Genomic DNA, 57671 nt, shown 5'->3' on the forward strand with positions numbered 1-57671 from the left:
CCGAGCGCAACAGGTGCTAAGAATTCCATAATTTTAGGGAATATAACATTCCCTCCATACGCAAATGAAAATGAGGCGAACATATGAAGTATATGATTGGAGTAGATGGCGGGGGAACGAAGACCGAGGCAATTGCATTTGATAAAGACGGAAATGAACTTGTAAGAGCTACCAGTGGTTTTGGAAACATATTAATAGATTTTGAAGAAGCTCTTGTGCATATTATGGAAGCAATTAATCAATGCCAGAAGAGTTTAATAAATGGGCATTGTGTTTGTGTTTGTTTAGGATTAGCTGGTATAAGCGGAGCGAATACAAATGAATTAACATTACGTTTAAAAAAGAAATACGGAACAAAAATTGAAATTTTTAATGATGCAATGATCGCACATGCAGCTGCTTTAAAAGGTAAGGATGGAATATTAACTATAGGTGGTACAGGTGCAATTTGTATAGGAAAAAAAGGAGAAGTATATCAGTATAGCGGTGGATGGGGACATATTTTAGGAGATGAGGGGAGCGGATATTGGATTGCATTACAAGCTTTAAAGAAAATGGCAATTCAGTTCGATCAAGGAATCAGTCTTTGTCCATTGAGTTTGAATATTCAAAGGCAGTTTCAACTTTTGACACCGTCTCATATAAAAAGCTTAGTATATACTTCTTCTAAAGATAAAATTGCAGCAATCGCCCCATTAGTTATTCAGGAAGCGAGAGATGGCAATGATGATGCGCATGAAATTATGATGCAAGCTGGAAAGGAATTAGCAAGGATTACAGTAAATGTTTATAACAAGTTGAACTTTAAGCACTCAACGCCAATTGCAGTAAGTGGCAGTATATTGCGTTTAGTTCCTGAAATATTTGCTGTATTTAAGAAATGGTGTGAAGAAAGTATGAAAGAAATTACACTCGTATCACAAGCAGAAATGGCAGTGAAAGGAACATATTATTTAATGAGGGATATATATTTTTAAAAATAGGTATGAGAATTTTTGTATGATTTGTAAAAATATGATGTTAAAATGTATAAAGGGATGTATGTTAAAAACGTACAATATACGTAGTAATTGAATATTGTATATGTATTCCCATGTAGAAAGTGAATGATTACATGATTAATAGTATGCAGTTTTTATATTTGGTGGCTTCTTATTTAATTGGAAACATATTGACCGCTTATATAGTAACAAAATTGAGACATAACGTTGATATTAGGGATGAAGGAAGCGGAAATCCTGGCGCAAGAAATATGGGGCGCGTATATGGAAAAGGGTATTTCATTGCTACATTTTTAGGTGATGCAATTAAAGGGGCAATCGTTGTTGCTGTAGCAAAATACCTTTTTGAAGATCCTACATTCGTAATGTTAACATTATTGGCCGTTATTATTGGACATATTTATCCAGTTTTATTTAAAGGCAAGGGCGGTAAAGGTATTTCAACATTTATAGGAGGACTAATCGCATTTGATTATTTGATAGCGCTTACCCTCTTAGGCATTTTTATTGTATTTTATTTAATATTTAAAGGGTTTACGAAGCCAGGACTAATTACGATTGCTTGTTTACCAATTTGTATGATTCTTTATTCTTATTCTATTGTTACCACTATATTAAGTGGAATAATTATTTTACTCATTCTATATGTAAATCGAGAATAAAATGAATGTTTAATAAGTGGGGATAATCTCCACTTATCATTTTTTATTAAATAGATAAAGGAGATAAGGCATGGGGTTAATTTATAAAGTTGCTGATCAAGATTGGGAATTTGAAAGTATACATAAATTAAATTATAAAACTTTTGTAGAAGAGATACCACAACATGAAGAAACGAAAGAACGGTTTCGTATAGATCGGTTTCATATAGAAAATACATATTTAATTTGTTTAGATGAGGATAGATTAATAGGTATGGTCGCAGTGCGGGGAAAACGACCATTCTCGTTAGATTATAAAATTTCAAATTTAGATATTTATTTGCAAGAGCATGGAGAAAAAGTGTATGAAATTCGTTTACTTTCAGTAGAACGTGAATATAGAAATGGAAGAGCGTTGTTAGGATTAATTCGTTTTCTACATCGTTATTTGCTTCTAAATGGATATGAATTAGCACTCATTTCTGCAACAACACGTGAACTAGCTTTATATGAGCAAATGGGATTCAAATCTTTCCATACGTTAGTTGGTACAGAAGAAGCAGCCTTCCAGCCAATGTATGTTACCCCTGCTATGTTTGAAGAGTCGAGTGTTGGGGGGATTATGACGAAAGAATATACGTTTTTACCTGGTCCAGTAGATATTGAAGAGAACGTTCGAAAGGCATTTTCTACGCGACCTATTTCCCATCGCTCTAAGTCATTTCAAGTGATGATGGACAATGTGAAAAAACGGTTACTTCACATGACAAAAGCAAAACATGTACAGCTTATGTTAGGAACAGGGACGTTAGCAAATGATGCGATTGCTTTACAGTTACGTTCTTTAAAAGGGAAAGGACTAGTATTAACAAATGGGGAATTTGGTAATAGATTAGTTGGACATGCAAAACGAGCACGGTTACATTTTGATACGTATAAAAAGGAAATGGGAGATCCATTTATTTATACCGAATTAGAAGAAATTATGACAACTGGAAATTATGAATGGATTTGGTTTGTTCATCATGAAACATCTACTGGAATGTTAAACGATTTAAACGAGCTAAATACTCTTTGTAACGAGAATCAAATGAAACTGTGTGTAGATTGCATAAGCTCAATTGGAGCAATACCATTAGACTTGAAGGATGTGTATTTTGCAAGTGGTGTTAGCGGTAAAGCGATTAAATCATATACAGGAATTTCTTTCGTTTTTCATAACCACATTGTAAAAATAAACGAGGCTGTGCCGGCCTATATGGACATTGGCATGTATGAAGAAAATGAAAGTATTCCATACTCACAATCATGGAATTTAATTTATGCATTGCAAGAAGCGTTGAAGAGATTTGAAGATGAAAAGGCATTTGTAAAAATTAAAGAGACATATGATTATGTTGAAGAAGTTATTACTGATATGGGTTTAAAGCTTGTTTCACCTAAAGAACATGCCGCGCCAATTATACTTACTATTGTATTGAGCGAAGATTATTCTTCTAAAGTAGTAGGCGATACATTAGCATTACAAGGATACATCGTTCATTATGAGTCATCTTATTTACAAAAGAATAATTGGATCCAAATTGCATGTTTAAATCATTATAAAGAACGCGATATGAAGAGGATGTTAAATTGTTTGCAAATGTGTTTATTTCAGAGTGGGGTACATATATAAAGACTTTTTCTTTTCGTATAAAGGAGCTACGACTTACGAAAACTTAGGAATAGAACATTGGAAGAGGTGTCAGTATGATAACTAGAAAACTACCATTACATATAGACGATATTAAAAAAGCTCACAAAATTCTAGATAGAAATGCTCGTAAAACGCCATTAGTAAAATCTTTTTACTTGACTAGTAAAACGGGTGGAGAAATTCATTTGAAATTAGAAAATATGCAATTAACGGGTTCTTTTAAATTTCGTGGCGCATTTAATAAAATGTCGCGGCTCACGGATCAAGAAAAAGAAAGAGGTGTAATTGCATGTTCAGCAGGTAATCATGCACAAGGAGTTGCATTATCTGCTCATTTACTCGGTATTAAGAGTAAAATTGTTATGCCAATTTCTGCACCTCAGGCAAAAGTTGAAGCAACAAAAGGATATGGATCTGAAGTGATTTTACATGGTGAAACCTTTGATGATGCAAAGGTAAAATGTGAAGAAATTATAAGGGAAACAGGTGAAACATACTTACATCCATATGATGATGTAGAGGTAATGGCTGGTCAAGGTACAATTGGATTAGACATTCTTGATGATATGTGGGATGTAGATACTGTCATTGTACCAATAGGTGGAGGCGGAATTATTTCTGGTATTTCTGTAGCATTGAAATCTTTTAATCCATCCATTAATATAATTGGTGTCCAAGCAGATAATGTTCATGGAATGAAGGCATCTTACGATAAAGGAGCAATCGTAGAACACTATGAGGCGCCTACTATTGCAGATGGTTGCGCAGTTAAAATACCAGGTGAATTAACATTTGAAATTGTAAAAGAATTAGTAGATGATATTGTAACTGTATCAGAAAAAGAGCTGGAAGTAGCGATGAAAGATTTATTACAACGTGGGAAAGCTGTTGTAGAAGGTGCAGGTGCATTAGCAACTGCTGCACTTCTTGCAGGAAAAGTTGATAGTTATATAAAAGGGAAAAAAGTAGTAGCTGTTATATCTGGTGGGAACGTGGACTTACAGCGCATATCAAGTGTATGTGAGCACTTTTTTGTCGCTAATGAAGTGAAATAGTTTTATGAAAGAAGAGCTAAGAGAAATGATCTTAGCTCTTACTTTTTGTCTACCGTTTACTGTAAGTAGAAATAAACTTGCAAAATTTGCTGTTTAAAAATTATTTTATTTAAGCGCCTATTTTCACACATATCTTTAATGTTATAATAATTATTTCAATATTGTCGAAACGTAAGCAGAAATTTAATATAATAGTTTTAATGTGCTAATGAGCGGTGAGGAGGGCAGGGCATGAATAAAGAAGAACAGGTCATGAACGGTTTCAGGGAATTATATAATAAGCTGGTTTGGCTTAATAAAGATAAGATGGAAGAGGGTCTTAAAGGTTTTAAGTCTTCTGAAGTCCACTGCATTGAATATATTGAAAACAATGCAGATTCTAACGTGACACAACTCGCAGAGGCTTTTTATGTGACTCGCGGTGCTATAAGTAGAATGACTAAGAAGCTCATACAAAAAGGCCTTGTTGAAAGCTACCAAAAGTCAGAAAATAAGAAAGAAATTTATTTTAGGCTTACCGAACAAGGGAAAGAAATTTATAAAATCCATGAAAATTTGCATAAAGAGTTTCAAGAGCGAGATAAAGCTGTATTTGAACAAGTGACTGAAGAAGAATTCAACAGTATAATTAGCTTTGTGGAAAAGTATAGTAGACATTTGGATGCAGAAATAAAGAAACAAGGTATACATATTAAATCGTAATATATTTTAATAATAAAGTGAAACTTTAATCAGTGGGGGGCTTCATCTCCACTGATTATCAGCCCTCACCAATCGGGCTTTTACGGGCAGCCTTACTCTAATGAGAATAGGCTGCTTTTTTATTATTTTATTTTTGTTGACTAATCAACAAAATTTTTAGGAGAGAAGTTAAATGTCTATATTTAGATCGAAAAATGAAAGGGGAACTGAAAAAAGCATAGATAAACATGCTTTACTATTCGGACTTATTTCTGTATTTCTTTGTGGTATAGGTTTCAGTATCATCATGCCTGTAGTCCCATTCTTAGTACAGCCATATACAAGTAATCCGGAAGAACAAGCATTGGTTGTTACACTACTAACTTCCGTATATGCGGCCTGCGTGTTTTTAGCTGCACCAGTACTCGGAGCTTTAAGCGATAAGTATGGCCGTCGTCCACTACTTTTAATATGCTTATTTGGTTCTGCAATTGGGTACTTAGTTTTTGGAATAGGAGGAGCTTTATGGGTACTATTTGCTGGACGCATAATAGAAGGAATAACAGGCGGGAGCATAAGTACTATCTTCGCATATTTTGCAGACATCATTCCAAAAGAACAGAGAACGAAATATTTTGGATGGGTGAGTGCAGTTGTAGGTGCGGGAACTATCATTGGCCCAACCATTGGGGGGGTACTTGCCAAGTTTGGTGATACTGTACCTTTGTATTTTGGTGCAATCATAACGTTAATAAATGTTGTATATGGGATCAAATATATGCCTGAGAGCCTTGACAAAAATAATAGGTTGAAAGAGATTACGTTTGTAAGGTTAAATCCTTTTGCGCAGCTAGCAAACATACTTTCCATGAAAAATTTAAAGTGGTTACTTGTCTCAGCGTTTTTACTTTGGATACCTAACGGATCTTTACAATCAATTTTCACGCAATTTACAATGGATACTTTCAGTTGGAAACCTGCATTAATCGGACTTATGTTTTCAATTTTGGGCTTTCAAGACATTGTTTCACAAAGTTTTATCATGCCAAAGCTTTTGATCAAGCTTAGTGATAAACAAATAGCAATTCTTGGGATGGTTTCGGAGATTATAGGATACAGTTTTATTGCGGCATCAGCTTTGTTTTCACTCTATCCACTACTTATCATTGGGATGCTGATGTATGGTTTTGGGGATTCAATTTTCGGACCTTCATTCAACGGGATGCTTTCAAAGTCTGTCAGTTCTAGTGAACAAGGAAGGATTCAAGGTGGAAGCCAATCTATTCAAGCTTTAGCAAGAATGATTGGTCCTATTCTTGGAGGACAAATCTATGTATCACTTGGTCATGCCGCACCTGCTTTTATGGGTATGATTCTTATAGTAGCGGCAATAGCAGTTTTATATAAGGGAACGCATGAAACTGTATAACAGATAGAAATAAGAACAAATAAAAGGGTGCCAGAACTTAGGAACAAGTGCTGACACCCTATTTGTTTACGGTTTGAGGACTAAGAGAAATTCTTTTACTGTTTAGGAATTTATTCTGCAATGCTCTCATGGTAAATGACTAGATAGTTTAATTATGCTTGTGCTGAAGTAAATAATGACTCCATCTTTACTTTGCTCTTCTCTCGAATTTCAGCATCTGCGTGTCTCATAACGTATTTATGCGCTACAGCGATTGCTAAAACATCATCTAATAAGCCAATCCCAATAATAGCAGCTATATCTGGAATGAAATCGATTGTTAATACGTAATAAGATAAAGCGGCTAATATTATGAATTTTGCTTTAGTAGGTAATTCTTGCTTTTTCATTGTGTAGAATAAAATAATACTTTCATATACGCTGGATTTACCGAGGTTTACAGAGCTTTTTCTGAACTTTTTCCAAAGTGTCTGTTTCTCCATATAAACACTCCTTTTACAAAAACATAGATTTTTTAAAAGGATGGACAAAGAAGTGAGAGATTAATCAATTTTATTGTTTTTCTTAATTATATATTTCCATAAAAATAGGGGAATACCTGTTCAAAATATTATAATGTGGATTATTTTGAACAGTGTTCCGTTACATAGTATGTGTTCGTTCCAAGTAAAGGTACTACGCAGGTAACGTTTGGTGGTAATACGTATTAAAGTTCATTTTCTACATTAATCTCTGCATTCGTACAATATTGAATTACTTCTAAATAATCTAAGGGTGCATTTATTGATGAGAACTTTTGTAATTCTTAAATAGCCTCTTTACTCGGTGGTGATTCATAGGCTTCTAATGTAATTCTGGTATTAATTGCAAGATTAGCCAATTCATCTAGCATTTCAGGTGTTACTTTGGTTCGAACCATTTTTCCTCTCTTTTCTCCCATTTTTTTAAAAGTTGTCGCTTCGGTGATGGCTTTTTTATTTTCTCAAATGAAGCCGATGAGTTTGAGTTTGAGAATTTTATCGTGGTATTATTTATGTAACAAGGGGATGTTGTAAGAAAAAATACAATTTGAGGGGAAAATGAGAATGGGAATTTATAATTATGAAGCGAAAGAGGATTTGCAAGTAGGAGAAGTTTGTTTAGAACGAGATATTTATGAAATTATAAATTTTTATAAGAAAGGGTCAATAGTTTTATGTGATTCAGTATCTCGTTTCAGTGCGAATTCAGACAGAATGTTTAAAGTGATAAATAGGATAGAAACATATATGCATAAAAATGAAGACTATACATATCAGGTTTCGGATAGACCCAATTTGATTTATGTAGTTGAGCAGGTAAGATAAGGAAGTATCCATAACGGGTGCTTTTTTCTTTGTTATATAGAAATTACACATTAAACGTGAATTCTAACAAAATGGATATTTGGATTCAAATTATTTGTGATGTGTACAGTAAAATGTATGTGTATGATTTAGTTATTATTATGCATTTTATAAGCGGTATGGGGGAAGAAAAATGAAAATAATAGAACTACCAATTGAATTCGAATTTAACGGGCAAAAACAATGTATTTATCCAAGTTTAATTATATTACATAATGAATTAACGTTAGTTGATACAGGATATCCAAGTTTTTTACCTTTAATTGAAAATGCAATATTAAAACATGGATATGAGATGAAAAACTTAAAGAATATAATTATTACCCATTATGATGACGATCATATAGGGGCTGTATATGATTTTAAAGTGAAATATCCAAATATTAATGTTATTGCTAGTGAAATTGAATCTAACTATATTAATGGTGATATAAAATCAGAGAGGTTAGTTCAAGCTGAAGAAATGTTAGAACGTATGCCAAATGAAGAAAAAGAATTTGGCAAATGGTTTATACAACAGTTAAAAAATATAAAACATATTTCCGTCGATGAAAAAGTACATGATGGTCAAATGATTTTGAATAATGAATGTCAAGTAGTGGCAACGCCAGGACATACCTCGGGGCATATTTCATTATATTTTCCGAATTTAGACTGTGTAATTACGGGAGATGCGGCTGTTCAAGAGAATCGTGAGTTAGTAATAGCTAATCCGAATTTTTGTTTGGATATAGAAAAAGCGAAACAGTCTTTAAATAGGATTAAAAGTTTTAAAGCAGCACAGTATTATTGCTATCATGGAGGAAAGCTTACTGTATAAATTAATGAAAACCGGTCTTTCCTAAATCGAAAAGATCGGTTTTTTAGTTCATATATTTTGCGATTTCAACCAAATCAGTAACATTATATTTCGGTAAAATTGAAATATATATGTAAAGAAGAATATATATAATTTGAGCAAGGGTATAGGGGGGAGAAAATGGGTTCGTTATTTGATGTAATAGCAGATATCATTTTATTTTATCCTCGAAATGACATGAAATTGAAACACCATATCGCAAAATTAAGTGAATTAGAGTGGTTTCGAAATCTACATGAAGATCCGAAGTATACAAGTTTAATTTGGAGTAATAGAAAAATTAAGAAGTTCATTTTGTCTTCTACTAACATGGAAACATTAATAAAATCTGAGAAAAAGCAAAAAGAATTTGTTCATCTAGTACAGGATGAATATAAAAAAAGAAGATAAGAATTTTTTTATTTTTCATATTTGGCGAAACAAATGGTACAATGAAAGCTAATGTGAAAAATAAGGAAAAGAAGTGGTCTATTTGAAAAACTTTTTAGAATTAGGAATTAGTGAAACTTTTAATCATACATTACGTGAAAATGGAATTACAGAAGCAACACCAATTCAAGAGAAGGCAATTCCAGTTATTCTGTCAGGTAAAGATATTATTGGGCAGGCGAAAACAGGAACGGGTAAAACGTTAGCATTCGTGTTACCGATTTTAGAAAAAATTGATCCAGAGTGTAGTGATGTCCAGGCTTTAATCGTTGCGCCAACAAGGGAATTAGCCCTGCAAATTACAACTGAAATTAAAAAAATGCTTGTTCAAAGAGAAGATATTAATGTACTAGCGATATATGGTGGACAAGATGTTGCGCAACAGTTGAGAAAATTAAAAGGTAATACACATATTGTTGTAGCAACACCGGGACGATTATTAGATCATATACGCCGTGAAACAATTGATTTAAGTAATCTTTCAACAATTGTATTAGATGAAGCGGATCAAATGCTTTATTTTGGTTTCTTATATGATATTGAAGATATTTTAGATGAGACACCAGGTAGTAAACAAACGATGTTATTCTCAGCAACGATGCCAAAAGATATTAAAAAATTGGCGAAGCGTTATATGGATGAACCGCAAATGATTCAAGTACAAAGTGAAGAAGTAACGGTTGATACAATTGAGCAGCGTGTCATTGAGACGACAGACCGTGCAAAGCCAGATGCACTTCGTTTTGTTATGGATCGTGATCAGCCATTTTTAGCTGTTATTTTCTGTCGTACAAAGGTTAGAGCGAGTAAGCTTTATGATAATTTAAAAGGATTAGGTTATAATTGTGCTGAACTTCATGGTGATATACCTCAAGCGAAACGTGAAAGAGTTATGAAGAGTTTCCGCGAAGCTAAAATTCAGTACTTAATCGCAACGGATGTAGCAGCTCGTGGACTTGATGTAGATGGTGTAACGCACGTATTTAACTTTGATATCCCTGAAGATGTAGAAAGTTATATTCACCGCATTGGCCGAACAGGACGTGCAGGTGGATCAGGTCTTGCAATTACGTTCGTTGCAGCGAAAGATGAAAAACATTTAGAAGAAATTGAAAAAACGCTTGGTGCACCAATACAAAGAGAAATAATCGAACAACCGAAGATAAAACGTGTAGATGAAAATGGAAAACCGGTACCAAAGCCGGCTCCGAAGAAATCAGGTCAAAATCGTCAAAGAGATAGCCGCGAGGGTTCAAGAAGTGAATCAAGACGTGATTCGAGAAATAGCTCGAGAAGTGATTCAAGAAATAGTTCGAGAAATAGTTCTAGAAATGAAAATAACCGATCATTTAATAAGCCAAGTAATAAAAAAGGTAGTACAAAGCAAGGTCAGCAAAGACGTGGCCGTTAAATAGTTATAATTGTAAAAGAGTCGCAAAATATTGTGGCTCTTTTTTTGTTTGTATACAACAAGGATGATGGCAAGAAAAAAACAAAAATTTCATTCACCGTATTTGGAATTTATAAAGGAAATTTTATAGTCCAAAACCATTAGAGCGAGGGTATTACTATCATTCAGCAGAACACTTTGGTTAAAAAAAGGTATTGAAGCGAGCGAGTATTTTCATTACACATTCCGCAATTATCGAAATAGAACAAGAGAAGTTTATGAAGGATTAAACTCGTATTGGTGTACGATCGTTGGAAACTGGAAAACTAATTTGTTAGTTTTGATCGATGAGGAACTCGAGAAGCAACACTGCCATCCTTATGAGGAAATTGCTTACGACGATGAAGGTAATGTAGTGATAATATGCGAAATAAGAAAAAAGGACTAGCAGTCGTACCTGCCGTCCTTTAATAGGAGAAAAAGTAATCTTGTTTAGAACTACGCATAAACAGAAAATCTGCTTGTAATTAGTTTTACCCTAAATATACGTGTCTATACAAAAAAGGGATAAGTAAAAAATACTTATCCCCGGAAGGGAAATCCCAAGCACAAAAATGGCTCGTATTGGTCTGCAGGTTCAAAAGTAGTATATGTAAAACGAAAAATCTCATACAAAAAGCAGACAACGATTTTGGTTGTCTGCCAGTGAGTTCAATGAGTTAGCTAATTGTGATAATTTGCATCCCCATTGCGAGAAGAGTGAAGCTGCTAGTTCAAACAGCTTGTTGGTATTATTTTCGATTTCTTAAAAAATATACAGAGAAAGCAGATAAGTGAAGAACCTACCTGCTTTTGCTGTAACAAAAGAAAGAGGTATTAGCCGTGGACACGGCGGCTTGAAAATAGTATGTATTTTTATTTGAAAAATATTCACGGGGTGAAGAAACGTGGAATGTTTGATAAAGGTGTTTGTGAAATTAATCAGCTAATTAGTAAAACAAAATAGTTATTTGGAAGAAAGGGAAAATGAATATGAGATGAATTGAAGTTGTTGAAGAATTACTTGAAGTGATGAAAGAATGCTTTTGGAACGGAACATCTTTAAAGGGTGATGCTAATGATTTTAATATTGTATCTTGGCTGATTGAAGAAGCGACGCGTAAAACAAAATAAAGATTTCATTTTGTAGTAATGGGGAATAGATAAGATATGTGTACTTATTAGGGGGAAAGTAGATAAAGAGTTCTTTAAGAGGCAAGAACCGGAACAAAATAAAAGAGCGGCTAGCAAAAGCTAACTGCTCAATACAAGGAGATACAGAGAAGACTACTTTAAATGAATGTTGGCATACAGCCTACATACAGTATTGACCGAATATTTATTTTAAATTCAATTTATTTAAAGTAAATATTCCAACAGATAAAATGGTTGCGCCTGCTACAGAACCTAGCCAGTCTCTCCAGCCTAATGTATTTAAAGATGCATCTGTTAAATCCGTAATTAAGAAGATAGCAAACATTAATACACCAAATGCTAAGCATCCCCAAAATGTTTGCAAATATTTAATCATTTTCTTTCGGAACTTGCTCATATAAATTACCCTTATCAATAATTATATTTTTATAAAAAAATTATCGCATGTGCAAAAATTAAAAGTACAAAATATGCAATATTACATATCGGAACTCAACAAAATATTCCATTGATAAGAACATAGATCGAACGGAGGGGAACCGTGTCGTATGAATCAATTGTCATTTTTTGAAGTCATCGATGTAAAGGAGATGCGCTTACTTGTGGTGAAGGAGCTGAAAAACTACAAAGTGTTGTGCGTCTGGATGAAGAATTGAGAAAAATAGGATCAAGCGGAGGGCATCGTTCTTTTCCTAAAATGAAAGGTGACGATAAGAAACATGAGATACGTTTTAAACAAATTGAGCGGACGTTAAAAAATAAAAATTTATAAAGGAAATAGAAAGTATGGTGTTGTATATGTACGATAATAGGAAACTTTTTGCAAACTAAACATATAATTTTAATAGACCGACAGTCGGTCAGGTGGGAAGGAGAACTTGAATGCGAATTGTAAAGGAGTATGAGGAGCGTAGAAAGGAAATTTTAGAAACAGCTGAGCGTTTGTTTCTTACGAAAGGTTATACGAAAACAACCGTAAATGACATTTTAAAAGAAATAGGTATAGCAAAGGGGACGTTTTATCATTATTTTAAGTCGAAGGAGGAAGTAATGGATGAAATCATTATGAGGATTATTAAAGAGGATGTCACTAAGGCGAAAAGGATTGTCTCCAATCCCGATATCCCCGTTTTAGATAAGTTATTTAAAATTTTAATGGAACAATCACCAAAATCAGGAGATGTCAAAGAAAAAATGATTGAACAATTCCATCAACCAAATAATGCAGAAATGCATCAGAAAAGTTTAGTGCAATCCATTATACATTTATCTCCTGTATTAACGGAAGTTTTAGAGCAAGGAATAGAAGAAGGCATATTTTATACTCCATACCCACAAGAAACAATTGAATTATTACTCTCTTCAGCACAAGTCATATTTGATGATGGTTTATTTCAGTGGAAACCGGAAGAAATGATGAGAAGAGCTAAGGCTTATATTAAAATGATGGAAGTATCTGTTGGAGCGAAAGAAGGATCCTTTGATTATATGATCGAGGTTTTAATGAAACAGAAATAGCTTTTTTCTGTTTGGGTGTTATAGACCGGCAGTCGGTCTAGACTAAATGAAGGATGTGATGAGGATGCCAGCAAGTATTCAATCTTCCTTGAAAGATTTTCACTTAATGGTAAGTGGTCAAATTATTACTATTTTAGGTTCAACACTATTACGTTTTGCTCTCTCACTATATGTGCTAGATATAACAGGGCGTGCAGATATATTCGCAGGGTTATATGCGGTAACGAGTATTCCGTTTCTGCTAGCACCTCTTGGCGGAGCAATAGCAGATCGTTTCAACCGCCGTAATGTAATGGTCATTTTTGATTTTATAAACGCTGCTATTGTATTAAGTTTTATAGTTTTGTTATTAACTGAATCGGTATCTATTTTATTGATTGGAACAATTATGTTTTTACTAGCAGTCATTAGTGCAATGTACGCACCAGTTGTAATGGCGAGTATTCCGCAATTAGTTCCAGAGAAAAAGTTAGAACAAGCAAACGGTATCGTAAATGGTGTGCAAGCATTATCTAATATAGTTGCACCTGTACTAGGAGGAATATTATACGGCATAATTGGTTTGAAAATGCTCGTAATAACAAGTTGTCTTGCTTTCTTTTTATCTGCGATTTTAGAAATGTTTATTACAATACCATTTATAAAAAGAATACAGGAAGGCCATATCGTACCGACAATTGTAAAAGATATGAAAGAAGGTTTTCTTTATGTTTTAAAGCAACCTTTTATTTTGAAGGCTATGTTACTTGCAGCTTTACTAAACTTAATTTTGACACCGTTATTTGTTGTTGGAGGACCTATTATGTTACGAGTAACTATGCAGAGTAGCGATACGATGTATGGAATTGGAATGGGATTAATTGATTTTGCAACCATATTAGGGGCATTGTCAATCGGTTTCTTTGCTAAAAAGTTACAGATGAAAACATTATATAATTGGATGCTTATCATAGCTTTATTAGTAATGCCAGTGGCACTATCAGTTACACCGTTTATTCTTAATTTAGGATACTATCCACCATTTATCCTCTTTATACTTTCTTCTCTTCTAATCGCAATGATTATGACAATTGTATCCATCTATGTGATTACTGTAGTCCAAAAGAAAACACCAAATGAAAATCTAGGAAAAGTGATGGCAATTATAACAGCGGTATCTCAATGTATGGCACCAATTGGGCAAGTCGTATATGGTTTTATGTTTGAAGGATTCAGTACGAAAATTTATTTACCTATATTTGCTATTAGTTTCATAATGATATTAATAGCTATAGTGACGAAGAAAATATTAAGAAATGAAGGGAACTAGCTTCATATGATTAGGAGAATGTTAAAAAGAGATTTCTCTAAAAATAAAATGATAATTATCATTTTATTTATGTTTATCAAGTTATCAAGTTTTTAATGGCTAGTGCTTCAAGTAACGTTATAAATCTATGATCGATTGTTTAAAGTATCAAGCGCACCGCACGTCGTACAGATTCATACCGGAGAAATAAATCAAAAGTCAATGGATTCATTTGTAGAAAAAACTCCTTTTGTAAAAAAGTAGCAAACGGCAGAGATGATCCAAGTACAAGTAAACGGGTATAACATTTTTATACAAAATAAAAATAAGGCGAACATAATAGCGTAATAGATATTAGTTCCGTGAAACAAAACGCTAATTTTAATTTTTTATTAGATTATAAATAATAAAGTGATACAGATTAGTAAAGGGGAAATAGGTGTACCGATTTATTTTATGCAAAAATACAATCTGCATATTGGAGATGAAATATGGATTATAAAAAATAATATAGAACAAGAATTTACGATATCAGCATGTGTTCGTGATGTTCAAATGAATCCATCAATCGTTAGTTCAAAGCGATTTGTAATAAGCAATGAAGACTTAGAAAGATTAAAACGAAATTTGGGAGAAAGAGAATATCTTATTGAATTTCAGTTAACAGATGTAAATTAGATAAATGAATTTGAAGATTTATACCAGTCATCGAACTTACCTCAAAAAGGATTAGGAATTTGCTAAATAGGAAGGGGAAAATAAAATGAACGCTATGGAAAACGGTGTATATGAAACAACCAGATTAGTTAGTGAATCAATGGAATGACAAGCTGTAATGAATATCAATCAAATTTGTGAATTAGATCAATATCAAGAAGCGACATTATGTACATGGAATACAAATAACGATTTTGGTAGAGTTGTTTTAAATGCAGCATTAGGGCTTACGGGAGAAGTTGGTGAGGTTGCTGATGTTGTAAAAAAGCAATTTTTCATGGTCATGGATTTGATCCAGCTTATTGTCCAGGAGAAGAAGAAGGAAATACACATAAAATCGCTTTAGAGATAGGGGACATCTTGTACTACATTTCAATCATGTCTCACGAAAGGGAATATACCCTAGGAGATATTGCTCAAATGAATATATCTAAATTAGCAACAAGATATCCAGACGGATTTAGTCGAGAAGCTAGTCAAAATCGTGTAGATGTGAAATGAAAATCGTAATAAAAAAGAGCCATGAGTGGAAAGGCTCATGGCTCCTTATATAAGGGTAATGATTTTATAGGTAAATATTATTATGAAATCCCAAAAAATTAAATATAAGTCAATTAATTGGTATAGAATTTGGATTTTATTTAAAAGAAGGAACGGAGGAATATGTAAAAGACTTTGAAAGGTCCATAAAAAAAGAATTCAGTAAAACTCTGAATTCTTCTACACGTGATTTTATTTGTTAATCCATTTAGAAATAATAGGATAATGAAACTCTTTTTCTTGTAGCGCATATAAAATCCCTTTTATAGACCCGAAAATTAACAAAAGGAACAGTATTAGATATAAAGGAGCTATGCCGAAAATAATCAAAGTATTATTTGAAGTCAAGTCTAAATTAGACAAGGATAGCATTAAGATTCTTATTGCGAAGAGATTCCAAATTACTGTAATTATCCAAATGAATAGTTGATAAAACACAGCTTCAAGGATATTTTTTTGAATGTTTTGTGATTTGTATACAAAATAAAAAATCAACGGTATATAAAAAATTGTGATGCTAAAGAAAATAAGAATAAAAAAAGATAATAAGGTAAGAAAATGCATAATTAATTTTATGTTCTTTTCTTGAGCTAGAATCATTAAGGTCCTCCTATATGTATGAGATTTGTTGTAGCTATTATATTTTAAGATTTTCATTATGGTAATAATGCGCTACTAAAAAAAATTACTACTGCCTACAGTTAAAGTTCCGCTTTCTGCTGCAGAAAATTGTATATCTATTGTTTGGCTAGCAACGGATACTAAATTTTTTCTTATAGTTATTCTTAGAGTAGAAGTCGTACCTAAAGTTGGATTAAATCCTATATTGGCACTGAATAAATAGATACCATTTATAGGGGCTGTAAATGTATTCGTTACTGAAGAATACCCTCCACCATTATTAAATATTATATTACCATACGATACTTGAATATCTGCAGGAGGAGTAAAAGACTGTGCACCATTTTTTTCTGCACGAAAATTAATGTTAAATGTGGGTCCGGTAGGTCCAGTGTCGCCGGTAGCCCCAGTGTTGCCAGTAGGTCCGGTAATTCCAGTAGGCAGAGTAAATGATGGGATTGGTGGGAAAGTAGGCCCGACTAGGTCGGGAGAAATTGAAATTTCAGATTTTATTTTAGGTGAATTGAATCTGTCTTTTCTAGACATATGTATATCATCCTCTCTAAGAATAGCAGATTATATCCAGTAGATGCATGATATGAATTGGGTGTGATTGTATTTTGAGATAATAAGAAATAAATTTATCTAATCTAACTATAAAAATTAGAACTAAACAAAAGCGTTAATTTATTATAAAAAATGGGTGACTCAGCAATTGTGTCAGCCGAGTCACCCAATACTATTGATTTTAGATAATAATCTTTTTCTATATGTAGTTATAGTGAGTTCTAAGAGGTTAACTCCAAACCGCAGTTAAAGGACAAAGAAATTTATTTTAGAAAGTATTAGATTTAACTATGTTAATGCTACAACAGCAAGAGTCAAGCCCAATGTATTTAATGTATTAGAATATGGTCCTACATTAATAGTAAGAGTACTTGTTATACCTGAAGGTGTAGTGAAAATTGCGGGTGCTGATACAGAAGTGAATCCTGCAGTATATCCCAGAGAAGTACCAGATCCAATGATTGGATTATTATTAAGATACATAGTGATACCTGCCAAATTACCTCCTGGTTGAATGATAACTTGTACTTCATAGATTGCCAAATAGGTTCTTCCACCTTCAAGTAAAACAGTTGTTGGTGGTGTGAACGAGATTGCTGTACCATTAGAATTTACCACGGTATCTAGTGGAATCGCGGAATTTACAGAAACTATTGATGGGGTAGTTTGAACAACATTTAAGCTATTAGCCGTGGGGGATGGACAAGTGCAAGGTTTGTGAATGTTAGAGTTGTTATCATTTTGGAAATTCACAAATAATCAAGCTCCTTTGCGTAAAAAAATTTTTATCCTATATAAAACGTAGCTTTTTTGTATCTAAGTTATTTTTAATAAATTTTTAAAGATAAATCGAATATTGTTGGTCAGTCGACTCATAAAAGTATTCGATACTCTGGGATTTCAAAGTGCATCTGATAAATATATATGAATGTTTTTTTAAGGACATTACTGTAAGTTAGGAAAACATAAATCTGGAAATAAAACTTGATATTCCGGGTTTAACCGAAGATCAGTAGTTGAGGTTGTAAAGTGTATATAATTTTTTTCTAATTTATCTAGTGTTGCCAGATGATGAGTACCTAAGTCACGCTGGATGCTATGTTTAGAAAGAGTAGGCCCAATTTGTAATTTTCGGTTTTTCATAGCAGTATTCCAGGGACTGTAAAAGAATTTTAAAATGAAAGCAGGATACATGTAAACGATAAATGGATGAGGTGACCAATGTCGCCCTGCCCAATAGTTACCATGCGAATAATGGTGGATTAATCTACCACCATAGTATGAAGCAGGTGGATTAGGAGGGATTATTCTCCCATGATAACGCTGTTTGACAAGGGGAATTCCGTATCTGGGATTGGTATAACCGTGAGCAGGGTCATCCACCATCAGAATAGTTCTAATAGCATACATCTTTTGCCCTAAATTGGCAAGAGATGAGAAAAAGGCTTCCTTATCAACACAGCAAAGAAATTCAGTGGTATTTAGTACCATTTTCCATCCCGTAATTTCTTTTTCTATGTTCATTACTTCTTGATCAACTAAAATGGCATCAAACTCTAGTACCTTTGATTCACGGATTTCCCAATGAGGTGCAAATAATTTGCATAATTCAACCGAACGATCAGTAGACCCACGATTAATAAGAATGCCATGATCAAATAATTTTGTGTGGTGCATTAACCACCACGGAAGCAGATACTCTTCGTTATAAAAATGAGAAATTAAAGTAGTGTTAATAAAAAGTCCTCCTTTCAAAATTTTGTGGAATATATCCTTATCTAGTAAGATATGTTACTTGATCTAAAAAGAATGAAGAAAGATTTTTAACAAAATAGTTAGTTTAATAAAAACCGGAAAATGTGGGGGAGTTAAAGGAGAAGAACCCTTTATATAAAGGGTTCTTCTGGTGATTTAATCTATCAATTACATTCGTGGTAATATTTATCACATGAATCGTTATTATCGTTACAGCATATACAGAATGTTTTTTGAACAAATAAACTAACTACACTAGTAGAACCTTCTTGCTTTGTAAGAGTAAGACTTTGAAAATCTTCAACTTGAAATATTTTTGTTTGAACAGGTTGTAATGTAGTAGTAATTGGTACGTTAGATCTTCTTGTTAGAATAGTTACTTGAACGGGTGCACTCATACCGACAACGAATAACTGAATTAATGTTTTATTATGATTGTTTGTAAAATCCTCAAATACAGTTTGTGGAGCGGTGGTTTCAAGGAAAACAGATACAGGTATATTCCCATTTGCATTTTCTGCAGAACCAGCTATCGTATGAGTTTCAATAAAACAGTTGTTTTTTTGATTGTTGGAATGCGATTGATTTTTATAATATTTTTTACCATCTTTATAAAAGTAATCAGCCATATGAATTTAAAGCTCCCTTCTTTTAGATATCTATATAGTCTATTTAATAAAGTGAAGTAGTGCTTGTACGACATAATAAAATCCGCTCTCGTAATTACCTGAAAATGTTATTTAGAAATTAAAGAGCGCCATTCAAGGCGCTCTCGGATAAAAAATAATATTGAAAAAGAATACCACATTATATTTTATGCATGTTCTTAATAAATGTGTAGTTTTTAACAAAATCCTTATTTGAAAACAAGAAGCCCTAGATTTAGGGCTTCTTGTTTTGGTATTCTCACATGGTTTTTCAAAAAGAATAGAACATATTGAAGATAACATGTGAATGTTTCATAAATGTATCAAAAAAGTGAACAAAATCGTTATTTTAATTAGTTCAGCCCCTTGAAGGGCGCTTCAAGGGGCGAAGATTCGAGAACTTGTAAACTCTTGTTTAATTACATGAAAACTCCCTAAGGAGAATCTATGATATTTTAACACTAAACTAACTATTTTGACAAATATATATTGATAAAAGAAACCCCGATTGTCCGCGGGGCTTCTAAGGGGAAGTGCCAAGTAATGACGTACTCGACTAATTAACCATATCATGAATTTTTTGGTAAAAATACTAGTAAATCCGTCCAATTGTATGATCGTTAATTTGAACAAAAACTCTATTTTGTAGAGCTTTAATTCCATGGGAAAAGAGCACTTTGTAAAAGTGCTCTTCTGACCAAAATCCATTTTGTAAAAGAGAGGAATAATATCATATGAATTTATTTTTAAATGTGTTTAAAATCGTATAAAAACTTCATTTTGCACAACAAAGCAGCCAGCTTAATTAGCTAACTGCTTGTTGTACAAAAGAAGATTAGGCCCTACAAGTAAATGATATGTAACTTTAAGTTACAACTATATTATAAGCAGAATTAAACATGTTATGCGGTAGTAAAAATAAGCTTAATCAAACTTTCATTTTGTATTAAGTTGGAATATAAAAAGAGCACTTAGTAAAGTGCTCTCGTGACGAGTCTCATTTTATAACGACTATTTTATAAAGAAAGGAACTCAGGATATTATATGTGCGCCAGTCAATTGAGTACCTTGTACAAATAAAGAGCAGCTAGCAAAAGCTAACTGCTTATATAAGGAAATCGGAGAAAGATAACCATGTGTCTACAGTATTGACGGAATATTGGTTTTTATTCGTGAAGAACTACGATTAACTTAATGCATAGCCCACAATCAAAGTTAGTGTTAAAAACACTGATAATAACATTGTTAGTAGAACTGTTACTATGCTTCTAAGCATTGATATCCAATTATCTACTTTAGAGAATCCTTTAATACCAGCAAAAAAAGTTCCTATTGAAAAAATGAGTACGAAAAATAAAGGGTGAAAATAAACGGCGTTTATAAAAGATGCATTTATTTCAGGTGTACATACTTCAAGATATAAAAGAAAACAAGCAATACAAACGAATGAAAAAATAAAGGACCATAGATTTATATTATGTTTCATAGGTTGCTCCTTTGTTATCGGAATATTTCTATTAAATTTTAATGGGAAATATAAGAAAAAGATAGTGTTTATAAGTTAGAATGAATTTTTTAACAAAATAATCCTTTTAAAGTAAAACAAACAGAATATAGTCCGGCTAGAAAACTAGAGGGCACCAATTCATTAAAGCAGCAATTAAAGCTGTTTTAGGAATAGGTGTTCTTTTTATTTTGAAAAGAGGGATGGAGAAATATGAGGGCACTAAAAGAACAATTACGCGAGTGGAAAAAGTAATCCAAGCAAGGAAAGAAGAAAAATAAGAAAAAACAAAAAGAGAAATTAAGTACTCGTGAAATTGGTGATTTAATGGGAATACATAGACCTTGTTATGAACGAAGACACGGAGCATTAAGACAAAAATAATTTAAAAATAAAAAGGAGTGGTCTTACATGACTAAACAATTATTTTTCTTACCAAAAATCGATAGAGTAGCAACGCAGAAAAAATTAGAAGGTGCTCTCGAAAATGTACGTTTATATAGACAGTTTGGAATGATGCGTGAAGAAATGAAAGTTACTCCTTCTTATGAAATTAGATATCACGGATCTACAAATGATGTAGGAAAGCCATTAGAAGATGTAGAGATGGCTAATATTCAACAAAGTAAAAGAGAAGAATGGATTAAGCAAACATCATTTCGTATTGACCAGTTTCTTAGTCGTTTGGGTAATGGGCGTGCAGGAAGGGAGCAAAGAGACATCATCATTAAGCGTTATCTAGAAGATGAAGATGTATGTGATTATATGGTATATAACGAAATCGGCATGAGTGAGCGTACTTATCGACGTGTTAAGGCTAGAGTATTTTATAAACTTGCTTTTGCTCTTAGATTAGAAGTTTATGAGACTGAAGAAACTGGAGGTAATGAATAATGAATTTTGTTCAGCCAATACGTGATCCAGAACAAATACAGTAGCTTAAAGAGTATTTTAAGGAAAAGAGCTTACGCAATTACATCCTCTTCATTATGAAAATCAATACAGGCCTGAGAATCTCGGACATTTTGAAATTGAAGGTAGGAGATGTTAAAGGTAGTCATATATCTATGAGAGAAATGAAAACTGGGAAACAGAAACGAATACAAATTACTGCAGCACTGAAAAGAGAGCTTAAATGGTTTATCGAAGAAAGGGAAGATAATGAGTATTTATTGCAAAGTAGACAAGGTAGGAATCGTCCAATTGGTCGTAGTATGGCATATAAGATATTAAGCGGAGCAGTGGCAGAGTTTGGATTAGATGAAATAGGAACACATACATTGAGAAAAACATACGGGTCTCACATGTACATGCAAACGAAAAACATAGCCCATTGCTCATGGAGATATTTAATCACTCGTCAGAGAAGTTCACGTTACGTTATATAGGTGTAAATCAAGATGCAATGGATAAGGCAATGACTAGGTTTAAAATTTAATCATTGCTTTTTCTTTTGGGATAGTTTAAAACCTTAGCCTGATTGCGATGGGATTGCCACATCAAAAAAATTCGCATGTTATGTTAAGACACATTTTAGGCGGAAAATCAGTAGTTCTCTGAAGAACTACCATTATCAATCCTGTTTTATTGGATAATCTTGAGAAAATATTTATCTGGATAAAAAATTAACATTTTTTCAATTTCCTGTAATTATAATTAAAGGTATTCTGTTAGTGTTATACAAATGTATCTTTCAATCTATTCCATGTATGAATCTAGTCTGGCTATCAACAGAATATTTCACACACAATTGAAAAAGGGGGAATGTTTATGCAAAGAATTTTAAAGTTCCTGTTCATGTTCGTTTTTTCTTTGATTTGTGTTTTGTATGTTCAAACGAACGCTTTTGCCGCACCAGCATACGAGGGAGTTGTCAAAATGAAGCAGCCGTCAGGCGAAACTTTTGAAGGCACGTTACATGGAGATGAATGGTTCCACTGGGTAAGTACAAAGGATGGCGACATACTTTTACAAGATCAGAAGGGATATTGGAATTACGCTGAGCTTACATCAGATGAACTGATATCAACGGGTACAAAATATAAAATCGATAAGAAGCCTTCAATGGCGTTAAATGAGGACAATTTGAATAAATGGATAAAAAAATACAACCCTCAAGCAAAGAAAAAACAGGTGCACATGAATAAATTACAAAAAGAATCACCAAAAAATATTGATGGAACTGTCACTCCAGTTGTAGGAACCAAAAAATTACTTGTTTTGTTAATTGGGTTTACAGATGTTGATATTGCATATAACGATAACGACTGGAGTAACAAATTCTTTTCTACAAATCAAAAGTCAGTTAAGAATTACTATAATGAAGTAAGTAACGGAAAAGTACAGATAACTCCAGCTCCTGAAACATATGGTACTCAAAATGATGGAGTGGTTAAAGTGAAATTAGATTACGCTCATCCGAGTACATCGGGAAAAAGTATGGGTACGGTTATAACAGATGCACTGGCTAAAGCTGATTCTCAAGTGAATTTTGCTAGTCTTGATACTAATAATGATCAAGTCATTGACTCTAAAGATGGCTTCTACATTGTAAGTTTTCTTGCTGGTAATGAACAGGCTGCTCCTGGTGCTCCACTTCCTTATATTTGGGCACATCAGTCGTATGCTCCAAATACAAATCACGATGGTGTTACGGTATCAGGCATGTATACGGCGCAGGGTGAAAAACAATATGGTCATATGGCAACAATTGGTATCCCTGCTCATGAGTTAGGTCATTCCTTTGGCCTGCCAGATCTATATGGTGATAATAATCGTGTGGGTAGCCTAAGTATAATGGGTAATGGATCTTGGAATAGTCTACAAGGAGAAGATTATGGAGCTACACCGGGTCATATGGATGCTTGGTCAAAAGTAAAATTAGGATTTGTAACACCAAATGTAGTAAATACCACTAATAACTTTACTCTAAATGCTATCCCAAATAATTATAATGTGTTAAAGATTCCTTTAAAGGATAATACGTATTTTTTAGTTGAGAATCGCGCAAAGGTTGGGTATGATGCGAGCTTACCAACAAATTCTGGTGGTATTGCAGTTTGGCATATTGATGAATCCATGAATAATAATTCCAGTGATCCTCATCCTTTCATTGATATAGAACAATCAATCAGTGAATACCAAGACCCGTTCTATTACACGAATCAAAATCATGCTGCTACCTTTGGTCCAGACACTAATCCGAATAGTAATACCTACACGGGAGAAAAATCAGGAGTAACGATTACAACGACAAGTACAAGTAATTCTGCTATGAATGTAGCAGTCACAACAAAAGAAGCTAGTTTAATTCCGCAAACAAACTGGACACTAAAATATATAGATAGTTATAATTGGTACAATTTAGGTACGTATGCCTTTGATGGAAACAAAGACACATTTTGGCATACAAACTGGAGCCCCGTAGCTCCAATGCCGCACGAGATTCGAATTGATTTAGGTGCAACTTATAACCTCTCCAAATTCAGCTACTTGCCAAGGCAAGACGGCCAAATAAATGGAACGATTAAGGACTATGAGTTTTACGTCAGTAGTGATGGAGTAAACTGGGGAACAGCGGTATCCATAGGTGCTTTTGCAAACAATATTAACTTGAAAGAGGTCAGCTTTGTAAACAAGACAGGTCGTTATATTAAACTACGTGCATTAAGCGAGGTAAACAACAATCCATGGACAAGTGCCGCTGAAATTAATGTATTTGGGGTGGTTCAATAATATATTTGTGAGGTTATCTAATTAAATTATTGATACGCTAGTTCAAAGGGTTATCATCTGCTGAGAGTTCCCTCGGCATTTGATAACCTTTTGTTCTATACTAGCCAATATGCAAACGAAAAACATGGATTGATAAAATTCATATTCTTAGCTTGGTAGCAATGTGGTGGTATTCCTTACAGTTACTCATAAATTTTGTACTATGTAACTCAAAAAAGAAAGTGTTATAAATTCAATGATACCAAGGGATTCAGCAAAGGGTTCAGTTACACACAATATAAGATATGGGTAAGTCATAGAGAACTTGAAATAATATATTAATTACTTAGTGAAAATAGTATGGATTAAGAAGATAATGATTTCAAATCGTCAAAGTAGAGAAAAAGATACGAATGATTAAATTTAAATGTGGGTTATAAAATTATTAATATAAATATAACGATTTTAAAAATGGTCAATGACATTTTCCTCAAAAATGGAAAAGTTGATATAAAAGCACATAACCGTTTACAGCCCAATACATATAGTGTCAGTGTAGTGATAAGCAAGTACAACATGACTGCAATGAAAAATTATTTTTCTGTTAGCTTGTTTTCATTACGAGTTAAATTAATAGAACTTCTGTTAGTTATTATGAAACGCATCTTTGTTATAGGATCGGGGGGGAATATCTTGGCTGCAGAAAAAGGATATAGAAGTGGTTGTGGTTATGGCGGAGGATTTGCATTACTAGTCGTATTGTTTATCTTGCTTATTATCGTTGGCGCTGCTTGTTTTTGCTAGTTTATGAACTTCATTTTTTTCTAGAGAGGAGGAGTGTATCTTGGCTGCAGAAAAAGGATATGGAAGTGGTTGTGGTAGTTATGGCGGAGGATTTGCATTACTAATCGTATTGTTTATCTTGCTTATTATCGTTGGTGCAAGCTGGTGCGGATATGGTGGTTTTTAAGTAACAACCTTCTTATATCACCAAGAATAAATAAAGGGTTGCTTCACGTAGTGTGAAGTAATCCTTCATTAATATAGTTTAATATATGTTTAGAATATATAATGTGTTCGTTATGAAAGGAGAAAAAAATGGGATCTAGCCCATATTTTAATAAAAATGTTTCGTATCAAACTTCATCTATTCCAATAACCGAAGTAACTCAGAAGAAAAGTCGAATAATAGCGGCCGAAGCTGTTACACTTTCCAAAACGAATAATGAAACAACCAATGAAGCAATCAATGGAACGACTGATGAAACATTAAAAAAACAGAAAAATAATTCATCTGATTATTCGCCATTCCAAATTAATATTCCATATTTTAATATAAAAATAACTTCGACAGAGATATTAGGTGTTGCTAAATCCGTATTTATGCAAGCTCTTATTCAAAAGGTTCAAGATCCGGTATTTTTAATGAATCTTTTGAATAGTGAAGGTGGAAAGAAACTACTTAATTTAGCAGGTGATTTTTTTAAAGATACTGCTACGAAATCAGAAAATGATAAAGATGAAAACTAACATCAGCCTTTATTGATATACATCTCTTTGATAGCTCTAATTTCATAAATACTACAATCACAAAAGATAGGGATTAAAAATAATCCCTTCTTTTGTGAGCATAATTGCATTTTTCATTGTAATTATATGTAAATCAGATAATAAAAAGTGAAAGGGTTATGGCCGTTTTTTGGCAGGAAATGTGCCGGTCGTTTTGGAGTTAACGTGATATATTTGTATTGTGAGAAGTGGCGGAAAACACAACTCATAATATACCTTTATAATCTATAAAATCAATTAATGGATAATATAAGCCGTATGATGGCTACTTCCGCAAGCCAATTAGGAGGATTAAAGACCGTCATGAGTGGTGTATATGGAAGTATGTCAAACAGTAGACAAGCCATGACAAATAGTGTATCAAATCAAGTCATTAATAATTCTTTCGGATCATCTGGCGGTGGAGTTATTCCAATGCTTGGTGGAGATTTATTGAAGTACCCGTAAATTTAGAAGGAAGAGACGTGGCACGCGGTACTTATCGGCTATACAACCGAGTATCAAGAAAGAGAAGAAAAGAGAAACTCAGCCTTTTAGGTTTGGGTTTCTTTTATTTTATAAAAAAACGGAGTGTCAAAATGAGCTCTTTTACATTCAACAATCAACGAAAAGAATATATCCAACTAGAAAGAGGATGGAGCCCGCCAACATGGGAACCTCTAAAACGTAAATTCTTAAACACGCCTGGATATCCAGGCGCAAGATTATTAGGAATGGAAACAGATCCTCGTCGACTTTCTGTCCCTGTGGGAATTATCGTTCCAGATGGAACAGATTTAGAAACGTTAAAAGAAGAAATAGCGACATGGTTAATTACTGAACAAGCAACCGAGCTAACTTTTGATACAAAACTAGATAGAACATATATAGCTGTTATTGATGAAGATTTTAATGTTGATAATTTTATGAGTTTAGGAAAAGGCACCTTAAAATTCATTTGTCCAATGCCTTATAAACTAGGCCCAAGGAGAAAAATAGATTTCAAATTACAAGGAAGTAGATTAATTACAAATATATCGAATAATGAGAGTAAATATTCTGATCCTACGTTCATAGTTAAGGTAGAAACTCCCTCTACTTTTATTGATATTTCACGAAAAAAGGAAGAAGAAATTCAACATTTTCGTATGGGATACCCTGTTTCTGTGGAAGAACGAACAGTCGAGAAAGAACAGCTTGTTATGCACGATGAAATGAAAACAATGGTTGGTTGGAATCAAAATGGTCCAAACACTAACGAAGGTGAAAACACAGGAACTCTAAAGTCAGATAGTGAGCGCTTTGTTATAGATAACTTTGGTGCAGGTAGTACATGGCATGGCGGAGTGGCTAGGAAAAGTTTAAAAGAACCGCTACAGGATTTTACTGTTGAAGTAAACGAAGAAACAGGTGAGTATCTAACTTTTGAAAAGATTAACGGTGGGAAGTTATACGTCGCTGATGCAGATGCCTTACAACGTTGGACAGAAGATGGTTCACACAAATATGACATCTATAGTCCACAAACAGAAGATCAAAATATGTCAGCCGAAAGATTAAAACAACTAACGGAAGCGGAACTAAAGAAACGTATTAATAGCACTGTACAGTATGAAGTAACTCCAATTGCATTAGAAAAGATATTTGGTTTATCTCATGAAAAAGTAAATAAGGGCGATATTGTCCATTTCAAAGATACAAAATTTACGCCACCTTTGTTTTTAGAAGCACGTCTTATCGCAGCGGATGAATGTGATACAAATGCGGCAAATGATAAATATTATTTTGTTGATTTTAAAGAAGTAGAAGATACGAGAAGTCTGTTAGATCACATGTATGCCCAAGTTATGGGCAGTCTAGCTGGAAAAGCAAATAAAGGCTTGTTAGATAAGTTGGAAGAACTTGTGAAAGAGACAAATGAACAAGTTGATGTTGTGAAAAAGGAATCAGAAGCAGCAAAAAAGTTAGCAGAAAAAGTACAAGAAAACCTTAAAAATTATCAAACAAAAATTATTGAAAGCGCAAAACCACCGACAATCGGTTTAGAAAATGGAAAAACCTTATGGTTAGATATTTCAAACGGCAAGCCTGGCATCCTCAAATTATGGAAGAATGGCAATTGGGAGTCGGTTGTTCCTGATATGGACAAAGTAAAGGAAGATACCTTAGAGCAAGTCAACAAAGATATTGAAACCACAAAAACAGAGTTGAATAAAAAAGTTCAAGAAGCACAAAATCAAGCAACAGGACAATTTAATGAAGTGAATGAAAGATGTTGAAGATTACGTTGGTGGAATTGGTAACCAAACGGTTTTACGCAATGTCTTGTAGAAGAACGACACGAAATATTGGCAATTAACTTCAAACGCAGTAAGAGATACACAAGTCACTTATAAGAGGTGCAATTCACTTAGTGTTATTACTACAGGTAATATGACTTATTCTTTATCCTGTTTCTTTCTTAGTTGTACCTAGCGCGTTTTTATAATTCTTTATTTAATTCCTAATTTAAAGAACAAACTATCCAAAATAACATGATTTATATGACTATGTATACTCTTTTTGAAAAATATTGTAATTAATTAACATTTGAAACTATAACACAAATTATTTAAATAATATATCTAAATTTATCGTCATCACAATGGTGCTTGTCTTTAAATTTTCAGCAATCATTATTCCAGGAAATCTTTTATGCCTCCCTTCAATTAGGGTCAGTATTATTCTATGTTTTAGTAAAAAAACTGCTTGTTTATTAACCTATTATTATACTTTTATATGATAGAGAGCTTTCTACTAGATATAGAATTCATAAAAACTATGCTAATTTTTAAGGGAGAGTGGATAGAACTACTGATTATGAAATTAATCAACACACATTTATCAAAGAAAATATTCTAATTTAAAATAATTTCTTATTTTGGAGTATACTGTCTTGAATGTATATTTCAAAATTGAATAGGTAAAAGATTTTATGTAACAACAAATAAAACTTCAGTATATGTAAAGCGATTTTTTACGAATATATAGCTTGATAAAAATAAAAATCATCATTTGGTAACCATGTTCATATCGTGATATCCAAAATTAAATTCAAGATAACTCATGTAATAAAGACTTCATAATTTTACCGAATCTGCGAGATACGTTGAAAACAGAATTTGTATTCCTCTAAAAATATTAATTTTCAGAATTTTCAATAAAAATGATTAGATTATACTAACTTAATGATAATGATTAAAAAGGCTACTATAGAACCCAAACATTAGTAGAAGAAAGACATATACAAGTATTATGAGTTTGAAAATTTCATAAACTCTAAAATCTTATAAAAAGAGGAGCATAAAACATGAGCGAACAATGTCCAATTAATGTACCATGTCAGGTAGCGGGACAAACCCAAACACCATTAAGTGATGAGACTGCAACACCAATTGTTACTCCAGGAGCACCTATTGTAAAGATTCCAGTTGTATTAGCTGAAAGAACGCTTCAAATTGTTGTAGAGTCTGATATTTCATTAGAGCCTCCAGCAGTCGAAATTAAACGCATCTTAAAAAACGTATTTTTAACACAATGTAAGTTAGTGCCTGTAGCATTCGTACCAGTACCAGGTACACCTTACCGACGAGTTACAAGAGCGAAATTATTTGTACAAGGCTATATTCGTAAAAATATTGAATATGCAAATGACGAGTGTAATGGAGTTCTATATGATCGTATTGCAAATGTTCCATTTTCTGGTTTTGCAGATCTGACAGAAGGTGATTTTCTATCATTAGCTTTAGTAGCTTCTTCTTCGGACACTACTTCTCATTTTATAAATCCTAAAAACGGTGATTTACCACGTCTAGACAAATATTTCTTTGAAAATGCAGTTTTTTATAACGAACAACCATATTGTGAATTAGTAAGCGCTCAATTTTTTGAATTAGACTTTTCACCTTGTCCTACAAACCTAAACGAACCATTTGATACGCTTCGTGAAAAAATTGTACTAGATCTTACTTTAAAAGTTTTACAAGTACAACAAGTACAAGTAGCACTATAAAAATAAAAAGAAATTGTCTTTGTTAAAAAGACAATTTCTTTTTTATTTTTATACAACATATATAATGATGAAATGGTCACATACAAAAAACAAATTTTTTGAATTTCATCAGACGGGGGGATGGTGATGAAAAATCCATGGATTGGTAAGGGGATATGGGATGAAATTTACAAGTATAAAAAACTGAATATACAAGATAATTTACACGAAAAAAGAGGGGGAAAAGAAGAAATACCACCTGAATTAAAGGGAGAATATGTAGCATCAAAATTAGAGAAAGAAGGTAAAGCGTCTGGATCACAAATAGGGCCTTTAATACGCTCACTGGTGGTCAAAACTCCATTTTCTATTTTTTCAGAAGTAACTAGTTTTAAAATATTTCCAAAAATAAATGTTAAAAATCAAGAAGCATTTGTATTTAGGAATGAAAAAGGTGTAGAAGGGCGTGAATTAGATTGTAAGTTATTAACTACAGTGCAACAATATTATTCGGATAGTTATTGTAAATTAGTTTCTTTAAATCTTCATGAGAAGAGAATTCATTTTGAATTATATAACCAAAAAAATAAAGGGAATAAAGAAGAGAATAAGGTAGAGGCATCTTCATGGATTCCTATTCACAGTATAATATTAGAGAGTGAAAATGGGGAAGACGTAAATAATTTTATTACAGCGAAACTACCAATAGAAATAGGAAGATATAAAGGTGAAATTAGTTTGCGAGAAAAGGTTGTATTTAAAGAAAAAGTGATTGGAATAAAAGAGGTTGAACAGGAGATTATTTTGACAAAAACCGAATTTTTAATACCAAAGGTAAAAAAGAATGAGCAAAATACACTTACAGTTGAAAAAGGGAGCTTATTGGTAGAAGGGTATATATATCAATGTATTGAATACATATCAGAACAAAGTAAACTTCATGATAATGAGCATCAGTTAATACAAAATATTGTATTGGAGTTAATCATTCAAGTAATACAAGAACAAGAAGTACAAGTGCGAATTAAATAAAAATAATTATATTCCCTCGATTAGCTGATTATTTTTATTCGTAGTGTATCGATGGGTATTCTTTTGTAAATCATTCAGTGCTGCAAACTATTTGTTAAATGGTTTATCCTTGATAAATACAATTTTACATTGTTACTAAATTGTATGAATCTCCTCTGGTTTAAGTTTTAAAAAAGTGCTAACAAGTTTGCAAACGATCTTGCTAACACTTATACAGAATAGACATAAATTATCGCTGATATGTCGTTTTTAAAAATAGTCTTAATCAGTTAAATCACACTTATACGAAATGCTCATAAAAACCGTCTTAGTATCAAGAATATAACATGTTAGGTCAAACAAACCTTGATATAACAATGTTTGTTTAACTTGAATTTGTAAAACATTTACATTTTATAAATGCAAGTTATCCAAATCAACGTAATTATAAACATAAACATGATTAACACCAATCGGTTTACGTGACATTCGTATATTTTAAGTCTTTGATAAATAATACAATTTAAATTTTGCAGATCAGTAGAATGAGGAAATATGCTTAGAGTATTAGCGAAACCCAATCCTAATCAATTCTTTATCATTTATTTCAATTACGAATCTATATTCTTTGTCTAATATCCAGTAATAAAAACTGACTGCATCAACGTCAACTAGTGATTGGAATACTTTATCAAGATTTGTACTTACTACAGGGATTTCATAGTTATCCCATATTATAAAAATCTGTTCGTCAAAATCTAGTTGGTTTGCTCTAATAAGGGAAATTAGTTGTTCTTTGTTCGAAGCTATGAATTGGTTATCTATCTGTTCCCAATCTATTCTTCCCGAGACAGTTATAGGAAATGAATTCATTAAAATAATAGCAATCTGCTGGCTTTTTTCTTGGGAGAAAATGAGAGTTTCGTTTCCTAGGGATTCAAGGCATTCACTAAACAAAGGGTTTGTGTCATTGTTGTTTTTGGTTTTCAGTGCTCTTAACTTTTGTCGCAATTTCCATTGTCTTGACGATCTATCATCCATTTTTAACATTCCTTATACAATTATTTAAGAATGAGTATAGCATATAAGGGAAGTCTTTATGAAAAGGAACTTTTTAAATATAAATTAAATAAAAGCGTTATTTGAAAAAAAGCCTTTTAAGGAAAGATAAGAGGCCATCAAAAAATATAACAACATGAAAATTTTATATTATGTATATACAATTTAAAGAGTTAGTGGAAATAATAAAATGTATAAAATTCTTATAAAAAAGCCCTAGGATTAGGGGATCTAGGGCTTCCTCTGTTGGTATATCTCACACGACATTATAAAAAGAAAAGAACTTAATGAAGGTAACACATGAATGTTTCGTAAATGTATCAAAAAAGTGAACAAAAGCGTTATTTTATTAGAAAAGTATGATTGTATGAAATAACATGTATGAAAGAAGAGGCGTTAGCAAAAATATCCCTTAACGAAATCGGCTTTATTTTTCAGCAAAGTAACCTTCTTAAGTGACTCATGTTGTATAGGTAGCAGAGAAAACAGAAAGAGTTCTTTTTATGGAGGACGGAGAAGTTGTTAGTGAAATACAACTAGGCAAGTTTAGGAATGATGATTTAAAAGCGCGAGAAGAGAAATTGTTAAAATGGTTAGCTGTACTCGGATTTTAAAGACAAAAACTCCTATTGAATATAGGAGTTTTTTCTTTGTTTGAAAGTTCGAAAAGATATATAATAATTTTCTGACTATTAATTTATGGAGGGGTATTAATGAAAACTGAAATGTTACACACACAAAAAGATATTTTAAAAATGCTTGATTCATTATTAAGACCTGCTGAACCATTTTGGAATGAGTTTTATGAGAATAGAGAAAAGGATGTTCCGTTTTTTGAAAATGTTCCAGATGAGAATCTAGTTTCTTATATACAAAAAGAGAGAGTTTTAAAAGGGAAAGTATTAGAACTTGGATGTGGTCCGGGTAGAAATGCAATTTATCTAGCGAATGAAGGATTTGATGTAACAGCAGTGGATTTATCTGTAGAAGGCATTAACTGGGCAAAAGAAAGGGCATTGGCAAAAGGGGTAGAAATTCATTTTATTTGTGATTCAATTTTTAATTTAGAGGTTCAAAACGAATTTGATTTTGTATATGATTCGGGCTGTTTGCATCACATTCCACCGCATAGAAGAATAAATTATGTGGATTTAATTAAAAACTCATTAAAATCGGGTGGTTATTTCGGATTAACATGTTTTGCAGCAGGCGATTTAGATGAGCGAAATGGATCAGAAATAACAGATTGGGACGTATATAGAGAATGGAGTCTACAAGGTGGTCTTGCATACTCGGAAGAAAAGTTAAGAGAGATATTTAAAGAATTAGAGGTAATTGAGATTAGAAGGATGAAACAAATGAAACAACCGAATGAAATGTTTGGAGAATCATTTCTTTGGACAGCATTATTTAAGAAGAAATAATAAAGTAGATAATTGACAAACTCATCGTTTTTATAGACAATATATTCATAGGAATATACGTTCGGTTTTTGAGTGACGTATGTTTTACATAAATACATAACAAGGGGCTGTCTCCATATGAGTAACGCAAATCAAAAAATTACTACGTTTTTAATGTTTGAGGGCAAAGCTGAGGAAGCAATGAATTTTTATACGTCGCTATTTGATCAATCAGAAATTGTAAGTATTTCTCGCTATGATGAAAATGGACCTGGTAAAGAGGGAACTGTAATTCATGCAACTTTTACGCTAAATGGCCAAGAGTTTATGTGTATTGATAGTTATGTAAATCATAATTTTACATTCACTCCAGCTATGTCTCTTTATGTAACTTGTGAGACAGAAGAAGAAATTGATACGGTCTTTCATAAACTAGCGCAGGATGGAGCAATTCTTATGCCTTTAGGTTCTTATCCGTTTAGTAAAAAGTTTGGCTGGTTAAATGATAAGTATGGTGTATCTTGGCAGTTAACTCTTGCTGAATAAAAAAGAAAAAGCGTAGCTTATTTTTGTTTGTAAAAGATGTTCATCTTGTATGGAATGAAGTTTCTAGGGTTTTAAAGAATAAAGGTATTCTTATTGCTGGATTTACAAATCCGTTACTATGGATTTTTGATGATAACCAAGAGCAAAAAGGTATTCTTGATGTTAAACATTCAATTCCTTCATCAACATTGGATTATTTACCAGAGGATGAAGTTCAAGATTACATCGATTCAAATCAAACAATAGAATATGCGCATACTTTAGAAGACCAAATCCAAGGCCAAATTGAAGCTGGTTTTGCTATAACAGGTTTTTATGAGGATGATTTTGGTGGAACAAGGATATTAGATAAGCATATTAAAACATTTATTGCGACAAAAGCTATAAAGTTAAAGATGGATTAAGAATTTTTGCTTGTCGCACGGGGCGTTAGTCGAAGAACGCTCTTAAAATAGAAAAGGATGGTGCTTTCCATCCTTTTCCTTATGTATTTTGAGTGTCGAAACTATTCTCAAAACAAGTTTTACACTACCAATTGTATAATTAGGTTATGCTTTTATATTAAGAATTTTGCTGACCAAATCTTTTTCCAAGTTTAGCTAACAATTCAGGTTGATCGCTTTGGCTCATTATAACTTCAATAAAGATAAGTTGATTCTTATTAAAAGTTATATTTGTTAAGACTGCTGCTAATTCTGCTTCATTTTCTACTTTAAATGTTAGACTTTTTTCTTCTGCCCCAAATACCATTGATAGTTTATTATAATCCCACATTTGTATATCATTATAAAGTTGGTTTTGGCCGTGAATGGCACGTTCAACAGTGTATCCGTTGTTATTGATTAAAAATATAATTGGTTTTAAATTTTGACGTAATATAGTTGATAACTCTTGGGCAGTTACTTGGAAAGAACCATCACCAATAATTAAAATGTTGCGCCGTGATAAATTGGCGAGCTGTGTACCAAGTAGAGCGGGCAGTGTATATCCGATAGATCCCCATAACGGTTGTCCTACATATGCAGTGTTATTAGGTAGAGGGATAGCAGAACTACCAAAGAAAGGTGTTCCTTGCTCTACAATTAAGACGTCGTTTTCTTGTAAGAAATGGTACATTTGCTGCCAAAAACGTTTTTGTGTGACCATTTGTGCTTTTGGAATGAACTCTTCAGTAAAAGGTGAGGATTCTAAAATAAATGGCTTAACGTCAAGGGTATCTTTATTACGATGCTCAATTGAATCACTTAAATGTTGTAAAACATCCTGCATTACAACTGGACCGTATTTTTTATCTATAATTTTCACAGTGTAGGGATGGATTTCTATAACTTGTTCTTTTGTAAAACCTTGTGTGAAGCCGCCTGTAATAGTATCAGTTAACTTCACACCAATACTAATAATACAATCAGATTCATCAATTCTTTTTCGCAAGTACGGAGAACTTACATCACCAGTATAAATCCCTATAAATTGAGGGTGTTTTTCTGGGAATATTCCTTTTCCCATACTTAACGTCGCGATGGGAAACCCAGTTTTTTCTACGAATTGATGTAAATTTTCTTTAGCGTGAAATCGATCTACTTCAAAATCAGCTAAAATAACAGGTTTTTTGGCACTATTTATTTTTGAAATGGCATGTAGAAGCATTTTATTTAATGCTTCTTTATTACTTAAAATAGGTTTATTTATAATAGGTTCTGTCGGTTTATTAATTGGTTTATTATACACATCAATTGGCAAATTAATATGAACAGGGCGTTTTTCATTCCAACATGCACGTAATACACGGTCAATTTCCTCAGCTGCATGCTCAGGTGTTACATTTGTTTGTGCCACAGTGATTTCTCGATACATATTGGAAAAGTGATCGAACTTTCCATCGCCTAACGTATGATGGACGATTGCTCCATTTTCCATTACTTTTGTTGGTGGCGTACCCGTGATTTTTATAACTGGCACGTTTTCTGCATATGAGCCAGCAATACCGTTAATGGCGCTTAATTCTCCGACACCGAAAGTAGTAATAAGAGCAGCGATTCCTTTTATGCGAGCGTACCCATCTGCTGCATATGCAGCATTTAATTCGTTACAATTGCCAATCCACTTTAAATTTTCATGTGCTACCACATCATCTAAAAAGGCAAGATTATAATCACCAGGAACCCCAAATATATGTTCAATTCCTAATTCATGTAGTCTATCCAATAAATATGTACTTACAGTATATTGTTTTTTCAAATGAATCATCTCCTAATTGTGCAATGAATGTTTCAATAGACTAAATAAGTTCTAATGCGTTGATTAAAATATTCATTACTAGATTGTGGTATAATTTACATACAGGGGGAAAGTAGATGACACAACATAAAGAAGAACAGATGAATGAGGCATTAGCATTATTTTATTTTGCATATAAAACATTTACTGAAAAGCCAGATGAAATTATAAAAGAATATGGCATTCAACGAGTACATCATCGAATTTTATTTTTTATCGCACGTTTTCCAGGGATAAGTGTAAATGAGTTATTATCACTATTAGAAATAAGTAAACAAGCTCTCCACGGACCGCTACGTCAACTTGTGGAAAAGGGCTTAATTGAGAGTAATGAAGCTATGCATGATCGACGTGTGAAACAGTTGTCTTTAACAGAAAAAGGTACAGATTTAGAGAAAAAACTGAGTGATGTACAAAGACAACAAATGGGTGCTATTTTTTCAAAATTTGGTGAATCATGTGAGGACAATTGGCACCAAGTTATGAATGAAATGGCAAATAGCCGATCAGGTTTTGATGCTTGGATATCCAAACGTGAAATACCAGTCGATCAAAAATAATGAAAAAACTTCTGTTTTTATCGTTTGAAAAAGAACAAATTTTATCCATACATTTGGCAACTATGATTTGGTCATAGAGTGAATGGATAAAAAGATACATTACTAGATACTTTATACGTGTACGCAATGGAACAATAAAATTCACATTTCCGAAAGGGGAATTATAATGATAAAACTTGTACTTATTCGTCACGGACAAAGCTTATGGAATCTTGAAAATCGCTTTACGGGATGGACAGATGTTGATCTATCAGAGAATGGATTAAGTGAAGCGAGAGAAGCAGGAGCAATATTAAAGAAAAACGGATATACTTTTGATGTGGCTTATACATCAGTATTAAAACGCGCAATTCGGACGTTATGGATTGTACTTCATGAGATGGATCTTACTTGGGTTCCAATACATAAATCTTGGAAGCTAAATGAAAGACATTATGGTGCATTGCAAGGGCTGAATAAAGATGAAACTGCACAAAAATATGGTGAGGAGCAAGTTCATATTTGGAGAAGAAGTGTTGATGTAAGACCACCGGCTCTTACTGAAGACGATCCTCGATATGAAGCGACCGATCCAAGATATAAAACACTCAAAAAAGGTGAATTTCCATTAACTGAATGTTTAGAGGATACGGAGAAGAGAGTACTTGCTTATTGGCATTCAGAAATTGCGCCGACATTAAAAAGTGGTAATAAAGTAATTATTTCATCACACGGTAACACAATTCGCTCGCTAGTAAAATATTTAGACAACCTTTCAAGTGATGGTGTAGTTTCATTAAATATTCCCACTAGCATTCCGCTTGTTTATGAATTAGACGAAAACTTACGTCCGATTCGTCATTATTATTTAAGTATGGATGGAGAAGTACCTGAAGGGGAAATTCCGAAACATATTTCTTTTTAATACGAAAATTTGAAATGAATGCTTGTCTACATATACAATATAGACTCATGGTAAAGTGAAATTTTAATCAGTAGGGGTCTTATTTCCCACAAATAACAGGATAAAAGACGTGGTACTTTCTAATATATATGCGATGTAGCTAATTTTAGAAGCTTGTCCACGTCTTTTGTCATAAAGAGAGCAGCTTGCGCATGTAATGATATCGTGAGTAGTTTTTGAATGGAGGGTGATGTGATTAATGATCTCTAACATTCGAATTGGCTTATTTGTTTTAGCGATTGTCTTTGTAGTCCTTGTTTTCTTTTATTGGAAAAATGAGGAGTTGTACGAGGAGAAAAAGCAACGTATTAGAAAGACTTGGTATGGTTTGTTTATCATATCTGTCACCGTGTATTTCATGATAAAAGGAATTGATTTAACCCTCTGGAAAAATCTTTTAATGTTTACTGCAATGGTTATTTTTGTTGATATTGCGTTCATTTTAACGCCTAATATTTCAGAAATATGGGGTGCGAAATTTAGCGATATTGGCAAGACAGTTCAATCAATAAAACGATCATTAATTGCATCTAAAGCGAGAGGGGAAATATACACGACAATTATTCAAAATGTTAATCCAGCAGTATTCGGTACGATGGAATGGCATACGGAAGAGGAATATACAAAGAGCTTAAATGCATTTTTAGATTCATATGGGGAAAAGATTGGCGCGAAAATTGTTGTTTTTGAAGCCGCGAAAGAGTTAAATACAAACTTTCGTGGTATTCGCTCGCAATTTAGTATTATCGTTCCGTTAGAACATATCGAGCAATTGAATGAGCAGAAAGCGGTGCAAGTAGAAAATGTCGGGATTATACCAGCAAAAATAGTAAGTGACGTTTTCATTGTTATTGATGGAAAGAAAAATAACCTGCAAGATCGGGATTTTGAAAATGTATATAATTTAACAATACATCATAGTTATTTTAGTAAATAAGGACAGAATCTTTTTCTGTCCTTTTCTTCTATACATAAATTAAAAACAAAATCCGACAAAGTTGAATAAAATTGGACAATCATTCCTACACTAGCATGTAGAGGTGATTGTAGTGGTAAAAGATTATGACAATGATTTTTTTAAAGAAGGTAACGAAGATACAACAGATTTCTCTTTAATAAAAGGGGATACGTTGCAGCAAGTAGAAGAATTAGAAGAAGAATTAAAAAGAAAATCATAAGTGTACACTCTTTCTACATTTGCTATATAATATAAATAAAAGGTTGTATCTTTTTGAAAAGGGGGAGAAGAGATGGCTGAAGTCAATGTGCAAAAGTCTTCGTTTTTTAAAGAAAAAAAAGAAGAATCCAATACAGATTTCTCTCTTGTGAAAGGTGCATTAACGGAGAATATAAATCGGTTAGAGAAACTAATGAATAATAGTAGTTCAAAATATATACAGGTGAAAAGAACAAAAGAAAATGCATAGAGCATTTTCTTTTGTTTTTTTATTTAATAGTAAACTTATCTTTTACTTTTTCAGGTAAATCTGCTTTCTGAATCTCTTCATAGGACTTTACTTCAATTGATGATATTTCATTTTTGCTATTATCATCTTGATCTACATAAAGGCGTAAAAACGCGTATTTATTTAATTTATGGTCGTTTTCTTTTTTTGTACTTCTAAATGTAATTTGTTTTTTGACACCATCTTCATCATATGCGGGCAGCGTATAGTTTCGTAAGTTTCTACCATCTACTTTTTCGATAGTTCCTTCGCCTTTTATCTGCATGTAATATACATCTTTACCAATTCTATTTAGTGACGCTCTCTCACAGCCAATAGTAAAACTAAAAAATAATAAACATAGTGTAATAATTGCTAAAAACTTTTTCATTTTCTTTATCTCCTTTAATGTGTTTCTTTAAAAAGTATACGATTATTATTAAATGAGAAAAATCGATATAGATTACAACGCCCTTACAATATTGTAAGATTGTTGTACATAAAATGAACAATAAAAGTTAAAACAAAGGTAAAATAATGAATCATGGTATAATGATATGAGACTTACATATTATTTTGTCATTTGGAGAGGAGCTTGAAAAATGTATTCTACCTTAGAACAATTAACAAAGCACCCTGTATTTTATCATTTTGCAGAAATTTCAAAGATTCCTAGAGGATCAGGTAATGAAAAGGAAATTAGTGATTATTTAGTGGGCTTTGCAAAAGAGCGTAACTTAGAAGTCATTCAAGATGAAGCATTAAATGTCATTATTAAAAAAGAAGCAACAACTGGTTATGAAAATGTACCAGCTATTATTATTCAAGGTCATATGGATATGGTTTGCGAAAAAAATCAAGCAACAGTACATGATTTTGAAAAAGATCCAATTGAATTACGAATCATTGGGGACATGTTATATGCAAATCAAACAACTTTAGGTGCTGATAATGGTATTGCAGTTGCGTATGCATTAGCTTTATTAGATTCGAAAGAAATTCCGCATCCAGCACTTGAAGTCGTTATCACTACTGAAGAAGAAACGACAATGGGCGGGGCTTTTGCTATTGATCCAAATCATTTTGAAGGAAAGATATTTATAAATATTGATTCTGAAGAAGATCATAAATTACTTGTAAGTAGTGCAGGTGGTGCGAAAGCTGTTGAAACAATTCCCGTAATTTGGGATGAAACGCCAGCGAATATGGATGCATACCGTCTATATGTTGGTGGCCTAAAAGGCGGACATTCTGGTATGGAAATTGATAAACAACGCGGTAATGCGAACAAAGTATTAGGACGAGTATTACGTGATTTATCGGCACATACGGAGTTTAACATAAGTGAAGTTCACGGCGGATTAAAAACGAATGCAATTCCGCGTGAAAGTGTAGCTACACTTTTAATTCGTACAGAAGATGTAGGACAAGTAGAAGAAAAACTAGAATCATGGACACGTGTATTACAAGAAGAAATGCGTGCTGTTGATCCAGATGTTCATGTTACACTGACAAAATTGGATGAAACAGTTGAAAAAGTATTTGCTCAAGAGACACAAAAGCAGCTTATTTCATCATTATTCTTAATTCCAAATGGCATTCAAAGTATGAGCATGGATATTAAAGGTCTTGTAGAAAGCTCAACAAATTTAGGCGTTATTGAAACGTTGCAAGATGAAATTAAGTTACGTAACGAAGTGCGAAGTTCTGTAAGTAGTTTAAAACAACATGTTGCAGAAGAAATCAAATATATTGCTGAATTAGTTGGTGCTACATTTGAAATAGAGTCAGAGTATCCAGAATGGCCATACAATCCAAACTCACAAATTCGTAATTTATTTGAAAAAGTGCATCAAGAAAAATACAATAAAGAAATTGAAATCTTCGCTGTGCATGCGGGGATTGAGTGTAGCGCATTCGTTCAAAAAATGCCTGAATTAGATGCAATTTCATTCGGACCAGACATTTTTAACGTCCACACCCCAGATGAACATATCAGTATCTCTTCTGTAGTGAATAACTGGGGATTCTTCATTGATGTAATGAAGGGTACAAAAGAATTAGCTAAGTAATAACGACGAAATAAAAAGGAGCCTATAAAAATTTATAGGCTCCTTTTTTGTATTGGAATTTATCCCGCTATTTGCCGAGCAGCCCGATTGGTTTAACTAACAATCAGTGGGGGATGAATAAAACCACTACTGATCAAAGTTTCACTTTATGAGAAGTCATTTTTCGTTAGTATGTAATATTAAGCTTGAACAATTAATAAGGATGAATTGTTGATGTTTTTTAGTACTGATGAAGGGGTGGAGAAATGAAGGGAAGAAAGCATTTTATTGTTTGTATGTTTTTATTGTTCTTCACATTTAGTTTTATTGGTGTTCAGAAAATAATAGCAGAGGAAGTTGAATTTACAGGAACAACAGCTCCATTGAATGTTAATGTTAGAGAGGCAAAAAGTTTGAATGCAAATATTGTAGATGTGATTCCCGGAAATACAACAGTATCTTTTAAAGGATGGGAGTATGGTGAAGCGGTTAAAGATTACTGGACAGGAAATTTAGATAATCGTTGGTTTTATTATTTTAAAGATGGAAAAAAAGTATATGTAACGTCAGCGTATATTAATGGAAATCCTCCAAATACATCAATAGATCGTAAATTATCTGTACCTAACATATTACAAGAAAGATCAAATTGGTGTTGGGCAGGCACTTCGGTTTCAGTTTTAAATTATTTTGGGAAAACTCCTTCACAAGATCAGTACGTTAGGTATGTTAAGGGTGGATCATATAATAATCCTGCAACTTCACGTGAAATACAATATGGATTATCAGGATATGGTGTTAGCTCAGCTATAAGTTCTGGAGCAAAATCATATGATTGGTTCAAAAGTCAAATTAATAGTAATCAGCCGATGATTGCACTCATTATGTGGCAAAATGGAGCTAACATCGGACACTTTCTAGTACTTGATGGATTTTATAAAGGGACAAATGGAACAGATTATATAACGTACATGGACCCTTGGTATGGTGATCATTATAATCATAATTTCAGTACGTTCCATAACAATAATAATTTTTGGTGGAGTGAAACTGTTTATAATATCCATGCAAACTAATAATATTAAAAGCGGGGGTTCATAAATGGGAAAACTACTTAAGCTTGTGATACCGTGCATGTGCTTAATGACCGTTATTATTTTCGCTAGTAAAATTAGTTATGCATCAAAAAATAAAAGTGAATCAGTACAATCGATCGCATTAAAAGATTATCAATATAGTAAGGGAAGTTCTTCTGAAAATTTAAGTTTTGAAAAAATAACAACATCTCCATTTTCGTTACCAATCTATACAACAATTCCAGCACAGCAAATTTTAAATAGCTCTGAATTTAAGAATTTACTATTACCAACAAATGAAAAGCTGTGGTTTATTATGAAGGGTGAGCAGCCAGAAGGACTAATTGTTGCGAATGATATTGAACCGATTCGAACGGGCGGAGAAAATAGAAGTAAAGATTTATATGGATTATATACAGCAATAAAGAATAATACAAATGAAACAAAAGATATTAGTTATTTCGAATTTGAAGGGCAAGGAATATTGGTAGTAAATCAAAATAATGATCAAGAAATATACCTTAGTAAAGGTGCCGCTGCCATATTAAAACTTCCTACTGGTCAAAAAGTATTGAGCAGTGAAGTATTACAGAAAATGAAAGAGAGAATTGTAACTGGTTTTGAATAGTGGTAATGTCTGATTCTTTTTTGTGTTTATACAGGGTTGAATAGGGAACAGGATCAATGGTAGCATTAGGGCATCTTTACTGTTTGAAACCTAATAGTGTATATAAAAAGGTTAGAGAAGTTAATTCTCTAACCTTTTTATATTAATGTATGAAATTTAAAAACTGATGGAGTAAACCAAATAATAAAAATTTGTCTGCTCTTCTATTTTTATTTGCAATTTAAACTCGTTATATTCCGCTATCTATTGTACAACCTTTTTACATAGCTGAATTTTTTTATTTGAAAATAAGGGTGCATCTATAAAACCATAATGATAGACTAAAATACCTAATTCCACTCTAGAATTAATATGCCATTTTTCTTTAATATGATTAATTATCGTTGAAATTCTTCGAGGGGTAACATATATTTTTTTGGAAATTTCTGCATCTGTATATCCTTTTGCTACATAAATAGCTACTTCTAACTCTCTTTCGGTCAACATTCTTTTCATAAAATACGCTCCTTCGAAATTATTTATATAAAAATCAAAAGAAACTATTAAAAGAAATAAAGGTGAAAAATCATATTTATTTTAATCAGGCTATTTGCGGATAGTAAGATTCCCACCTCAAAATTTAGATGTGGCAAAGAAGTCTAACTCCCTGTAAAAGCCTGCCTGGAGTGGACTAATAATCAGTGGGGGGATAAAACTCCCATTAATTATTAGTGAACCATTTTTTAATAATTTCTCGTATTGTAATACAAGTTTGTAAAAGAAACTATAAATCCATATAATTAGTAATTGTAACTATATTAATTTTACATTACATTAAAAGTTGGGAAATATTCTTATACTCATAAAGTGTTACATTTGAGGGAGGAAAGATGGAATTCTACAATCTTGGTATTATTATTAAAGAACTTAGAAAGAAAAAAAACATGTCACAATCTGAATTATGTCATGGAATATGTTCACAAAGTCAAATTAGTAAGATAGAAAAAGGTATTATTTATCCATCTAGCATATTGTTGTATCAATTATCTGAAAGACTTGGTATTGATCCAAATTATATATTCGCACTAACCAAAAATAAAAAAATAAAATATATTGAAAATGTAAAATGTGTAATGAGAGATTGTGTGAAACAAAAACAATATAATGAGCTTTACGAAATAGTAAAAAAAGAGAAAGATGAGAATAATTTTCAATCAAAAGAAGATAAACAATTTCTATTATGGCATGAAGCGATTGCTATATATTATGTAAATGGAGCAACAAGTAATGCCTTTGACATTTTAAATAGAGCACTAAAACAAACCTTAAGTAGTAGTAACTTTTTATCAGAAAAAGAAATAAGCATAATGAATTCAATTGCTATAATACATGCAGAAAATGAAGAGTATGAGAAAAGTATAAATATATTAAAACAAAGTTTAATTAATTTTAATAAGATAGAATTTCCTAGAGAAAAAGAAATCAAATTAAGACTCATTCATACGTTAACAAAATGTTTACACCTTGCAAATCAATATGAAGAAGCAATAAAGTATAGTGAAATAGGTATAAAATTAGCGATAAATATGAATACTTTATACTTATTAGGTGAATTATTTTTTGAAAAAGGTGCAATTTTATTGAAAGTTCAGCACTCTAATGAAGTTGGTTTAACAGACATAAAAAAAGCATTATTTATATTTGAACTAACTGAAAGAAAACAATATATAAAAATGATCAAGGAAAAATATATTAAAAATCAAGAATAAACAAGAAAGAATTCTAACATAAACTATTCCTAATTGTTATTTTTTTCTAAAAAAAGTACTGTAATACGAACTATTCCTAATTGTTGTTTATTGCTAAAATAAATACCGTAATATTAGATAAATATAAAGGGTGGCATTTTATGAAATCAAGAGGAATTACTCGTAAAGCAGATAGCATGGGGCGTATTGTTATTCCAATGGAAATAAGACGGAGTTTAGGAATTGTAGAAAAAGATTCTCTTGAAATGTTTATAGAAGAGGACCAGATTATTTTACGAAAATATCAATCTCCAAGAGCTTGTGCACTTACAGGGGATATTTCAGACAGCAATATTTCGTTAGCGAATGGGAAGATTATTGTAAGTCCAAACGGGATGGAACTGTTAATAAAGAAGTTACAGCAATATCTTTTAAAATAAAGTGAAACTTTAATCAGGGGGAGTTTTGTTCATCCCCACTGATTATCAGCCCTCACCAATCTTGCTTTTATGGGCAGCCCGAACCCCCACCTAACTTCTTTGCTTCCGCTGTATTTTAAGGTAGGGGTCTTACTGCCCGGCAAATAGCGGGGTAAAAGGTAAGTAAGAACTTTAAAATAGAATATACTTGAAAAAAATTCCTCTATCAATTTAGGGGTTTTTTTATTGTTATCAATAAAATTGAGGGGCCGTAGTTCGTTCAATGGAATACGAATTACTTCATAAATAGTCTGACTATTTTTTATAAAAAAACTATTCATTTACATTTTTTGGTTTCGTGTTATATTTTTAATGTTAACATAGTTGTATTGAAAATTCTGATTTCGAAATTAGGAAAACTTTAGAAAATGAAAGAGATTTTTAAATTAAATTTACCAATTCAATAGAGGTTCGTCGGGGAAATGTACCTAAGAAGAAATCTCTTATAATCCACGTTTTTTATTTGTAAATCGGTAGTTCTAATAGCTCTGACGAAAAGCGAAGGAGCAAAAAAGAAATGGATAGTTTGTTTAATAGAAGATAGGGTATAAAAAATAAAACAACGGAGGTTTTATAATGAATAAAGGAATACTGCAGATTACAGAAATTGAAGAAATTAGCATTCCTAATGTATTGAAGGATAAAATGAAGAATCTGATAGAAAATGAATTGAAAACTCATAATCCTTATACTTGTGATCAAGAAATAGCAGCATATTTTTCAAAAGAGTGGCTTAATTGTTTGATTGACTATTCAAAGAAAAATCCGAATTCAGATATGAAAAACCTACTACATATAATAAAAATAGCGAATTGTGGCGGAAACGTACCACCTACTCTTATTAAAAATACTCCATGTGATCCTATGGAAACACTATTACCTGGGGAAAATCGCAGAGGTTTTAATTATGGCGAAGACGAACACGATAGAATGAAAAAATATTTTTATGCAGAATGGGTCACATGGCTTTTTGCCACACTTTTTAATTATGATGCTTTAATTCACCCATCCGAACATGCAGGGAAAAATAGATTTCATCTTATTTCACCTTTAAACAACGATGAAGTTTTGCGAAATGTCGGTGCAAGCACCGGTGGCGGGAACTTTTATCAACATAACGATGCCACAGTGTATACAGATATGAAAGACCAATCAGATATTGAAGCAAGATTGAAAACATTCAATACGAATTTAGAAATTGTATCAAATAGACTTAATAAATCCGTGGAACGAATAGTGTCTGAAATTACTTGTGGAAAATTTACTAGAGTTGATGCTCTTTTATTAAAAGGAGTGTTAAATTTAAAAACTCAAACTCATATTGGAACGCCAAAATTACTGCAAAAGCATCTTGAAGAAAATCACTTCAGTAAAGATGACATATTGGCGGTAAGTAAAATGCCTATTGCTCATATCGCAGGAATGGCTGATGGTGAAATATCGGGATTTGTAGGAGAAATAAACCAAATTATATTTTTAGATGATAATGGTGATATTATTGCAACTTGTTTGAATGGAGCGGAAAATAGATTAATTTATGTGGGAGAAAGTGAAGAAGAAAAATTGAAATTTGACATGTTTTTAGAACTCTTACGAACAACGCCTACATATAAGGTTCCACTTACATCTGAAGATTTATTACTTATACCAAATTCATACTATGGTAAACAAACAAATGTAACTCATGGTAGGGAAAGGTTATCTGAGGAAGAATATAAAATCCCGATTGGAAACAATAAATATGGAAGAAGAATTGTTTGCAGACAATACGTTTCCAGTCGATTACGTGATCAAAAAGAAAGTTACTTTACAGATTTAATTAACTAGTTTAAAGAGAGGAGGGACGATGGGGAGGTTTGGGTTATAATAGCTCAAGCCTTCCCATATTCTTTGTATGGATTTTACTATTGAATTACTTATACTACTATTTTTAGTAGCTGTATTAGCAGGATGGATAGATACGATTGCTGGGGGCGGTGGTATGATAACTATCCCGATAATGTTATTAGTAGGTATGTCTCCTTCTGTAGCGATAGCAACTAATAAACTACAAGGGAGTAGCGGAACTCTCATGGCAACAGTGTTTTTTATTAAGAAGAAAGAAATTAATCTTAAAGAAATGCGTTTGTCCATCTTAATGACCTTTTTGGGATCCGTTTTCGGTGGATGGCTTGTTTTACAGATACGAGCAGAATATTTAATCATGATATTACCTTTTTTACTTATTATTATTGGTCTTTATTTTCTATTATCTCCAAATATAGCAAACGAAGATCGACCGAGAAAAATAAGTATGTTGTTGTTTGTGTTAACAGTGGCTCCATTCCTTGGATTTTATGATGGTTTCTTCGGCCCAGGAACAGGTAGTTTAATTGCTTTAGCGTTCATTCTTTTATGTGGATATAGTGCTACGAGAGCAACTGCAAATGCTAAAATCTTGAATTTTACAAGTAATTTCGCTGCTTTGTTATATTTTATTATTTTTGGCCAAATCGATTGGACAATTGGGTTGATTATGATGCTTGGTCAAATTATAGGATCGTATATTGGAGCGAAGATGGTGCTTACAAAAGGGACGTCATTAATACGACCAATAGTGGTTATTGTTTGCTTTGTCATGGCAATTAAAATTTTTTTACAAAATATAAACTAAATGTAATCAATATATTATTTGGATCAAAGTTAGAGTGTTTTCATGTTCTTATTGCAGTATTACGCTGTTTAAGATGTGTTCAAAATTACACAATTTGACTAGTGTAATGTATTGCGTTATGCTTTTTTTAGTATAAAAGAAAGGCTTGAAGATAATGATTCGTCGTTTGAGAAAGCTAAAAAATGTAGCTGTCGTAGTAAGCTTCTAAGTAAATAGCAAAATATATAATACTTAGAAGCGAGGAATAAAGTTATGAAGTATCCATTATTTAATCATTGGTCAGAAACAAAGTATATAAAAGATATAGTAACAAATCCACTCATTGAAGTGGGAGAGTACTCCTATTATTCAGGCTATTATAGTCATCAAAATTTTGAAGATGGCTGTGTAAGGTATTTGTGGGGGGATGCTAAGTCTCAAGCACTTTTCAATCCAATTGAACAGATGGGATGGCATCTTGATAAACTCATTATTGGGAATTATGTTTGCATTGCAAGTGGAGTAGTCATTTTAATGGGTGGTAACCATAATCATCACTCAGAATGGATTACAGTATATCCATTCGCTGAGCAAATTGAACAATCATATGAACCTAAGGGTGATACAGTCATAAAAAGTGATGCTTGGATTGGAATGAATGCTATAATAATGCCTGGCGTTACTATTGGTGAAGGGGCAATTGTTGCTGCAGGATCTGTCGTAAGTAAAGATGTTCCGCCGTATACAATAGTTGGTGGAAATCCTGCTAAGGAAATAAAGAAACGATTCACTGATACAGAAATAAACATGTTAATGGAAATGCGTTGGTTTGATTGGGATAGGAAATTGATTGAGAAGGCAATTCCGCTGTTATCTAGTCCATCCATCGAACCATTATTTGCTTTTTATAAAAATGAAGTGAAAAATAAATAAATCAGTTAGAAAAACTACATCCAGTATAGGGTGTAGTTTTTTGATTACAAAAAACTAATAGTTTAGACTAAATAAAATTCATCTCTAATATAGGTCTAGCAAATAGCTGAATTGAATAATTAAAATCATTGATAGCTAATAAAGCATTAACGGGCAGTAAGACTCCCACTGATTAAAGTTTCACTTTATTTTTTGTAAATATGGAACAAATGTAGCATCTAGATTGTCTATTAATTGTAATCCTAAAAAATATGAAAGTGCGAATCATTTTGAAAAATATAAGGGGATTAAAAATAGGGATATGTGTGGGAGTACAAAGTATCAGGGCACCTAAAAGTGTCGGATGAGATGGTCTATATGAAAGCGATCCTAACGTCTAATATGTATATATAATTTGAGAACACTGTCTATTTTTTTGAGATTATGTTAGAATAACGCTTTTTTTGAGTACAAAGGTATTGGAGGTAACAGAAGTGAAAGGTATGTTTTGCAAGAGATTTATTGCAATAGTAACAGTGCTTACACTATTTTTTAGCATGTTCGTTACATTTGGAAGAGCAGCAGCGGAAACAGTTTCTGCTATAGACGTTGAAGCGGGATCAGCAATTTTAATAGAAGCAAATTCCGGAAAAATTTTATATGAAAAAAATGCAGATGAATCATTGGCAATTGCTAGTATGACAAAAATGATGAGCGAATACTTAGTTCATGAAGCGGTGGATAAAGGAAAACTTAAATGGGATCAAAAAGTTAAAATCTCTGAATATGCACATAAGATTTCGCAAGATCGTTCATTATCAAACGTTCCATTAGAAAATGGTGGCTCTTATACGGTAAAAGAGTTATATGAGGCAATGGCAATTTACTCTGCAAATGGTGCAACAATTGCTTTAGTTGAACAGATTGCTGGTAAAGAAGTCAATTTTGTAAAAATGATGAACGATAAGTCGAAAGAGTTTGGAATGAAAGATTATAAATTTGTAAACTCTACAGGCTTAACAAATCAAGATTTAAAAGGATATCACCCAGAAGGGACAACTCTAGACGAGAAAAATAAAATGTCTGCAAGGGATTGTGCAATTTTAGCGCAACGTCTTATTCAAGATTTCCCCAAAATATTAAATACAGCAAAAATTCCTAAAAAAACATTCCAAGAGGGTGGTAAATATCCAATTGATATGGCGAACTTTAACTGGATGTTAAAAGGTTTAATTAAGCAATATGAAGGTGTAGATGGTTTGAAAACAGGAACGACTCCAGAAGCGGGAGATTGTTTCACTGGTACAGTAGAAAGAAATGGTATGCGCCTAATTTCTGTAGTGATAAAAGCAAAATCTCATACGGCACGTTTTGATGAAACAAAGAAATTATACGATTATGGATTTGCGAATTTTGAAGTGAAGAATTTCTATGGAAAAGATTCAGTAATAAAAGGATATGAAACAGTTCGAGTGGCAAATGCAAAAGACAAAGATGTAGTAGTTCAAACGAAGCAAGCTGTTTCACTTCCAATGTCGAAGGGCAATAAAGACATTTATAAAAAAGAATTTAAAGTATTGAATAAAGAACAAGAAGCGCCTATTAAAAAAGGTGTAACAATTAGTAAAATGATTATCTCGCCTAAAGATAATACAGATCCTGGGTTCTTATCAGGTAAATCATTACAAATAGACCTTGTAACAAAATCTGATGTGGAACAAGCAAAGTGGTTTACACGTTTTATACGTAAAACAGGATCTTTTTTTAGTGGCATGTGGGATCGTTCGATTGATATAGTAAAAAGCTAATTTTATAGGATACAACTAAATATTAGTTTGAAACAAAAGATTTCAAAGTACTATAGATTCTTATGTGGATAGCTTGGAATGTCAGGGTGTAATTTTTCCTTCTTACTTTGTGCATTGTAATGACACTACTTTTTTCTATAGTTTCATATCATTTAATCGAAAAGAAATGTATCAACTGGGCAAAACAAAGAACAATAAATTTTTTGAAAAAAGTATAATTCCTAGATAGATTTTATTTCTTTAGTAAATATATGAATATGACCGATTCCTAAGTATACTTAGGAATCGGTCAATTTTAGATTCTAAATGTAAATATAGTAAAGTGGAATATAATTGAAATCGAAAACCACTTAGAAATAACAATTACGGTGTGAGCTATTGTATAGTATAGATATGGTTAACAATAAAGGGGGAATACATATGTGGAAGCGATTTGTAGCAATTGGCGATAGTTTTACAGAGGGGATAGGGGATGAAGTTGAGGGGATTGCATTAAAAAGCTGGGTAGATCATTTTGTTCAACTGTGTGAAAATGATATAGAATATGCCAATTTTGCAAAGCGTGGGTTAGTAACTAAAGAAATTCAATCGCAGCAATTGGAAAAGGCGCTAACTTTTAATCCAGATTTGGTTAGTCTCATTGCAGGGGCAAACGATGTTTTAAAAGGACGTTGGAATCATGATGCATATAAGAACGATATGGAATTTATGATAGATACATTAAGTAAAGCAGGGGCTGATATTATTATAGCAAACCTTCCAGATTTTACAGTTAGGCTTCCTTTTGCTTCTGAAAAAAAACAAGTAATAAAAGAACAATTATTAGAGGCAAATGAAGTTATACATTCACTGAGCAGAGAGTATAAGCTTCATCATGTTGATTTTTGGAATCATCATTTAGTTAATGACAATACGCTTTGGTCTAAGGATTTAATTCATCCAAACTCAAAAGGATATGTAAAAGTTGCTGAATTAATTTTTAGTAGTTTGCCTGTACAGAAGACAAAATAATAGTTTGCAATGTAACGAATATGATATTAATTGTATGAAGCTATGTTTTTTAGTAAATAGAAAGAACTAAACATTTAGCAAACAAAGCGTTTCTACGATATATTTCTACAGTAGTGCACAAATACAGAATCACAAAGAAAGATCACTTATGGAAATAGGTGGTCTTTAAATGTTTTTATAACTAAATTAGTATATACTGTATTACTAACAGTTTCGTACTACATAAAAATTAAGTTCTCTTATAGAAAAACTGATTTTATATTATCTTAAAATATAATAAAACGTTCAAATCATATTTTGGGTATGTATCTTAATTGTGAATGATGTGTAATTTTTTTTGAAGTATAAATATCCAATAAATAAAATAGGTAGTAGCTGCAGAAGTATTAATACTATATTATTCAATTCTTGTTATGAGTACATTAGTGATTGGTAATATTATATTTTTATTATCAACTTTAGTTATTGGAATTAATTTGCATAGAAAATATGTAGGATTAGAAAAAATATACTTTATTGTATATTTTTTTTGTTTAGTTGGATTTACGGTCTCTTTAAACTATTATGTTAATAAAATTAAAAAACTTAATTCTTAATACCCTTATGGTTAAAGCTATCTATAAAATGAAAATATAACTAAATAATAGTTTGTTATGATTTGTGGATTTGGTTTTTTATCCGAATTTTCTGATTCAAATATTTCAACTTTATGAATATAGTAGGTGAAATATTTGTGTGATAGTATTTGAGATAGAAAAAAGCCAACTTTAAAAAGGATGTGAATTGAATGTGTAAACGACTGTAAAGGGTTATATTAAGGCAACGTTTAGCTGTTATTAGTGTAAGGTAAAGATATATTTTGTAACAGTTGATATAAAAATGAAGGAATAGGTACGCTTTCGTTTGTCTGACTATTTTAAATATACGAAAAATAAGACTGATTTGAGTTTTGACGAAGTTAAATTCTAGGTGAGGTGTCAATACTGATTAATTAGGTTTAATAAAGAGGTACCTTATACGCAAAAGCGTTTATATTAGTAACCTAAGGAGCTTGCTTTTATGAAAACTACTGATTCAAAAGGCCTATTAGGAAATAGGGTTTATTTACAAGTTTTCTCTGCCTATTCATTGCTTATGCTTGGTGTTTTTATTGATATGTTAGCGATTATGACTATAGTTGGGTTTGAATGGGAAGTAGATCCTACTATGATTGGATTGATTCCTGTTGCATATGCACTTCCTGGAATTATTTTTGGCTCATGGGCAGGTGTTATTGCGGATCGTTTTAGAAAAATTCCAATTATGATGTTCTGTAATCTAATGGTTGGTCTAATAACAATTGCTCTTTTATTTGTACAAGATATCCACTGGCTCTTAGTGGCATTAATGATTCGTTCTATTTTTATTGTTTTCTATTATCCTGCACAGCAAACACTAACAAGACAGATTGTATCCCCGGACTTGCTTACTAAAGCAGTAAGTATCAACGGAATAGTAGAGCAGGGTACAAAGATAGTAGGCCCACTTATAGGGGGCATGTTGCTGAGCTGGTTTCAACCAGAGTTCTGCCTCATTATAAGAGCTATAAGTTGTTTATTAGCTACCTTAGTTCTCATACCCACAATAAAATTTAAAGAAACTATATCGAAAGAATTTGTTGAAAAGCAAAAACAAAGTACTTGGACCGCTTGGGTACAAGGGTGGGGTTATGTGTTATCTAATCGGATAATATTATCAACCATGATTTTCGTTACAATAGCCATGGCAGTATTACAATTAGTAGACTCACAATTCCCAACTTTATTTAAGAGCTTATTCCCACATGATAAAAGTAAAATGGGATATATCATTTCTATTATTGGTCTTGGCGGAATACTTGGTGCATTACTAACTCAGAAATTAAAACAATTTCAATATGGCTGGGTAGTATGTGGAGGTATGGTTTTAATGGGAATTGGTTTTGGGGGGATTGGTTTGATAACGCCCGGTACGGTCTTCGTTTTAGCTTATTTAATTAGTTTTATCGCTGGTATCGGAAGTGGGCTGATGCTTGTATCTAATCAAGTCATTTTACAAATAGAATCCGATCAAGATCAAGTAGGAAGAGTATTTGGTATACAAAGCAGTTTAACAAACGCAGTTCTAATTATTTCTCCTGCTATGAGTGGTCCATTAGTGCATTTGTTTGGAGTAACTCAACTCTATGTTTATGGAGGGATTGGGCTTGTTATTATTGGAGTAATTGGAGTTTCACTGCAGAAATATTTATGGGCTAAACATAAACACGAACCTATAAGAGCAAATAATTTTTGAAGGGAAGATTTTTATGACCAATGAGGAATGCTATCCATTAAGCCATCCGCAGCGAAGAATATGGTATACAGAAGTCGTTCATTCTGATAAAGGAATATGTAATTTAAGATTTTTATTTAAACTTCATCGAAAAATGAATTATTCAAAATTAAACCAAGTTGTGAATCGCGTTATCAGTGAAAATGACGGTCTGTGCATTAGGTTAAAAGAAAATGGGCATCAGGAACCGAAACAATATTTTACTAAACATGAAGAACAAGAATTTGAGTTTTTTGATTTCAGTAATGTGGAGAATACAAATTTGCTTGAGGAATGGATTGAGCAGAAAACAAAAGAAACGTTTACATTATTTAATTCAAATTTATACTATTTCGCTTTAATAAAATTAAACGATAATGAATGTGCAGTCTTTGGAAATGTTCATCATATTATTATGGATGGTTTATCAATTCAAATATTTACTGAGCAGATTGCAAAATATTATTATGACATGCATAACGAGAATGAGGAAGGCGAAATTAAAAATTCATATGTTCAATTTCTGACCAACGAACAAACATACTTGAATAGTAGTCGCTTTCAAAAAGATCAAAAATTTTGGTTAGAGGAATTTAAAACACTGCCATCTGTGACTGGATTGAAGCCTTATAATACGTACCAAGTTAGTACAAAAGCATCACGTGAGACGTTTATATTAACGGAACATTTGAAGAGAAAGATAGAAAAATTTTCTGAAGATTACAAAAATAGTTTATATACTCTTTTTGTTGCTGCTTTTTCGTTGTCCATGTATCGGTGGACCTCATCGCTTGATATTGGTTTAGGAATGGCTTACGGCAACCGTATGACTAAAATGGAACGAAAATTGATTGGAATGATGGTGAGTACAGTTCCTTTAAGAATGGATATTGATCCAGAAGAAGAAGTACTTTCATTTATTAGTAGAGTGTCCAGAAAACAAAGTAAATCATTAAGACACCAGAAATATCCATTTGATTTGTTATTAAAGCAGATTAATAAAGAGAATAACAGTAATGTGAGGCTTTTCGGAACTACGATTGATTATAGGGATCGTGATGAAAGTGGTGACTCACTATGGATTCCAAACCGTGAAGAAGTACAAGATTTTGCAGTTCATATTGAAAATCTAATTGATATAGACTCTTTACATGTACATATTGATTATCGTGAGGAGCTATTTTCTAAGGAAGAGATAGAACGATTCTTTAACGTTATGCTAGTGATACTGGAAAATATTTTTGAAAACCCAAAGCAGAAGGTGGCTGAAATAGAAATCATTTCTGAGGAAGATAAAAGAAAAAGTTTAGTTGAGTTCAACAATCCTAAACTGGATGTCCCACCTCAAGTAACTATTCATGAAATGTTCGAACGGCAAGCGATGATTTATCCAAATGCTATTGCAGTTACGTATGAAAAAGAAAAAATTACTTATAAGGAGCTTAATGAACGTGCAAACGAGTTAGCTCATTATCTGCAGAAAAAGGGAGTAGGACCTGATACTTTAGTTGGACTGTGCGTTGAACGTTCCCTCGAAATGATTATAGGTATTTTAGGAATTTTGAAGGCTGGTGGGGCTTATGTTCCACTTGATCCAACATATCCAGAGCAGCGACTTCAATATATTTTAGAAGATGCTAGCATTCAGTTATTCGTAACGCAAGAAAGTTTAAAAGAATTGAACTGGTTACCAGAAAATGTTGAGTCGATTTGCCTGGATCGTGATCAAGATGAGATTGGGAAAGAAAGTAAGACTTTGCCGGTTTCTAGTGTCGGTCCCAAAAATCTGGCATATGTAATCTATACTTCGGGATCAACGGGAAATCCAAAAGGCGTTATGATAGAGCATCACAATGTTATACGGTTATTTAAATCGACGGATTGTTTGTATCAGTTTAATGAAAAAGATACTTGGACGCTTTTTCATTCGTATGCATTTGATTTCTCAGTATGGGAAATTTGGGGAGCGTTATTATATGGTGGGAAATTAGTTGTTGTTCCGTACTGGATTAGTCGATCACCTAAGGATTTTTATCAAGTATTGGTGGAGGAAGAAGTCACAGTTCTAAATCAGACACCTTCCGCATTCCGCCAATTAATACGAGTGTGTGAACAAGAAGATAAGAATAAAAATTTGCAGCTGCGTTACGTGATATTTGGCGGAGAAGCGTTAGAACCTATTGGCTTGTTACCGTGGTTTCAAAGGTATGGGGAGAAAAAACCACAGTTAATTAATATGTATGGAATTACAGAAACTACAGTTCATGTTACATATTATCCAATTACTCAAGATGATGTGCAGCATGCTTCAAGAAGTAATATTGGAAAGCGGATTCCCGATTTAGAAGTGTATATACTAGACGCTTATCAACAACCTGTTCCTATAGGTGTTGATGGTGAACTTTATATTGGTGGAGCAGGATTGGCACGTGGATATTTAAATAGACCTGAATTAACAGCAGAGCGTTTTATATCTCATCCATTTAGTAGTAATCCGAAAGAAAGATTATACCGGACAGGAGACTTAGCTAGGTATTTGCCAGATGGGAATCTAGATTATCGTGGAAGAATTGATCATCAGGTTAAAATACGTGGTTTCAGAATTGAGATTGGGGAAATTGAGTCTACTTTAAATACATATGCATCTGTAACAGAGGCAGTTGTAATTGTAAGAGAAGATCAGCCGGGCGATAAAAGATTAGTAGCATATGTTGTAGGAGATGGAAATGTAGATGCGTGGAGAGAGTATCTTAAAGCGAAACTACCAAGTTATATGGTTCCTTCGGGATTTGTGGCGATGGAAGCTATTCCACTTACAGCTAACGGTAAAGTTGATCGTGAGGCCTTACCTATGCCAGAGGAAAAGCAGATTAATAGTGAATGGGTTGGCCCTCGGAATAGTAACGAACAGATACTGACTGCCATTTGGAAGCGAGTATTAGGTGTTAAAAAGGTGGGAATCTATGATAATTTCTTTGAAATTGGTGGCGACTCGATTCTCAGTATTCAAATCATATCTCAAGCAAGTCAAGTGGGGTTAAAACTTACTCCAAAGCAAATGTTTGAATGCCCAACTATCGCTGAGCTGGCACAAGTGGCTATAGAAACGCAGGGAGTACAAGCGGAGCAGGGAATTGTGATAGGTGATGTGCCTCTTACTCCAATTCAGTGCTGGTTCTTCGAGCAAGAACATCCACATACAGAGCATTGGAATCAATCAATGCTTTTAAGAGTAAAAGAAAGATTGAATGTGAAATTACTAGAGGGAGCGATATTAAATTTACTGAAACATCATGATGCTTTACGTTTCCGGTACGAACAGTTACCAAACGGAACGTGGAGGCAGAGAAATGAAGGGACTGATGAGCTGTCAGTACTCCATGTTGTAAAACGTAATCAAGTTAATGAAAAAGAGTGGAATAAAATAATACAAGAAGAGATGAACATTAATCAAGCTAGTTTCAATTTAGTTACTGGTCCGTTAATGAGAGTAGTGTACTTTGAAGATAACTTGACTGGAAATGATCGAATATTCTGGGTGATTCATCATTTAGTAGTAGATG

52 protein-coding genes and 7 pseudogenes (2 of these 59 running past the window's edge) are annotated in these 57671 nt (G+C 32.7%); 47 read left to right on the top strand and 12 right to left on the bottom strand.

Going from position 1 to position 57671, the window contains the following annotated elements; all coding sequences use genetic code 11:
• The 7 genes from anmK to M1D73_RS11970 form a co-directional block, all read left to right on the top strand.
• Positions 1-87 carry the final stretch of an anhydro-N-acetylmuramic acid kinase AnmK gene (gene anmK / locus M1D73_RS11940; protein ID WP_000274978.1) on the top strand. Its footprint begins 1086 nt before the window's first position, so only the last 87 of its 1173 coding nucleotides appear in the window; its start codon lies beyond the left edge, outside the window; it ends in the stop codon at positions 85-87.
• Positions 84-977: a BadF/BadG/BcrA/BcrD ATPase family protein gene (locus M1D73_RS11945; protein WP_000876589.1), complete on the top strand. Its 894-nt coding sequence runs from the start codon at positions 84-86 to the stop codon at positions 975-977. The genes anmK and M1D73_RS11945 overlap by 4 nt, the downstream gene beginning before the upstream one ends.
• Positions 978-1114: 137 nt before the next feature.
• Complete coding sequence (plsY, locus tag M1D73_RS11950) at positions 1115-1663, top strand: glycerol-3-phosphate 1-O-acyltransferase PlsY (protein WP_000610869.1); 549 nt, start codon at positions 1115-1117, stop codon at positions 1661-1663.
• A 70-nt stretch (positions 1664-1733) separates the two neighbouring features.
• Positions 1734-3317: an aminotransferase class V-fold PLP-dependent enzyme gene (locus M1D73_RS11955; protein WP_000523055.1), complete on the top strand. Its 1584-nt coding sequence runs from the start codon at positions 1734-1736 to the stop codon at positions 3315-3317.
• A gap of 74 nt (positions 3318-3391) precedes the next feature.
• Positions 3392-4393 carry a bifunctional threonine ammonia-lyase/L-serine ammonia-lyase TdcB gene (gene tdcB / locus M1D73_RS11960; protein ID WP_000632959.1) on the top strand — a complete coding sequence of 334 codons (1002 nt, stop codon included), beginning with the start codon at positions 3392-3394 and terminating at the stop codon, positions 4391-4393.
• A gap of 231 nt (positions 4394-4624) precedes the next feature.
• Entirely contained in the window at positions 4625-5095 is a 471-nt protein-coding gene (locus M1D73_RS11965) for a MarR family transcriptional regulator (RefSeq protein WP_001030904.1), read from the top strand.
• Between the two features lie 172 nt (positions 5096-5267).
• Positions 5268-6503, top strand: coding sequence for an MFS transporter (locus M1D73_RS11970; RefSeq protein ID WP_121868310.1), 1236 nt, complete (start codon positions 5268-5270; stop codon positions 6501-6503).
• 152 nt (positions 6504-6655) lie between these two features.
• On the opposite strand, the gene M1D73_RS11975 is transcribed toward M1D73_RS11970, so the two are convergent.
• The gene (locus M1D73_RS11975; protein ID WP_000415095.1) at positions 6656-6985 is read right to left on the bottom strand and encodes a YkvA family protein; all 330 of its coding nucleotides are present in this window, start codon (positions 6983-6985) and stop codon (positions 6656-6658) included.
• 603 nt (positions 6986-7588) lie between these two features.
• On the opposite strand from M1D73_RS11975, the gene M1D73_RS11980 reads away from it, so the two are divergent.
• The 4 genes from M1D73_RS11980 to M1D73_RS11995 all read left to right on the top strand — a co-directional run bounded on the left by M1D73_RS11980 (position 7589) and on the right by M1D73_RS11995 (position 10587).
• Positions 7589-7849 (top strand): hypothetical protein, encoded by a 261-nt coding sequence (locus M1D73_RS11980; RefSeq protein WP_000513517.1) that lies wholly within the window; start codon positions 7589-7591, stop codon positions 7847-7849.
• Positions 7850-8021: 172 nt separating this feature from the next.
• The gene (locus M1D73_RS11985) at positions 8022-8708 is read left to right on the top strand and encodes an MBL fold metallo-hydrolase (protein ID WP_000691158.1); all 687 of its coding nucleotides are present in this window, start codon (positions 8022-8024) and stop codon (positions 8706-8708) included.
• Positions 8709-8867: 159 nt separating this feature from the next.
• Positions 8868-9137, top strand: coding sequence for a hypothetical protein (locus tag M1D73_RS11990; protein ID WP_000535037.1), 270 nt, complete (start codon positions 8868-8870; stop codon positions 9135-9137).
• A 73-nt stretch (positions 9138-9210) separates the two neighbouring features.
• Positions 9211-10587, top strand: coding sequence for a DEAD/DEAH box helicase (locus M1D73_RS11995; protein WP_002164545.1), 1377 nt, complete (start codon positions 9211-9213; stop codon positions 10585-10587).
• 1357 nt (positions 10588-11944) lie between these two features.
• Here the strand turns inward: M1D73_RS11995 and M1D73_RS12000 are convergent.
• Positions 11945-12157, bottom strand: coding sequence for a hypothetical protein (locus M1D73_RS12000; RefSeq protein ID WP_000033157.1), 213 nt, complete (start codon positions 12155-12157; stop codon positions 11945-11947).
• A gap of 485 nt (positions 12158-12642) precedes the next feature.
• Here M1D73_RS12000 and M1D73_RS12005 point away from each other — a divergent pair, with 485 nt between their 5' ends.
• From M1D73_RS12005 to M1D73_RS12020, 4 genes and pseudogenes are all read left to right on the top strand, one after another.
• The gene (locus tag M1D73_RS12005) at positions 12643-13278 is read left to right on the top strand and encodes a TetR/AcrR family transcriptional regulator (protein WP_001223581.1); all 636 of its coding nucleotides are present in this window, start codon (positions 12643-12645) and stop codon (positions 13276-13278) included.
• 64 nt (positions 13279-13342) lie between these two features.
• The gene (locus M1D73_RS12010; RefSeq protein ID WP_001111720.1) at positions 13343-14587 is read left to right on the top strand and encodes an MFS transporter; all 1245 of its coding nucleotides are present in this window, start codon (positions 13343-13345) and stop codon (positions 14585-14587) included.
• A gap of 6 nt (positions 14588-14593) precedes the next feature.
• A pseudogene (locus M1D73_RS12015) lies at positions 14594-15304 on the top strand (ABC transporter permease); the annotation flags it as partial.
• Between the two features lie 25 nt (positions 15305-15329).
• Positions 15330-15784, top strand: a pseudogene (locus tag M1D73_RS12020) (nucleoside triphosphate pyrophosphohydrolase family protein).
• Positions 15785-16015: 231 nt separating this feature from the next.
• Here the strand turns inward: M1D73_RS12020 and M1D73_RS12025 are convergent.
• The 6 genes from M1D73_RS12025 to M1D73_RS12050 all read right to left on the bottom strand — a co-directional run bounded on the left by M1D73_RS12025 (position 16016) and on the right by M1D73_RS12050 (position 20899).
• A complete protein-coding gene (locus tag M1D73_RS12025; RefSeq protein ID WP_000599417.1) occupies positions 16016-16423 on the bottom strand; it encodes a magnetosome magnetite crystal formation protein family in 408 nt (135 codons plus the stop codon).
• A 75-nt stretch (positions 16424-16498) separates the two neighbouring features.
• Positions 16499-16990 carry an exosporium leader peptide-containing protein gene (locus tag M1D73_RS12030; RefSeq protein WP_000087352.1) on the bottom strand — a complete coding sequence of 164 codons (492 nt, stop codon included), beginning with the start codon at positions 16988-16990 and terminating at the stop codon, positions 16499-16501.
• Positions 16991-17299: 309 nt separating this feature from the next.
• Entirely contained in the window at positions 17300-17764 is a 465-nt protein-coding gene (locus M1D73_RS12035) for a hypothetical protein (RefSeq protein WP_001010966.1), read from the bottom strand.
• Between the two features lie 192 nt (positions 17765-17956).
• Complete coding sequence (locus tag M1D73_RS12040; RefSeq protein WP_240691062.1) at positions 17957-18688, bottom strand: glycosyltransferase family 2 protein; 732 nt, start codon at positions 18686-18688, stop codon at positions 17957-17959.
• 242 nt (positions 18689-18930) lie between these two features.
• A complete protein-coding gene (locus M1D73_RS12045; RefSeq protein WP_000796389.1) occupies positions 18931-19395 on the bottom strand; it encodes a hypothetical protein in 465 nt (154 codons plus the stop codon).
• A 1204-nt stretch (positions 19396-20599) separates the two neighbouring features.
• On the bottom strand, positions 20600-20899 hold the full coding sequence (locus M1D73_RS12050) for a hypothetical protein (protein ID WP_000682208.1): 300 nt from the start codon (positions 20897-20899) through the stop codon (positions 20600-20602).
• A gap of 429 nt (positions 20900-21328) precedes the next feature.
• On the opposite strand from M1D73_RS12050, the gene M1D73_RS12055 reads away from it, so the two are divergent.
• The 10 genes and pseudogenes from M1D73_RS12055 to M1D73_RS12100 all read left to right on the top strand — a co-directional run bounded on the left by M1D73_RS12055 (position 21329) and on the right by M1D73_RS12100 (position 31241).
• Positions 21329-21811, top strand: coding sequence for an ArpU family phage packaging/lysis transcriptional regulator (locus M1D73_RS12055; RefSeq protein WP_121868772.1), 483 nt, complete (start codon positions 21329-21331; stop codon positions 21809-21811).
• Positions 21811-22355 (top strand): annotated as a pseudogene (locus tag M1D73_RS12060) (site-specific integrase). The gene M1D73_RS12055 and the pseudogene M1D73_RS12060 overlap by 1 nt, the downstream one beginning before the upstream one ends.
• A gap of 332 nt (positions 22356-22687) precedes the next feature.
• Positions 22688-24652, top strand: a complete 1965-nt coding sequence (locus tag M1D73_RS12065; protein ID WP_001188937.1) for a M6 family metalloprotease domain-containing protein — start codon at positions 22688-22690, stop codon at positions 24650-24652.
• 672 nt (positions 24653-25324) lie between these two features.
• Complete coding sequence (locus tag M1D73_RS12070; protein ID WP_000718602.1) at positions 25325-25435, top strand: YjcZ family sporulation protein; 111 nt, start codon at positions 25325-25327, stop codon at positions 25433-25435.
• A gap of 40 nt (positions 25436-25475) precedes the next feature.
• Positions 25476-25601 carry a YjcZ family sporulation protein gene (locus tag M1D73_RS12075; RefSeq protein ID WP_000718601.1) on the top strand — a complete coding sequence of 42 codons (126 nt, stop codon included), beginning with the start codon at positions 25476-25478 and terminating at the stop codon, positions 25599-25601.
• Positions 25602-25729: 128 nt separating this feature from the next.
• Positions 25730-26161 (top strand): hypothetical protein, encoded by a 432-nt coding sequence (locus tag M1D73_RS12080; protein WP_000535863.1) that lies wholly within the window; start codon positions 25730-25732, stop codon positions 26159-26161.
• A 270-nt stretch (positions 26162-26431) separates the two neighbouring features.
• Positions 26432-26737 (top strand): annotated as a pseudogene (locus M1D73_RS12085) (phage tail tape measure protein); the annotation flags it as partial.
• A gap of 41 nt (positions 26738-26778) precedes the next feature.
• Positions 26779-28458 carry a distal tail protein Dit gene (locus tag M1D73_RS12090; protein WP_002025803.1) on the top strand — a complete coding sequence of 560 codons (1680 nt, stop codon included), beginning with the start codon at positions 26779-26781 and terminating at the stop codon, positions 28456-28458.
• Positions 28459-29528: 1070 nt separating this feature from the next.
• Positions 29529-30230, top strand: a complete 702-nt coding sequence (locus M1D73_RS12095) for a CsxC family protein (protein WP_001294982.1) — start codon at positions 29529-29531, stop codon at positions 30228-30230.
• Between the two features lie 126 nt (positions 30231-30356).
• Positions 30357-31241 carry a BC_2427 family protein gene (locus tag M1D73_RS12100; protein ID WP_000795504.1) on the top strand — a complete coding sequence of 295 codons (885 nt, stop codon included), beginning with the start codon at positions 30357-30359 and terminating at the stop codon, positions 31239-31241.
• 546 nt (positions 31242-31787) lie between these two features.
• Here the strand turns inward: M1D73_RS12100 and M1D73_RS12105 are convergent.
• On the bottom strand, positions 31788-32261 hold the full coding sequence (locus tag M1D73_RS12105; RefSeq protein WP_000342724.1) for a CDI toxin immunity protein: 474 nt from the start codon (positions 32259-32261) through the stop codon (positions 31788-31790).
• 491 nt (positions 32262-32752) lie between these two features.
• Here M1D73_RS12105 and M1D73_RS12110 point away from each other — a divergent pair.
• The 4 genes and pseudogenes from M1D73_RS12110 to M1D73_RS12125 all read left to right on the top strand — a co-directional run.
• A pseudogene (locus M1D73_RS12110) lies at positions 32753-32893 on the top strand (ABC transporter ATP-binding protein); the annotation flags it as partial.
• Between the two features lie 99 nt (positions 32894-32992).
• The gene (locus M1D73_RS12115; RefSeq protein ID WP_000846113.1) at positions 32993-33703 is read left to right on the top strand and encodes a class I SAM-dependent methyltransferase; all 711 of its coding nucleotides are present in this window, start codon (positions 32993-32995) and stop codon (positions 33701-33703) included.
• 117 nt (positions 33704-33820) lie between these two features.
• On the top strand, positions 33821-34228 hold the full coding sequence (locus tag M1D73_RS12120; RefSeq protein ID WP_000063587.1) for a VOC family protein: 408 nt from the start codon (positions 33821-33823) through the stop codon (positions 34226-34228).
• Between the two features lie 23 nt (positions 34229-34251).
• Positions 34252-34632: pseudogene (locus tag M1D73_RS12125) on the top strand (SAM-dependent methyltransferase); the annotation flags it as partial.
• A 157-nt stretch (positions 34633-34789) separates the two neighbouring features.
• Here M1D73_RS12125 and M1D73_RS12130 read toward each other — a convergent pair.
• Positions 34790-36475 carry an alpha-keto acid decarboxylase family protein gene (locus M1D73_RS12130; protein WP_063225602.1) on the bottom strand — a complete coding sequence of 562 codons (1686 nt, stop codon included), beginning with the start codon at positions 36473-36475 and terminating at the stop codon, positions 34790-34792.
• 107 nt (positions 36476-36582) lie between these two features.
• Here M1D73_RS12130 and M1D73_RS12135 point away from each other — a divergent pair, with 107 nt between their 5' ends.
• The 5 genes from M1D73_RS12135 (at position 36583) to spoIISB (ending at position 39435) form a co-directional block, all read left to right on the top strand.
• The gene (locus M1D73_RS12135; RefSeq protein ID WP_000191888.1) at positions 36583-37065 is read left to right on the top strand and encodes a MarR family winged helix-turn-helix transcriptional regulator; all 483 of its coding nucleotides are present in this window, start codon (positions 36583-36585) and stop codon (positions 37063-37065) included.
• Between the two features lie 166 nt (positions 37066-37231).
• Positions 37232-37969, top strand: a complete 738-nt coding sequence (gpmA, locus tag M1D73_RS12140; protein ID WP_000594152.1) for a 2,3-diphosphoglycerate-dependent phosphoglycerate mutase — start codon at positions 37232-37234, stop codon at positions 37967-37969.
• A gap of 238 nt (positions 37970-38207) precedes the next feature.
• Complete coding sequence (locus tag M1D73_RS12145) at positions 38208-38945, top strand: type II toxin-antitoxin system SpoIISA family toxin (RefSeq protein ID WP_000624977.1); 738 nt, start codon at positions 38208-38210, stop codon at positions 38943-38945.
• A 112-nt stretch (positions 38946-39057) separates the two neighbouring features.
• The gene (locus M1D73_RS12150; RefSeq protein ID WP_000237819.1) at positions 39058-39186 is read left to right on the top strand and encodes a hypothetical protein; all 129 of its coding nucleotides are present in this window, start codon (positions 39058-39060) and stop codon (positions 39184-39186) included.
• Positions 39187-39258: 72 nt separating this feature from the next.
• Positions 39259-39435, top strand: coding sequence for a stage II sporulation protein SB (spoIISB, locus tag M1D73_RS12155; protein ID WP_000852629.1), 177 nt, complete (start codon positions 39259-39261; stop codon positions 39433-39435).
• Between the two features lie 19 nt (positions 39436-39454).
• Here spoIISB and M1D73_RS12160 read toward each other — a convergent pair whose 3' ends face one another.
• Positions 39455-39844: a YxeA family protein gene (locus tag M1D73_RS12160; protein WP_000713863.1), complete on the bottom strand. Its 390-nt coding sequence runs from the start codon at positions 39842-39844 to the stop codon at positions 39455-39457.
• 211 nt (positions 39845-40055) lie between these two features.
• Here M1D73_RS12160 and pepD point away from each other — a divergent pair, with 211 nt between their 5' ends.
• From pepD to M1D73_RS12175, 3 genes are all read left to right on the top strand, one after another.
• Positions 40056-41525 (top strand): beta-Ala-His dipeptidase, encoded by a 1470-nt coding sequence (gene pepD / locus M1D73_RS12165; protein ID WP_000287556.1) that lies wholly within the window; start codon positions 40056-40058, stop codon positions 41523-41525.
• A 245-nt stretch (positions 41526-41770) separates the two neighbouring features.
• Entirely contained in the window at positions 41771-42580 is an 810-nt protein-coding gene (locus M1D73_RS12170; protein ID WP_000678370.1) for a papain-like cysteine protease family protein, read from the top strand.
• 25 nt (positions 42581-42605) lie between these two features.
• The gene (locus M1D73_RS12175; RefSeq protein ID WP_000517279.1) at positions 42606-43208 is read left to right on the top strand and encodes a hypothetical protein; all 603 of its coding nucleotides are present in this window, start codon (positions 42606-42608) and stop codon (positions 43206-43208) included.
• Positions 43209-43451: 243 nt separating this feature from the next.
• On the opposite strand, the gene M1D73_RS12180 is transcribed toward M1D73_RS12175, so the two are convergent.
• On the bottom strand, positions 43452-43703 hold the full coding sequence (locus M1D73_RS12180; RefSeq protein ID WP_000827560.1) for a response regulator transcription factor: 252 nt from the start codon (positions 43701-43703) through the stop codon (positions 43452-43454).
• Positions 43704-44077: 374 nt separating this feature from the next.
• Here M1D73_RS12180 and M1D73_RS12185 point away from each other — a divergent pair, with 374 nt between their 5' ends.
• The 10 genes and pseudogenes from M1D73_RS12185 to M1D73_RS12230 all read left to right on the top strand — a co-directional run.
• The gene (locus tag M1D73_RS12185; RefSeq protein ID WP_000397979.1) at positions 44078-44956 is read left to right on the top strand and encodes a helix-turn-helix domain-containing protein; all 879 of its coding nucleotides are present in this window, start codon (positions 44078-44080) and stop codon (positions 44954-44956) included.
• Positions 44957-45096: 140 nt separating this feature from the next.
• Positions 45097-45375, top strand: a complete 279-nt coding sequence (locus M1D73_RS12190) for an AbrB/MazE/SpoVT family DNA-binding domain-containing protein (protein ID WP_000842216.1) — start codon at positions 45097-45099, stop codon at positions 45373-45375.
• Between the two features lie 615 nt (positions 45376-45990).
• Positions 45991-47241 (top strand): hypothetical protein, encoded by a 1251-nt coding sequence (locus M1D73_RS12195; protein ID WP_001032358.1) that lies wholly within the window; start codon positions 45991-45993, stop codon positions 47239-47241.
• Between the two features lie 67 nt (positions 47242-47308).
• The gene (locus tag M1D73_RS12200; protein ID WP_121868692.1) at positions 47309-48067 is read left to right on the top strand and encodes a TSUP family transporter; all 759 of its coding nucleotides are present in this window, start codon (positions 47309-47311) and stop codon (positions 48065-48067) included.
• A gap of 252 nt (positions 48068-48319) precedes the next feature.
• Positions 48320-48979 (top strand): CatB-related O-acetyltransferase, encoded by a 660-nt coding sequence (locus tag M1D73_RS12205; protein ID WP_000876934.1) that lies wholly within the window; start codon positions 48320-48322, stop codon positions 48977-48979.
• A gap of 473 nt (positions 48980-49452) precedes the next feature.
• Complete coding sequence (locus tag M1D73_RS12210) at positions 49453-50766, top strand: D-alanyl-D-alanine carboxypeptidase family protein (protein ID WP_000677648.1); 1314 nt, start codon at positions 49453-49455, stop codon at positions 50764-50766.
• Positions 50767-50858: 92 nt separating this feature from the next.
• Positions 50859-50984, top strand: a pseudogene (locus M1D73_RS12215) (acyltransferase family protein); the annotation flags it as partial.
• Positions 50985-51186: 202 nt separating this feature from the next.
• Positions 51187-51777, top strand: coding sequence for an SGNH/GDSL hydrolase family protein (locus M1D73_RS12220; protein WP_000265880.1), 591 nt, complete (start codon positions 51187-51189; stop codon positions 51775-51777).
• A gap of 1059 nt (positions 51778-52836) precedes the next feature.
• Positions 52837-54090, top strand: coding sequence for an MFS transporter (locus M1D73_RS12225; RefSeq protein ID WP_000858613.1), 1254 nt, complete (start codon positions 52837-52839; stop codon positions 54088-54090).
• A gap of 13 nt (positions 54091-54103) precedes the next feature.
• Positions 54104-57671, top strand: partial view of a non-ribosomal peptide synthetase gene (locus tag M1D73_RS12230; protein WP_121868691.1) — the 5' portion only. It continues 989 nt past the right edge of the window; only the first 3568 of its 4557 coding nucleotides appear in the window; its start codon is at positions 54104-54106; the stop codon falls past the right edge of the window.

The organism is Bacillus sp. PK3-067, from assembly GCF_056738645.1.

Excerpts from the sequence above, each read along its gene's own strand:
- M1D73_RS12160 (WP_000713863.1), bottom strand. The coding sequence starts at position 39,844 with ATGAAAAAGTTTTTAGCAATTATTACACTATGTTTATTATTTTTTAGT.
- M1D73_RS12225 (WP_000858613.1), top strand. The coding sequence starts at position 52,837 with ATGAAAACTACTGATTCAAAAGGCCTATTAGGAAATAGGGTTTATTTA.
- M1D73_RS12135 (WP_000191888.1), top strand. The coding sequence starts at position 36,583 with ATGACACAACATAAAGAAGAACAGATGAATGAGGCATTAGCATTATTT.
- M1D73_RS11990 (WP_000535037.1), top strand. The coding sequence starts at position 8,868 with ATGGGTTCGTTATTTGATGTAATAGCAGATATCATTTTATTTTATCCT.
- M1D73_RS11975 (WP_000415095.1), bottom strand. The coding sequence starts at position 6,985 with ATGGAGAAACAGACACTTTGGAAAAAGTTCAGAAAAAGCTCTGTAAAC.
- M1D73_RS12175 (WP_000517279.1), top strand. The coding sequence starts at position 42,606 with ATGGGAAAACTACTTAAGCTTGTGATACCGTGCATGTGCTTAATGACC.
- pepD (WP_000287556.1), top strand. The coding sequence starts at position 40,056 with ATGTATTCTACCTTAGAACAATTAACAAAGCACCCTGTATTTTATCAT.
- gpmA (WP_000594152.1), top strand. The coding sequence starts at position 37,232 with ATGATAAAACTTGTACTTATTCGTCACGGACAAAGCTTATGGAATCTT.
- M1D73_RS12220 (WP_000265880.1), top strand. The coding sequence starts at position 51,187 with ATGTGGAAGCGATTTGTAGCAATTGGCGATAGTTTTACAGAGGGGATA.
- M1D73_RS11955 (WP_000523055.1), top strand. The coding sequence starts at position 1,734 with ATGGGGTTAATTTATAAAGTTGCTGATCAAGATTGGGAATTTGAAAGT.
- M1D73_RS12065 (WP_001188937.1), top strand. The coding sequence starts at position 22,688 with ATGCAAAGAATTTTAAAGTTCCTGTTCATGTTCGTTTTTTCTTTGATT.
- M1D73_RS12000 (WP_000033157.1), bottom strand. The coding sequence starts at position 12,157 with ATGAGCAAGTTCCGAAAGAAAATGATTAAATATTTGCAAACATTTTGG.
- M1D73_RS12190 (WP_000842216.1), top strand. The coding sequence starts at position 45,097 with ATGAAATCAAGAGGAATTACTCGTAAAGCAGATAGCATGGGGCGTATT.
- plsY (WP_000610869.1), top strand. The coding sequence starts at position 1,115 with ATGATTAATAGTATGCAGTTTTTATATTTGGTGGCTTCTTATTTAATT.
- M1D73_RS12130 (WP_063225602.1), bottom strand. The coding sequence starts at position 36,475 with ATGATTCATTTGAAAAAACAATATACTGTAAGTACATATTTATTGGAT.
- M1D73_RS12100 (WP_000795504.1), top strand. The coding sequence starts at position 30,357 with ATGAAAAATCCATGGATTGGTAAGGGGATATGGGATGAAATTTACAAG.
- spoIISB (WP_000852629.1), top strand. The coding sequence starts at position 39,259 with ATGGCTGAAGTCAATGTGCAAAAGTCTTCGTTTTTTAAAGAAAAAAAA.
- M1D73_RS11965 (WP_001030904.1), top strand. The coding sequence starts at position 4,625 with ATGAATAAAGAAGAACAGGTCATGAACGGTTTCAGGGAATTATATAAT.
- M1D73_RS12105 (WP_000342724.1), bottom strand. The coding sequence starts at position 32,261 with ATGGATGATAGATCGTCAAGACAATGGAAATTGCGACAAAAGTTAAGA.
- M1D73_RS12040 (WP_240691062.1), bottom strand. The coding sequence starts at position 18,688 with ATGCACCACACAAAATTATTTGATCATGGCATTCTTATTAATCGTGGG.
- M1D73_RS12195 (WP_001032358.1), top strand. The coding sequence starts at position 45,991 with ATGAATAAAGGAATACTGCAGATTACAGAAATTGAAGAAATTAGCATT.
- M1D73_RS12120 (WP_000063587.1), top strand. The coding sequence starts at position 33,821 with ATGAGTAACGCAAATCAAAAAATTACTACGTTTTTAATGTTTGAGGGC.
- M1D73_RS12180 (WP_000827560.1), bottom strand. The coding sequence starts at position 43,703 with ATGAAAAGAATGTTGACCGAAAGAGAGTTAGAAGTAGCTATTTATGTA.
- M1D73_RS12050 (WP_000682208.1), bottom strand. The coding sequence starts at position 20,899 with ATGAAACATAATATAAATCTATGGTCCTTTATTTTTTCATTCGTTTGT.
- M1D73_RS12030 (WP_000087352.1), bottom strand. The coding sequence starts at position 16,990 with ATGTCTAGAAAAGACAGATTCAATTCACCTAAAATAAAATCTGAAATT.
- M1D73_RS12185 (WP_000397979.1), top strand. The coding sequence starts at position 44,078 with ATGGAATTCTACAATCTTGGTATTATTATTAAAGAACTTAGAAAGAAA.
- M1D73_RS11945 (WP_000876589.1), top strand. The coding sequence starts at position 84 with ATGAAGTATATGATTGGAGTAGATGGCGGGGGAACGAAGACCGAGGCA.
- M1D73_RS12045 (WP_000796389.1), bottom strand. The coding sequence starts at position 19,395 with ATGGCTGATTACTTTTATAAAGATGGTAAAAAATATTATAAAAATCAA.
- M1D73_RS12170 (WP_000678370.1), top strand. The coding sequence starts at position 41,771 with ATGAAGGGAAGAAAGCATTTTATTGTTTGTATGTTTTTATTGTTCTTC.
- M1D73_RS11980 (WP_000513517.1), top strand. The coding sequence starts at position 7,589 with ATGGGAATTTATAATTATGAAGCGAAAGAGGATTTGCAAGTAGGAGAA.
- M1D73_RS12010 (WP_001111720.1), top strand. The coding sequence starts at position 13,343 with ATGCCAGCAAGTATTCAATCTTCCTTGAAAGATTTTCACTTAATGGTA.
- M1D73_RS12145 (WP_000624977.1), top strand. The coding sequence starts at position 38,208 with ATGATCTCTAACATTCGAATTGGCTTATTTGTTTTAGCGATTGTCTTT.
- M1D73_RS12055 (WP_121868772.1), top strand. The coding sequence starts at position 21,329 with ATGACTAAACAATTATTTTTCTTACCAAAAATCGATAGAGTAGCAACG.
- M1D73_RS11985 (WP_000691158.1), top strand. The coding sequence starts at position 8,022 with ATGAAAATAATAGAACTACCAATTGAATTCGAATTTAACGGGCAAAAA.
- M1D73_RS12090 (WP_002025803.1), top strand. The coding sequence starts at position 26,779 with ATGAGCTCTTTTACATTCAACAATCAACGAAAAGAATATATCCAACTA.
- M1D73_RS12115 (WP_000846113.1), top strand. The coding sequence starts at position 32,993 with ATGAAAACTGAAATGTTACACACACAAAAAGATATTTTAAAAATGCTT.
- M1D73_RS12025 (WP_000599417.1), bottom strand. The coding sequence starts at position 16,423 with ATGATTCTAGCTCAAGAAAAGAACATAAAATTAATTATGCATTTTCTT.
- M1D73_RS12080 (WP_000535863.1), top strand. The coding sequence starts at position 25,730 with ATGGGATCTAGCCCATATTTTAATAAAAATGTTTCGTATCAAACTTCA.
- M1D73_RS12205 (WP_000876934.1), top strand. The coding sequence starts at position 48,320 with ATGAAGTATCCATTATTTAATCATTGGTCAGAAACAAAGTATATAAAA.
- M1D73_RS12005 (WP_001223581.1), top strand. The coding sequence starts at position 12,643 with ATGCGAATTGTAAAGGAGTATGAGGAGCGTAGAAAGGAAATTTTAGAA.
- M1D73_RS11970 (WP_121868310.1), top strand. The coding sequence starts at position 5,268 with ATGTCTATATTTAGATCGAAAAATGAAAGGGGAACTGAAAAAAGCATA.
- M1D73_RS12095 (WP_001294982.1), top strand. The coding sequence starts at position 29,529 with ATGAGCGAACAATGTCCAATTAATGTACCATGTCAGGTAGCGGGACAA.
- tdcB (WP_000632959.1), top strand. The coding sequence starts at position 3,392 with ATGATAACTAGAAAACTACCATTACATATAGACGATATTAAAAAAGCT.
- M1D73_RS12200 (WP_121868692.1), top strand. The coding sequence starts at position 47,309 with ATGGATTTTACTATTGAATTACTTATACTACTATTTTTAGTAGCTGTA.